The organism is Arthrobacter sp. 10N43 (assembly GCF_056394525.1).
In genome coordinates this window covers 397,090-453,265 of the sequence record NZ_JBFTIA010000003.1, presented here as the reverse complement: position 1 = coordinate 453,265, position 56,176 = coordinate 397,090, and the positions used below count along the sequence as shown (strand labels likewise).

The following is a 56,176-nucleotide window of genomic DNA, read 5'->3' as shown; positions in this document are numbered from 1 at the left end:
CCGGGCATCGTCAGCCTCTGGGAGCCGGTGGACGGCCCGGCCAAGGGCATTCCGTACATCGTCTTCGCCGGCAACGTGGGCGATGACCAGTCCCTCGCCGATGTCACGCGCAAGCTCAGCAACACTTTCTGATTCCACACCACATCATTCGATGGAGAACACCATGACCAGCACTTACACCATCACCGTCCTGGGCCTTGGCGCCATGGGCCTGCCCATGGCCACGCGCCTGGCCAGCCAGCTCAACGTCCACGGCTTCGACATCGCCGAGCCGCGCCTGAAGCTGGCTCAAGACGCCGGCATCCGCACGTTCGACTCCGCCCAGGAAGCCTCCAAAGGCGCCGACGCCCTGCTGCTGGCAGTGCGCAACGGCGAGCAGCTCAACGATGTCCTCTTCGGCGAGAACGGCGTGGCCTCCGTGCTCAAGCCGGGCTCCGTCGTGATCCTGGGCAGCACCGTGGGCACCGACGCCATCCCGGCCACGGTGGACCGCCTGGCCGAATACGGCGTCGAACTCGTTGATGCCCCGCTCTCCGGCGGACCCAAGCGTGCCGGCGAAGGCGACCTGCTGATCGTGGTGGGCGCATCGCCCGAGGCCCAGGAAAAGGCCCGCCCGGCCCTGGAGCTGCTGGCCTCCACCCTGACCGTGGTCGGCGACAAGCCCGGCGACGGACAGGCCCTGAAGACCGTCAACCAGCTGCTTTGCGGCATCCACATCGCCGCCGCCGCGGAGGCCATGGCCCTGGCCGACGCCCTCGGCCTGGACCAGGCCAAGACCCTCGCCGCCCTCGAGGCCGGCGCCGCGGGCTCCTTCATGCTCTCCAACCGCGGACCGCGCATCCTGGAGGCCTACACGGAAAACGGCGCGGAGGTCCTCAGCCGCCTGGACATCTTCGTCAAGGACATGGGCATCGTCGGCAAGGCCACCCGCGCCGCCGGCCTCGCCGCCCCCGTAGCCGCCGCCGCGGAGCAGCTCTACCTCCTGGGCCAGGCCCAGGGCCTCGCCGCCGCCGATGACTCCGCCGTCATCAAGGTCCTCGCGCCCACCAAGCGCACCGCCTAACCCGCCACCCCACCTCCGGCGACGGCGGTCCCCCCTCCGCCGTCGCCGGGCACCACCCCGCCACTCCACTTTTACCTCGCGATTGAATCGTCGGAGAATATTCCCCTGTCAAAGGAGACATCCCCTCATGACCCCCCTGCTTAATTCCCTGATGGTGCGCGCGGCCGACGCGCCCGTCATCAAGCCTGCCGTGGAGCTGGGAACTCCGCTGCTGCTGACAATCGCTGCTGCCGGCGTTGCCCTGCTGCTGGTGATGATCATCCGCTTCAAGATCCAGGCCTTCGTTTCCCTGCTGACCGTGAGCATCCTGGTGGCTGTGGCCGCGCAGATCCCGCTCAAGGACATCTTCACCGTGGTGGCCACCGGGGTGGGAGGCACCATGGGCAAGGTCGCGCTCCTGATCGCGCTCGGCGCCATCCTGGGCCGGATGATCGAGGTCTCCGGCGGCGTGCAGTCCCTCGCCGACCACTTCACCGCCAAGCTCGGCGCCCGGCGCGTGGCCGTGGCCCTCACCGCAGTCGGCTTCCTGGTCGCGATTCCGGTGTTCTTCGAAGTGGGCATCATCGTCCTGGTGCCGATCGTCTACGCCTTCTCCAAGATCGCCAACGTCCACCCGGTGAAGTTCGGCCTGCCCATGGCCGGCATCATGCTGGCCATCCACGTGGCCGTGCCGCCGCACCCCGGGATTGTGGCCGGTGCCGGCGTGCTCGGCGCCGACATCGGGCTGATCGCCCTGATCTCGCTGACGATCTGCGTGCCCTTGGGCTTCCTGTCCTACTGGGTCGCAGCCATCATGAACCGCAGGAACTACGAGCTGCTGCCCTCCGTCAAGGCCCAGGTGGACGAGTTCGGCTCCGCCACCATGGTCCGTGTTGGCCACGAGGGCCCGGGCAGCAAAGCCATTGCCCCGCCGCGTCCCGGCCTGATCATCTTCCTCATCGCCACCCCGATCGCGCTGATCCTCCTGGGCACCGTCGGCACCCTCGTGATCGACAAGAACGACTTCTGGTACGGCGTCGCCGCGTTCGTCGGCAACCCCGTCTTCGCCCTCCTCGTGGCCGTTGCCCTCTCCTTCTTCCTCCTCGCCGTCCGACGCCAGTGGTCGCTCGTGGAAACCGGCGAAATCTTCGAAGGAGCCCTGCCCCCGATCGCCTCCATCCTCATGGTCGTTGCGGCCGGCGGCGTCTTCGGCGGCGTCCTGCAGGTCAGCGGAATCGGCAAGGCGCTCTCCGAATCCCTGGACACCCTGGGCGTTCCGTTGCTGCTGCTTGGCTTCATCATCTCCCTCGCCCTCCGCGCCGCCCAGGGCTCGGCCACCGTCGCGATCGTCACCACGGCCGGCCTGCTCTCCTCCGCCGTGGCCGGCGGCGGCTACACCCCGGCGCAGATTGCCGTGATCGTGATCGCCATCGGCTTCGGTGCCCTGGGCCTTTCACACGTCACCGACGCCGGGTTCTGGGTGGTTGTGCGCTACTACGGCCTGACCGTCGCCGACGGCCTCAGGACCTGGACCGTGCTCACCACCGTGCTGGGACTGGCCGGTTTCGCGCTGACGTTCGTCGCCTGGATCCTGGTGGGAGGCCTGAGCGCCTGATGCGTACCCAACTCGACACCCTGGTCGCCGGGGCCCTGCAGCAAGGCTCCGCGGTCCCTGCGTTCACCTGCTACGACTTCACCACCGCGCTCGCCGTTGCGGGCGCGGCCGAGGAATCCGGCCGGGGCGCCATCCTGCTCGTTGCGCCGAAGACCGCGGCCACGCCCAACGGGCTGCGGCTGATCGCGGCCCTCCGCGGACTCGCCGACGCCGCCGGCGTTCCGATTGCCGTGCAGCTGGACCATGCCGCCGACCCGCAGGTGATCGCCGACGCCGTCAGCGCCGGAGCCGACTCCGTGCTGGTGGACGGGTCCTCGCTGCCGTACGAGGACAACATCGCCCTGGTCCAGGGCGTCCGGGCAGCCCTGGCAGCGCAGGGGAGGGCCGACGTCGTAATTGAAGCCGAACTCGGCGGACTCGCCGGCGACGAGGACCGGGCCTTCGGGACCGGCGTGGCGGACGAACCCGCCGGCCTCACCGACTCCGCCCAGGTGGAGGACTTTGTGGCCCGCACCGGGGCGCAGCTGCTCGCCGTGGCCGTGGGCAACGTCCACGGAAAGTACAAGGGGGAGCCCCGGCTGCGCTGGGACGTGCTGCAGGACATCGCCGTGCGGACCCGGATCCCGCTGGTCCTCCACGGTGCCTCGGGCATCCCGGCCGAGGAACTGGTCAAGGCCGCGGCCATGAACGTGGGCAAGGTCAACTTCAACACCGAGCTGCGCACCGGCGTCCTGGCGGTCCTTGAGGATCAGACCACCGCCCACCGGGCCGACGGCGAGAACCTCCAGGCGCTGCTGGGCCACTGGGATGCCTCGGCCCGGGCGTTCGCCGCGACCGCACTGGGCACGCTCTCCCGCTGACGGAACCGCCGGAACCGGCGGAACTCCGGCGCGGACCCGGGCCCAACTGCTCTGGCCGTCCGGCCGCCCCAAGGCCACAATGGACGCTTACACAGCAGGCCTTCCCAGGGGGCGTCATGGTTCCACAGCAGCGGTCAGCCGGCGGTCCGGCCCCGGCGCCGGACCGCGACCGCGACCGCGACCGCGACCGCGACCCGGTGATCGACCTCGCCCGGTTCTTCTGCCTGGTGCTGGTGGTGGTGGCACACACCATGATGGTGAGCCCCGTCCTGCACCCTGACGGCACCGTGACCACGGAAAACATCCTGGGCAATCAGCGCTGGTTTGAGCCTGTGGTGTGGGTCCTGCAGATCATGCCGCTGTTCTTCGTGGCTGGCGGGATCACGGGCCTGCAGTCCTGGCGGCGGCTCCGGGCCCGGGGCGGCACGGGCGTCGATTTCATGCAGGGCCGGCTCCTGCGCCTGATCCGTCCAGCTGCCGTCCTGCTGGCCGCCATGTTCCTCGGGCTCTCGGCGGCACGCCTCACAGGGGTTGCCCCGCAGGTCATCGAGCTGGTCGCCAGCGGGGCGGGAATGCCTCTGTGGTTCCTCGCCGCGTACCTCGCCGCGCAACTGAACCTGCCCTGGCTGGCCGCCCTCCACGACCGCGCGCCATGGCTGAGCTTCGCCGGACTCGCCGCCCTGGTGGTGACGGTCGATTGCCTGCGGGGGGTGCTGCCGCCGCTGGCCTACCTGAACATGGTGTTCCTGTGGTGCGCCGTGCAGCAGCTCGGATTCATCATCGCGGACGGCCGGCGCCTGCAGAGCGGCCGGCCGGCACGCTTCGGCATCATCGTTGCCAGCAACATGCTGCTGGGGCTGCTGGTCCTGCTGGGGCTGTACTCCGGGAACATGCTGGTGAACCTCAACCCGCCCAACGTGACGCTGCTGCTCCTGGGCATTTCACAGGCCGCCGCCCTGCAGCTCTTCCGTCCGGGGCTGTCCCGGATCGCGTCCCTGGCCTGGGTGCAACGGATGATGGGCGTGGCCGGCCGGCGGTCCATGACGATCTATTTGTGGCACCTGCCGCTGCTGGCGGCGATGTCCGGGCTCCTGCTGCTGACGGCTTTTCCCCAGCCGGCCGGCGGCAGCGCGGCCTGGTGGTGGGGGCGGCCCCTGGTGCTGCTGGGCGTCGTCGCGCTGCTGCTGCCGGTACTTGCGCTGTTTGGCAGGCTGGAGGAGCGGCCGACGGCGTCCGGCCAGTCGCGGAGCCGTCCGGCCGCCGCCGTGCTGCTGGCCGCCGTCGCCGTTTTTGTCCCGGCAGTCGACGCTGCCCTCAACGGGCTCACGCTCGGGCTGCTCGGCGGGGGCGCCGCATGCTTCGCGCTCGCCGTCGTGCTCCTGGGCCGGATTCCGGCCCGGCTGACAACGCCAGCTGAGCCGTCCGGGGGATCAGAACCGCCATTGCCACGCCCGCCATTAAGTGCCAATGTCGAACCATGACGGAGAACTCTGCAACCACGGAAGACACCTTCGCTCCGGACGTCTCCACCATCCGGAACGACGAACTTCACCGCTACGAACTCCGCGTCGGCGGCAAGCTCGCCGTCCAGGTGCGCTTCATCGACAGGCCCGGCCATATCGACTTCATCCACACGGACACCGCAGAGCAGTTCCAGGGCCAGGGGCTGGCCAAGGTGCTGGCGCACTTCGCCCTCGACGACGTGGTTGCATCCGGCAAACGGATCATCCCGAACTGCCCGTTCATGTACCGCTACCTGCGCAAGCACGAGTCCTACCACCAGTACGTGGACTGGCCGGAGCGGGTGCCCGAGGGAGCCTGACCGCCCTGCCCGGCGTCCCTGAGGGGCCGACCGGCGAGGCCTGTCTTGTGGGCAGGACAACAACCTCGTAAGGTTTGAGCAGAGTTATGCAGTTGGCTCTTGGACAGGTCCTTTTTTGGAGAACCCCATGAACCATAAACTGCGTGTGTTTGTCCGCGTGGATGTCGATCCCGTGCACGTCACCCTCGAAATCACCGGTTGCGTTACCCCGTCGGATTCGGCTGCCCTCATGCACATCGTGCGTCGCGCCTGCCGCCTCGGTGCAGGTGCCGAGGTGGTCATCGACCTCCACGGCACGTCCCACCTGGACCCGGAAGTGCTGCTGGACCTCCGCAGGCTCGCCGATGCCGGACCCTTGCCGTCCGCGTCTCCATCGCCGGACGCCGAAGCGGCCGTGCCGTTCCACCTCACCCTCGACGAGCCGGCCGAGTTGCCCATCTGCCTCCTGCACGTCGGCGCCGAGGCCGGTGTCCTCGCCGGGCTGGACACCGGACTGGCTTCCGGTTCCGGGCCGGGCGCGGCCAACAGCCCGCTGGCCGCCGAAGCCGGCGGCGCCAGCGGCGTTGGCACCATCGATGGCCTGGCGCTCTCGGAATACTTCGAGGACACCCTGGATCCGGCGGCGACCGTCCGCGCCCTGTCCGACACCGCCTTGTGCCGGCTCGCCGACGCCCTGTACCGCCACCTCGACACCAGCAGCCCTTTGTACGGGGCACACACCTGGTACGAGCTCGCGGCCGAAGAGATCCAGAACCGCCACTTGGCGGACGGCGACGGCCCGGCCGGGGACGAATTGGCCCCGGACAGTGCCTTGGCCTGAGCCGGTGCACCGTTAGGCTGTCGCTATGAACCCACAAACAGCGTCCACGCCGGGCACCACCGCCCTCATCACTGGCGCGACGGCAGGCCTCGGGGCCGAGTTCGCCCGCCAGCTGGCCGAACAGGGCCACCGCGTGATCCTCGTGGCCCGCGACGCCGGCCGCCTCGCGGCCACCGCGGCGGAGCTGGAGAACAGCTACGGGGCCACGGCGGAGACGATCTCCGCGGACCTGACCGACGACGCCGGGATCGCCGCCGTCGTCGCGCGCCTCAGCGATCCCGAACGCCCGGTGGAAATCCTGGTCAACAATGCGGGAATCGGCTTGTTGCGCTCTTTCGAGGACAACGGGATTGCCGAAGAGAAGAAGCACCTGAAACTTCATGTCGAAGCGGCCATGGAGCTCACCCATGCCGCCCTGCAAGGCATGCTCGCGCGCCATTCCGGCAGGATCATCAACGTCGCCAGCGTGGCGGCCTTCCTGCCCCGCGGGACGTACTCCGCAGCGAAGGCGTGGCTGCTGAGTTTCTCGCGGTCGGCCAACATGGCCTACGCACCGCGCGGGGTGAAGGTCACCGCCGTGTGCCCGGGCTTCACCCACACCGAGTTCCACGACAGGATGGGGATGGACAAGACGGCGACGCCGCGCTGGCTGTGGCTGGACGCCCGGCTGGTGGTCAGCGAGGGCCTGGCAGACAACGCCAAGGGCAAGGCCGTCTCGATCCCCAGCAAGCGCTACAAGGTCCTGACCACGGTTTCGCGGGTGTTGCCGTCCCGGCTGGTCGCCGGGCCGCCGCGGCGGGCCAAGTAGGCGCGCCAAGCAGCGCCGGACCGCTGTCGACGCGGAAAGCGCGGCGGACCGCGGGCCGGCGGTGATCAGGGCGCAGCGTCGGTGATGCGGACGGCCAGCATGCAGGTCGTGAGGCCCTCCAGGGTATCGAGGCGGACATTCAGGAGCCCTGACATCAGGGCCAGCCGCTTGCTTAAGGTGTTCCGGTGGATATACAGAGCCTGGCAGGCCTTGGATGGCTGGGCGTCGTGGTCGAGGTAGGCCCTAAGAGTGGGCAACAGCCGGCCATTGTTGGCACGGTCGTAGTTGAGCAGTGGCGCCAGCAGATTTTCGGCAGCGGCGTGGGCGCCACTGCCGGCGGTTGCGACTACGAGTGACTCGATGCTCATCGCGGCTGCGATAGTGGGGCCCGTGACTTCCCGCACCAGCCGTTGGGCATGGGCCAGGCCAAGCCTCAGCTCATCCACGCTGCGAAGCGGCCCTTTGATAACCAGGGGAAGGCCGGGAACTATCCGCCGGAGCGAGTCCAGCAGCCTGTCCGGGATCACTTCCCAGTCCGCGGCGGTGTCTGTCCGGGCCTGCGCGATTGCGTAGAACGAGCCGCGGTACGTGAAGACGTGGGCGTTGTTCAGGTGCTCCTGGACCGCCAGCCGAATCCGCCAGGCGTGCGGCAGTTGGGTCCTGTCCGGTGCGGCGACAACCAGGAAGGTGGGCGCGTGCGGGTCCAGGCCCGTCGCACGGAAGGTCCTGGTCAGCTCCTTGAGGGCCACTCCCTGCCAGTCCTCCAGTTGATTCATCAGCCGCTCGAGCTTGGCCTGGTGCGGGACGCTGGCTTTGAATGCGCTGTTGAGCTGCATGGCAAGAATGGACGACGCCGGCCCGATCAGTGTGGCGAGCGGCTCCCCGCTTGTCCCGCCCCGGACCACCAGCTGAAAATGGTCTGTTCCGCCGGTGGGGAGCGCGAAGCTGGACCCGGACGTACTCCGCTCATTGCGGGGGAGATCCTCGGCTGTCCAGCGTGAACCGGCCGGCCAGCAGCTGATCAAGGCTCCGGTGGTGTCGAAGATCGCACATTGGCCTCCCGCGGCGGAGGCCACCTCCGCCAGCACGGCAGTGAGGGACCCGCCGGAGCGGGCCGCCTTTGCGCACAAGTCGGCCAGCTCCCACGATTGCCGGGTCAAGGCAAACCGCTCGGCTTCGAGGACGCTCGTGACGAAGCGCTGCAGCTGCAGGGCCGGAACAACGCTGGGAACCTCCAGCAGGGGAATCCCGTGGGCCTTCGCCGCCTCCAGCAGTGGTGTGGGGATCAGCCGGTGTGCCACTCCCGTGACGAATGCGATGGCGCAGACGGGGACGCCCGCCAGCCGTTCGACATAGGCGTCCCACGTCCGTTGGTCGAAGAAGTTGAAACCAATACCGTGGGTGATGAGCAGGCAGTTGGCGCCCAGGAACGGCGTGGGGTCCAGGAACTCGGCCGGGGCGGCGTAACTGATGGACGTGGCCAGGCTCCTTGTCGTGGACGGTGTGTGCAGCCTGAGCTGGAGCGAGTCCTCCGCCAACAGATCCTTGACTCTCATCATGCACTCCCGGTGCGCTGTCACCCTGTGAAACCGGTGTGCAGGCTGCACACTTGCTAACAAAGTTAGTGGACATTTGCCCACTATGTAAGGCGTGGTGCAGTCCCTAATGTTGAAGGCATGAAGAATGTTAATGTGGCGAATGTCACAGCCGGAATTGAGATAAATTCGGACCTGGGCGAAGCGTTCGGGCTGCACAGCTTCGGTAACGACCTGGCGCTGATGGAGATCATCGATGTGGCCAATGTGGCCTGCGGTTTCCACGCCGGAGACCCGGACACCATGGAAGAAACCGTCGCGGCTGCCAAGGCCCACGGCGTGCGGATCGGCGCGCACCCAGGCCTTCCGGATCTGACCGGCTTCGGGCGCCGGGAAATGAAGCTGACTCCGTCAGAGGTCGAGTCCCTCATTCTGTATCAGACAGGTGCCCTGGTGGGCTTCCTGAAGAAGGCCGGGCTGGAACTCAACCACATCAAGCCCCACGGTTCCCTGTACGGGATGCTCTCGCGGGACCCCGAGCTCATGCGGTCCGCCGCGAAAGTCGCCGCACTCTACGGGGTTCCGATGTTTGGGCTTGCCGGAACAGCGCACGAAAGCGTCTGCGCCGAAATGGGGGTTCCGTTCGTCGCTGAACTCTATGTGGACCTGAACTACAACCCCGCCGGCCAGCTCATTATCCAGCGCCGGCCCGAGGCCACGGACCCCGCAAAGGCCGCCGAACGGGTGCGCCGGGTCCTCGACGACGGCCTGGTGGAAACCTCCGACGGCTCAACCGTGAGCATCGAGTTCACCAGCATCTGCGTCCACTCCGATGCCGCCAACTCGCCGTCGGTGGCGCAAGCCGTGCGCGGAGCCCTGGACGCCGTCCGCCAATGACCTGTCATGCACTGCCCATCCCACCGCAACCGAAAGGCACACCATGTCTCACCAAGTGACCTCGCCCCTTCCCGGAGTGTTCTACCGCAAGCCCGGCCCCGACAAGGATCCCTACGTGCAGGAAGGCGACCACGTCGAGGCGGGCCAGACAATCGGCGTCGTCGAAATCATGAAGCAATTCAGCGAAGTCAAGACCGAAGTGTCCGGGAACCTGGTCAAGTTCGAGGTGTCGGATTCAGGCACGGTCAACCCGGGTGACGTTATTGCAGTGATTGAGGAAAAACCATGAAGAAACTGCTCATAGCCAACAGGGGGGAGATCGCAGTTCGGATTATCCGCACAGCCCGGGAATTGGGGATCCACACAGTGGTGGTGGCCAGCGAACCCGACGTCGACGGGCTGGCGGCCCGCCTTGCGGATGAATACGCGGTCATCGGCCCAGCCCCGGCCAGCCAGAGCTATCTGGACCACGGCGCGGTCCTGAAAGCTGCGGCGGACTTCGGCTGCGACGCGGTGCACCCCGGTTACGGGTTCCTGTCCGAGAACGCCGCGTTTGCCCGGGCGGTCTTGGATGCCGGGCTCATCTGGGTGGGTCCGTCCCCGGAAGCCATCGAGCTGATGGGGGACAAGGCGCAGGCCCGGAAAGCGGCCGAGGCGGCGGGGGTACCCACCCTGCGCGGAACGCACGGAGAAGCCCCTACCGGTGACTCCTTGCTGGCGATCGCAGCGGAGATCGGCTACCCCTTGGTGGTCAAAGCAGCCGCCGGTGGCGGCGGGCGCGGAATCCGGCTCGTGACACGTGCGGAAGACCTGGCCTCCACCGTCGAAGTGGCGCAGGCCGAAGCGGCCGCCGCGTTTGGCAGCGCCGCCGTCTACCTGGAGAAATTTGTGGAGCGCGCCAGGCACGTCGAGGTTCAGGTCCTCGGCGACGGCACCAACGTTGTCCATCTCGGGGACAGGGACTGCTCCATGCAGCGCAGGCAGCAGAAAATCCTGGAGGAAGCGCCCGCCCCGGACCTGCCGGATGACGTCCGCCGGCACATGCTGGAGTCTTCGGTGGAGCTCGCCCGGCAGTGCCACTACAAGGGCCTGGGCACAGTCGAATTCCTCTACGACGCTCTCAACCATGAAGTTTCCTTCATCGAGATGAACACCCGTCTCCAGGTGGAGCACCCCGTCACTGAAATGGTCACGGGCCTTGACCTGGTCCGGGAACAGCTGCTGATTGCTGCCGGGGAGCCGCTCCGGATGCGCCAGGAAGACGTTGTTTTCCGCGGCCACGCCTTCGAGTTCCGGCTCAACGCCGAGGATCCGTCCAAGGGCTTCATGCCCAGCCCCGGAAAGCTGGAGCGCCTCGACTGGCCGGGCGGCCCCGGTGTCCGCATCGACTCCGGATTCGTCGCCGGTTCCACGGTGATGCCGTTCTACGACTCGCTCCTGGCGAAGATCATCGTCTGGGACGAAACCCGGGACGAGGCAATCGGCCGGTCCATCCGCGCCCTCGACGAGATCACGATCGAAGGCGTCTCCACAACGATTCCGCTGCTCAGCGCCGTGCTGCACCGGCCGGAACTGAAATCCGTGGAGCACCACACCAAGTTCATCGAAACCTGCCCGGAGATCCTGGGGGACCTGTCATGAGCGATACCCTGAGTACCGGCTCACTCAAAGGCGCGGCGCGCTACACGTGGGGTGGCGACGAGTTTCTCTTCGTGGAGATCTCCGAGGCGATGAGCCTGGCCGCGAACTTCAAATCCAACTCGATGGCCACCAGGCTCGGCGGCCGGGAGCTGGCCGGCGTGACCGAAATCTGCCCGGCCAACGCGTCGCTGCTGGTCCGCTTTGACCCCGATGTACTGGACGCCGCGGAGCTGGAAGCCACCATGCGGGAGATCGAAGTCGAGGTGGACAACGCCACCCACCCGGTGCTGAACACCCGGCTGATCGAAGTGCCGGTCTGGTACGACGACCCGTACACGCGGGAGACCGGTGCCCGCTTCCGCGCCGGCCACCAGCGGCCCGAGGGGACCGATTTGGACTTTGCGGCCGAGGTCAACAACCTCTCCGATGCCGCGGAATTCATCCGGCGCCACCACAGCAGTCCCTGGCTGGTTTCCATGGTCGGGTTTGTCGCCGGCCTGCCCTTCATGTTCCAGATGGTGCCCCGCGAGCAGCAGCTGGAGGTGCCGAAGTATCTCAGCCCGCGCACGGACACGCCTCCCCTGACGGTCGGTCACGGCGGGTGCTTCGCCTGCATTTATTCCGTCCGCGGCGCCGGCGGCTACCAGATGTTCGGCATCGCGGCGGCTCCGATTTTCGACCCCGCGCAGTCCCTGGCTGACTTCAAGGACTTCATGGTCTTCTTCAAACCCGGCGACATCGTCAAGTTCCGCCCCGTCACTGAGGACGAATACAAGGGCATCAAGGACCAGGTGGAAGCGGGCACTTACGTCTACAAGCAGGTGCCGGTCACCTTTGATCTGGCCGAGGCCCTCGGCGACCCCGAGAGCTACAACACCAAGCTATTGGAGAACCTCAATGACTCTTGAGATCTTGGAACCCGGCCTGTCGACGACGGTCCAGGACCGGGGCAGATTCGGCCACTACAACGTGGGAATCCCGCAAGGCGGCTCCATGGACCAGCTCTCCGCGGAGATCGTGAATGCCCTGGTGGGCAACAGCGCCGAGGAAGCAGTGCTGGAATGCACCTACCTGGGCCCGAAATTCCGGACTTCCGCCCCAGCGGTGATCGCCGTGGGCGGCGCCCCGGTGGAAGTGAAAGTGAACTGGGCAACCGCCCCTCAGTGGGAAGCCATTGAACTGGCCGCCGGGGACGAAGTCTCCTTCGGCTTCCTCCAGGGCGGCACCCGGTACTACGTCGCAATCCGCGGCGGCATCGACGTGCCTGTGGTGCTCGGCAGCCGTTCCACGTACGCGCTTGGTGCCTTGGGCGGCTATAAGGGGCGCAAACTCGCCGCCGGGGACGAGGTCCCGGTCGGCGACACGGCGTCCGGGGATGTCCTCGCTGGAATCGCACCGGAACTGCGGCCGGCGTTTCCGGCCGAAACGGACATCAGGGTCCTGCTGGGCCTCTACGACCACCGGCTGACCGGGTCAGGGCTCGCGACCCTGCTGGACTCGACCTGGGCCCTCACGCCGGTGGCCGACAGGACCGGCCTGCGTTACAGCGGGCCGGAGATCGAATGGGAGGCGCGGGAGCAGCCCTTCGGCGCCGGCTCTGATCCCTCCAACATCGTTGACGCCGGATACGCGGTGGGTTCCATCCAGATCCCCGGCGGCAAAGAACCGATCGTCCTGCACCGGGACGCCGTGTCCGGGGGAGGCTACGCAATGGTCGCAACCGTCATCAGCGCGGACATGGACCAGCTCGCCCGCAGCGCCCCCGGCACCAAGACGCGGTTCGTCGCGGTGACCATGGAGGAGGCCGTTGCGGCCCGGGCGGAAGGCAAAGCCCTCCGCCGCTCCATCTGGGGATAACCAACCCAAAGCCCCGTGGCTCCCGCCACGGCTCCATAAACGCATCACTACAACACCAGAGGTGTCGCTTTGTCGTACTCAAATTTAGTCATGCCCGCGGATCAGCGGGTCGGCAAATGGTCGCTGACCATGGCTTGGTGGGCCCTTTTCTCGGCCATGTTCTGGATCTACGTGGCCGTCGCCTCGGCTGGCGCCGTGGGGGTACCTAACACCATCATCGGCATGGTCCTCACCATCGCCACCTACGGGATCATCAACCTGGTGCTATCGCGCTACGCTGCCCGGACCGGACTGACCGTGAGTGTTTTCTCCCGGACCCTGTTCGGGCTCCTGGGCTCGGCGCTCGCGTCACTGATCTTCGCCGCCACGGCGATTTACTACGCCGTCTTTGAAGGCTCCATCATCGCCGTCGCGTTCCACGAGTATTTTGGCGGCGACATCCTGATCTGGTACGCCGCAGTGGTGATCTATGCCGTTCCCCTGGCTGTCGGCGGCGTCCAGCACTGGCTGGACCGGCTCAATGGGTTCCTGCTGCCGTTCTATTTCGCGGGGCTCATTGCCGTCGTCGTCGCGGCGACCGTCATCCGCGGCGTGCCCACCAACTGGATCGGTGAGGCTGCGGCCAGTTCGGCGCTGCCCGGCTGGCTGACGTCCTACCTGATCTACATGGGCGTGTACATCATGATGATGTACACCTTCGACTACGCCCGGATGGGCAAACGCCAGGACCGGAAATTCCTCGGCAATGTCACCTTCGGTTGGGTGTTCTACGCCTTCACGTTCGGGCTGAACGGCCTGGTCGGCATCTACATCATGAGCGCCTGGGGCCTGGAGGCCTCGGAGACGGGCGTGGTCACGGCGTTCATCTCCTCGCTGGGAATCTGGGGCCTGCTGGTCATCTTCATCTCGCAGACCCGCATCAACACGGCCAACTACTTCCTCGCGTCGACAAATCTCTCAGCCTTCGCCCACCGCGTGTTCGGCCTCAATTTGCCACGGTATGTCTGGGTGATCACCGCTGGCGTGCTCGCATACCTGCTGATGCTCACGGACGTGCTGAGCTACCTGCTCAAGGCGCTGGCCTGGCAGGGAGTCTTTGTCACCGCCTGGGTGGCGATCGCGCTGACGTATATTGCCATCAACTGGAACGAGGAACGGTATTTCCCGGAAGTCCGGCCGGGCCGGCTGAAGCCGGTCACTGCCGGAGCTATCGCGTGGCTGATCGCCTCCGCCACCGGCATCCTGCTGACCGAGCAGACGGTGGTGCCCGTGGTCTCGCAACTGACGCCGTTGATCACCATGGCACTGGCCTCCGGCTTGTACTACGCCGCGTACAAACTGTCCCCGCCCCCTGTCATGGACGGGCATAAGGACCTCACGGCTCAGGAGCACGCCGAGCTCCTCGCAGCGGAGCCGCAGTAGCCGGACTGTCCGTGCGGCCGCTCGCGTCATCCTCCGCGGAAGATGACGCGAGCGGCCGCATGTCCTCTCCGGCGACTGGACCGTTACCGCCGTCGGCGGACCAGGACTACCACGAGGATCCCGACGGCGGCGCCCACCGCCGTCTCGATGGCCCGTTCGGCGATGAGGACATGGGGATCGGCTGGCGCGGCCAGCTGTCCGATCAGCAGGATCACCGGGGTGAAGGAGACCATGGCGAGGCCGTAATGCCGGGTCATGAACAACTCGGTGCTGAACTGCAGGCCAATCACCAGGAAGGCCAGCACGGCGGCCTCCTGTCCGGGGAAGGCCAACAGGGGCGACCCGGGCCACGGGAACAGGACGGTGGCGACCACCACGAGCCCCAGGAGGGTGCCGACGATCCGGTGGACGCCGCGGTACACGCTGCTGGGCAGGTCCGCCCCTGCAAGCGGCACGGCGGCCGCGGCCATGGCCCAGTGCGGGTGGCCGCTGCCGCTGAGGACCCCGACGGTCCCGGCGGCGCCGACGGCGGCAACATAGCGGGCGGCGTGCAGCCGCGCTGCCCGGCGGCTTGCGCCGTGAAGCAAGGTGACGTCCCGACGCCACCCGCTCTTCAGCCGGCTCCGCCACGTGCGGCTCAGGAACCATCCGCCGAAGCCCACCAAAATCGCGAATGTGGCAGATGCGGCGGCGATCAGGACGGCACCATGCCACGGCACTGCGGCCGGAACGGACGCGCACGCGCCCAGGGCCAGGATCCCGAAGAAGGGGCCGGCGGGTTTCAGGGCTGTCCTGTCCGTGAAAAGCGACCCCACGCCGGCAAACGCGGCCTCCGTGATCACCAGGGCCCACGAATGGATGTGCTGGACGGAGAGGAAGACGCCGACTCCCACGCCGGCGAGCAAGAGGACGGCCGCCTGGCCTTGATGGATGAGCCGGAGCTGGTGGGGCTCGGTGCGGCCATACATGCCCGTCAGCGCGCCGAAAACGGCGTAGCCGATCAGCTCCGGACGGCCGGCGGCCAGGAGCGCCAGGGTCGGCACGGCTACGCTGATCGCCACCCGCCAAGCCGACACGTGGTCCTTGTTGGCCGGGGCCAGGCTGTGCAGCGAACGGAGGTGGTGCAGCAGGGACGTCACAACTGCCTCCGTCTTCCTGGGACTGATAAGTGTGCGGACACGCCTAAGGCCTGCCCCGTACGCTTCCCCCAACGGGTAAGCATACGGAACAGGCCTCAAAGGGCGGGGCTATGGGCTACTGAGCCTGGATTGGGACCGGGCGGCTCAGGCTGGGGTCGGAACCTTTTCGGCTTCCCCGCGCCCTGCGGTGGAAGTTGCGGCCGCTGCGACCATGGGCATGTCCATGTGATCGAGATCGATCAGCGGGTTCTCATCCTGGGTCGCGACCAGTTCGCGGGCCTCGGCCTGGGTGTCCACGCTCGGCATGGAGCCAGGCAGCGGCATCTGGGCGGATTCCTTGAGGAAGTAGATCGCCACAGCGCCGATCGCCGAGGTGGCCATCAGGTAGTAGGCCGGCATCATGTCGTTGCCGGTTGCGTTGATCAGGGCGGCAACGATGAACGGCGTGGTTCCGCCGAAGATGGCCACCGAGAAGTTGTACGCGATGCCCATGGCGCCGTAGCGGCTGGCCGTCGGGAACTGGGCCGGCAGGGCCGAGGCCAGGTTGGCCACGTAGAAGGTCACCGGGAAGGCAATCAGGGACAGGCCGGCCAACGTGGACCAGATTTCGCCGATGCCGATCAACAGGAACGCGGGGGTGGCCAGGACGACGGTGCTGATGGCGCCGATCCACAGCACGGGGCGGCGGCCGATCCGGTCAGAGAGCTTGCCGGTCAGCGGGATGCAAAGGCTCATGATGACCAGCACGGGGATGGTCAGCAGGGTGCCGTGCAGCTCGTCGTAGCCCTTGGACTCCGTGAGGTACGTCGGCATGTAGGAGGTCAGGGCGTAGCCGGCGGTATTTGCGGCCGCCACCAGGATCATCGCGACGATAATGGAGCGCCAGTAGGCCTTCACGATGCCAACCGGGCCCTTGGAAGCTGCGGCGTCCGAGGCGGATGCATCCTTGGTGAGGCTCTCCTGGGCATCCAGGGTGGCCTGGAACTGAGGGGATTCCTCGATCTTGCTCCGGAAGTACACGGCGATCAGGCCAAGCGGACCGGCCAGGAGGAACGGAATCCTCCAGCCCCACTGCTCCATGGTGTCCTGGCCGAGAGTCAGCTGCAGCACGGAAACAAGCGCGGCACCGGCTGCGAAGCCGAGGTAGCTGCCCATGTCCAGGAAGCTGGCGAAGAAGCCGCGGCGTTTGTCTGGGGCGTACTCGCTCACGAACGTCGTGGCGCCGGCGTACTCGCCGCCGGTGGAGAAGCCCTGGATGACCTTGAACAGGACGAGCAGGACTGCGGCCCAGATGCCGATCTGTGCATAGCCGGGCAGGAGCCCGACGGCGAAGGTGCTGGCGGCCATGATCATCAGGGTCGCGGCGAGGACCTTCTGGCGGCCGACCTTGTCGCCAAGCCAGCCGAAGATGACTCCGCCGAGGGGGCGGGCGATGAAGGTGGCGGCGAAAGTTCCCAGCAGGAACAAGGTCTGGACGGACTTGTCCGCCTCCGGCAGGAATACCGGTCCCATGGTGGTGATCAGGTAGCCGAACACGCCGACGTCGTACCACTCCATGGTGTTACCCACGATGGTGCCGCCGAGCGCCTTCTTAAGCATCGGCTGGTCGACAACGTTCACGTCGGACTCACGGAGTCGACGGCGACGCAGCTTCGGTTTCTTCGCACCCTTTGGTGCAGCTTGGTTGGTTCCGCTGGCGTTTATAGCGCCTGCTGAAGAGTCGGTCATGCTTCGGTCTGTGGGCATTTGGGAAGCTCCTAGGGAGATCATTTGCTTGCGACTTGTAGCTGCCCCGCTCTGGGCAGGCTTTCAATTTTACGGGATTTCTCTGGAGTTTCCGAGTTCGGTGCCGTATGATCCCTCATTTCGGGTGGCATATAGGGGCAATCCGCAGAATTCTTTTGCCCGATTTCGCCGCGTGGTTACTGGGAAACGGCGAGGTTCGCGGCGCCGCGGCTAAAAATTTCCGCACCGGCCCCCGCAGGCGCGGGCTTTCGGGCCGGATTCGCGCCGCAGGAGAGCCCGCCACAGCCACTACAGACAACTCATCCCGGCCGTCCTACGATTGATGGACACTTCATTTCAAAGCGGTAATTTACAGCGGAAAGGAAGATCAATGGCGGACCATCAATTCGGAGAAGATATCGAGCCCGAGGTCGCGAGCCATCTCGCGCAATCCATGGCTGAAGCCCCCGGACCGGAGACCCTGCACCATGCTCCCCCCGGGCCGGGCCAGGGACAGCAGTGGCCGGACGGCAGCGGCAAGCAGCGTCACCCCAAGGACCGCGATACCGCCCGCGGGCGGCAGAGCCAGCAGGTGGCCGCCGGGGCCATGCACCGGCAGAGCCGTCCGCAGTTGCCCCACCACGACTAGCCCCATCACAACCGGTCCCGTGGCTAGGTTACGCAGCTAGGGGCCGGGGGCCGGGTCGACCACGACGTCGGCTGGCGCCTTATCCAGGCGCCAGCCGCGCCACACCGGGTGCCTGAGCTTCCCGGTACCGGTCCATTCCCCGAAGGTGACCTCGCCGACCAGTTTTGCGCTCACCCAGTGGGCGTCAGCGGCGTCCGCGCGGGGCACGTCCCGGAACGGGGAGGTCTTCCGTGGCAGGGCATCCAGTTGCTGCCTGAGTTCCTTGAGCTCACGGTCGCTGAAACCGCTGCCCACCCGCCCCACATAACGGAGTTTCGAACCGTCCGGAATCCCCAGCAGCAGCGAGCCCACGGAATCCCCGCGTTCGCCCCTTCCGGGCCGCCAGCCGCCCACCACCACCTCCTGGGTCCGCTCAATCTTGAGCTTGAGCCAGGACCGGCTGCGCTGGCCGACATAGCGCCCGTCCCGGCGCTTGGCCATGACACCCTCCAGCCCCAGCTCAGCGACGCTTTCCAGGATGTGCGAGGCGTCGCCCTCGATCACGCCTGAGAGCTCCACCGGGCCGGCGGAGGGGTGGAAGAACAGCTCGAGCCGGCGCCGGCGCTCGCCGAGCGGCAGGCGCCGCAGGTCCTCGCCGGCCTCGGAGAGCAGATCGAACAGCATCAGCCGCACCGGCGTCGAGGCCTGCGCCTTGCGGACGTCGGCGGCTTTGCTGAGTTTCATCCGTCCTTGAAGAAGGCCGAAGTCGGGCCGGCCGGAGCGTCCGACGGCGATGATCTCGCCATCGGCGACGAAGTCCTGTTCCGGCCAGCGGGACCGGTCCGTCAGTTCGGGGTAGCTCACGGACATGTCGATGCCGTTGCGGCTGATGAGCCGGATGCCCGTGGCGTCGCCGATGACCAGGGCCCGCACGCCGTCCCATTTGAGCTCGAACTGCCAGTCCAGGTCCGGCAGATCCGCCAGGGTCCCGGCGCTGGCAAGCATCGGACTGAACGCGGTCGACGATACAGTCGCGGACGAACTTGTGCCGCCGGTTGTGCTGCCGCCGGCGGCCCTGCCGGTTCCCGGGCCGCCCTCGCCGCGGTCGTGGTCTACGTCGGCTGCGCCCGCCTCGGCTGCGCCCGCCTCGGCTGCGCCTGCCTCGTCGTCGTCGTCCTCCTCGTCGTCGTCGTCCTCCTCGTCGTCGTCCGGTGCGCCGGCTGGGCGCCGGGCTCCCGGATGGTCTTTCGTCGAACCCGGCGGGTCCATCAGGTGGATGAGCCATTGGTCGTTGGCCTGGCCCGTGTGGATCAGGGCGAATCGTTGGGCCCCGCCCAGGCCCCCGCCCTCCGCACCGGTCAGGGTCGCGATGACCTCCTTGCCGGCGACCCACTTTTCGCAGTCATAGGTTCCGTGGTCCCAGATGCTGACTGTCCCGGCACCGTACTGGCCCTTGGGAATGTCGCCCTCGAAGTCGGCATAGTCCATCGGGTGGTCTTCGGTCTGGACCGCGAGGTGGTTGGTGGCCTTGCTGGTCGGAACGCCCCTGGGCAGCGCCCAGGACACCAGCACGCCGTCGCGTTCCAGCCGGAAGTCGTAATGCATCCGCCTGGCGTGGTGCTCCTGGATGACGAACTTCTCCCGCCGCGTCCCGCCGCCGTTTTCGGCGAGGTGACGTTCTGCAGTGAAGGGTTCGGGCGTGCCTGCCTTGTCCCGCTTGGTGCGGTATTCCTCCAGCCGGGGGTCGGTGTCGCCGCCGTCGCCAGCCTGCTCGGGAGGCGTTTCAGCCCCTCCGGCGAGGCGGTCCGCCCGGTGCCCGGCCGCGTGGCCCGCCGCGGCGCCGGCGTCGTGCCGCCCGCCGGAAACCGGAGCAAACGGATCCTTGCCCGCCGCCACGCGCTTCATCACCTCGTGGAAGTCCAACTGGTGCAGGGACGGGGAGCTGAGTTCGCGCCACGTGCGCGGCGCGGCCACAGTGGGCCGGAGCCGGCCGCGCAGCGAGTACGGCACAATCGTGGTCTTGGCGGCGTTGTTCTGGCTCCAGTCGACCAGCACCTTGCCTGTACGGAGCGCCTTTTTCATGTCGCTGACGGCCAGGCCAGGGTGGTCTGCTTCGAGTGAGCGGGCCAGTTCGTGGGCGAATTCGGAAATCTGATCCGAACTCTGGGAGCCGTCCAGTGCCGCGTAGAGGTGGATGCCCTTGCTGCCGCTCGTCACGGGCACGGGGTCGAGGCCCACATCCTGCAGGATGCTGCGTGCCAATTTGGCCACCTCGACACACTCCGCCAGGCCCGCACCTTCGCCCGGGTCCAGGTCCAGCACCAGCCGGTCGGGCGGGAGCGCATTGCCGTGGGAGTCCACCCGCCACTGGGGCACGTGGATCTCCAGGGCCGCGCTCTGGGCCAGCCAGATGAGCGTGGCCGGATCATTGACCAGGGGATATTGGATGGTCCGGTCTTTGTGCGTGATGGCGGCCCGGGGCACCCAGCCGGGGGAATGGTCCAGGTTCTTCTGGAAGAACATCTCGCCGGGAGCGTCGGCTGTCCCGACGCCGTGGACCCAGCGCTTCCGGGTAGCTGGCCGGTTGAGGGATGCCGGGATCAGCACCGGCGCGACGGCGGCGTAGTAGGCAATGACGTCGGCCTTGGTGGTGCCCGTCTCCGGATACATGATTTTTTCCAGGTTGGTGAGCGCCAGTTCGCGTCCGGCCACGCGGACGCGCTCTTTACCGTTGGCCAAAACCCTTCACCTCCGCGCCGCCGTGATGTTCACTTGATCCATGAGAGCCATCTGGAAAGGCGCAATAGCGTTCGGGCTGGTCAACGTGCCGGTGAAGGTCTACAGCGCCACCGAGGACCACGACATCAGCCTCCACCAGGTCCACAACGCCGACGGCGGCCGGATCCGCTACCAGCGCCGGTGCGAGGTCTGCAGCAAGGTAATCGAGTACGAGGACATCGACAGGGCGTATGAGGACGATGGCCGCACGGTGGTCCTGACCCGCGAGGAGCTCAAGTCCATCCCGGCGGAAAACAGCCACGAAATCGAAGTGGTCCAGTTCGTTCCCGCCGACCAGCTCGATCCCATGATGTTTGAGAAAAGCTACTACCTTGAACCGGACTCCAAGTCGCCCAAGGCCTATGTGCTGCTGCGTCGCGCCCTGGAGGACACGGACCGGGTGGCGATTGTGCAGTTCGCGCTCCGGGACAAGACCCGGCTCGGCGCGCTGAGGATTCGCGACGACGTCCTGGTGCTGCAGTCGCTGTTGTGGTCCGACGAGGTCCGCGAGGCCAGCTTCCCCGCCCTCGAGACCTCCATCCGGATTTCGGCGCAGGAACGGGAGATGTCCGCCGCCCTTGTTGACTCGATGGCCTCCGACTTTGAGCCGGACCAGTTCACGGACGAATATCAGGAACAGTTGCGCCAGCTGATCGAGGCGAAGCTGGACAAGGGGGAGTCGCTGGATACGGAGGAGACCTTCGGCGCTCCGGTCGAGACTGGCGAGGGCGAAGTGATCGACCTGATGGAAGCCCTCAAGCGCAGCATCGAGAAAAAGCGCGGAGGGACCGCCGAGGCCCCGGCCAAAGCCTCCGGTCCTGCGGCCAAGGCCGCCCCGAAGGCCGCCCCCAAGACGGCGGCGGCTAAGTCCGCCGTCGCCGATTCGGCCGCCACCAAACGGGCGACTGCCAAGACCGCTACCACCAGGACGGCGTCCACCAAGACCGCAGCGGATTCCAAGGCGCCAGCCGCGAAGACAGCCCGAAAGGGTGCCTGAGGCCGGAATCGGGGAGGCCGCGGCCATCGCGGTCAGGAGTTCCGCAGGGCGGAGATAAGCTCGCTCTTCTTCTTGGCCGAGTAGCCGGTCAGGCCGATCTCCTTGGCTCGTGCCTTCAGTTGCGGCACGGTCCAGTCCTGATAGTCGCCGGCCTTGCCGCCCTTGCGGCCTACCTCGGAACGCCCGCGCTTGGCCGCGGCGTTGGAGACCCTTGCCGCCTTTTGCTTGGAGGCGCCGTCCTCGAGCAGCTTCTCGTAGAGCTCGGGATCCTTGATGCTGGGGCTCTCGGAACCACTCGGTTCACCCTTCTTCGCTGGCATGGCTACGCGTTCATCTCCTTCGGCACGAACACCTCCGAGGCGGCCCGCGGACAGTGCGGCCGCGGATTCCAAACTAGCGGCGCCGCCGGCCGGTGACAAGCACTTACTAAGGCCCCTTACAAAAGTTGCCCTGACGCTCCGCCGGCAGGCAACGCGAAGGCCCGGCCGGCCCCTCATCGGGGGCGGCCGGGCCTTCTACTGCTGCCGGTTTTCCGGCGGGCGCCGGAAGGTGAGGCTATTCGGCGTCGTGATCCGTCTCAAGGATCTGCACGAGGCGGTCCAGTGCCGCGTCGGCGCCTTCGCCCTCGGCACGCAACACCACAACCTCGCCGTGGGAGGCGCCCAGGCTCATCAGCGACAGGATGCTGGCGGCGTCCATGGCCTCGTCCTCCGGTTCGCCCAGGCGGGCGATCGTGATCTCGAGGTTGTCGAACTCGCCTGCAGCCTCGGCGAAGATGGCTGCCGGACGGGCATGCAGCCCAACGCGGCTGGCAATGGTGGCGTTACGTTCGGTCATTTCTGCTCCTTGAAGTCAGCTTGGGTGTATATCAGCTGTGGGTATCTGCTTGAAAAATCGTGCACCGGTTCAGACGGCTACGGGAACCGTTTCCACCGTATCAACCGGCTTCTTGACTGCCCAGCGCTTGAGCGCGATCACTGCGAAGGCACTCACGACGGTACCGGCCGCAATGGCGACGACGAACATCAGGAAGGGATCGATCGCGAAGAAGACGAAGATTCCACCGTGCGGGGCCTTGGACCCCACGCCCGCCGCCATCGAGATGGCGCCGGTCACGGCTCCGCCGAGCATGCTGGCGGGGATGACGCGCAGCGGGTCGGCGGCGGCGAACGGAATCGCGCCTTCGGAGATGAACGAGGCTCCCAGCAGCCAGGCGGCCTTGCCGTTTTCCTGTTCCGCGAGGCTGAAGAGCTTCTTGTTCAGCACGGTCGCAGCCAGTGCCATGGCCAGCGGCGGGACCATGCCGGAGGCCATGACGGCTGCCATGATCTGCCACGGTGCCTGGTTGGTGATCGAGGCGGCACCCAGGCCGGCCACGGCGAAGGAGTAGGCAACCTTGTTGACCGGACCGCCGAGGTCGAAGCACATCATCAGGCCGAGGACAATGCCCAGGGCGATGGCGCTGGCACCGGTCAGGCTGGACAGCCAGTTGTTGAGCCCGACGGTGACCGCGGCGACGTACCTGCCCAGGAAAATGAAGAGCAGGCCGGACGCCGCGATGGACGCCACGAGCGGGATGATAACCACCGGCATGAGGCCGCGCAGCCAGCGGGCCACGGTGAGCTTGCCGATCTCATGTGCCACGTAGCCGGCGATCAGGCCGCCCACGATGCCGCCAAGGAACCCTGCGCCCATGAAGACGGCTACGGCGCCGGACACGAAGCCCGGGGCGATGCCCGGCCGGTCAGCGATGGCGTAGGCGATGTAGCCGGCCAGTGCGGGAACGAGGAAGCCGAGGGACAGAGCGCCGATCTTGAAGAACACGGCACCCAGGAAGGCGCCCAGCGGGCCCCACGCCAGCGCCGGGTAAACGGTGGGCAGGTTGAAGAGGCTGTTTTCCGCCAGGATCTTGTCCGCGAAGGCCGTGATGTCGTAGCCGCCCAGCAGGAAGCCGAGGGCGATCAGCAGACCGCCGCCCGCCACGAACGGGATCATGTAGCTGACACCGGTGAGCAGCGCCTTCTTCAGTTTCGTGCCGATATGTTCGCCCTTTTCCTCGGCGTTGTGTTCGGCCTGGTCCTCCGCGAAGTGCGGGACGCGGCGGGCGTGCGGGTTGTCCGCGGCCGCCAGTGCTTCCGCAACCATCTTGTCCGGTTCGTCAATGCCGCGCTTGACCGGCGCGTTGATCACCGGCATGCCCGCGAAGCGCTCCTTGCCGCGCACATCCACGTCCACGGCGAAGATTACGGCGTCGGCGGCGGCGATCACGGCGGGGTCAAGGGCCTTGGCGCCTGAGGATCCCTGGGTTTCCACCTGCAGGTCCACGCCGACTTCTTTGGCCGCGGCGACGAGCGAGTCGGCGGCCATGTAGGTGTGGGCGATGCCGGTGGGGCAGGCCGTCACCGCGACGAGACGCTTGGGGCCCTTGGCCTTCCCTGCACCTTCCGCACCTGCGCCCGCGGCGGCTCCTGCTGCGGCACCCGCAGCACCCGCGGAAGCGGCCGCAGCGGCTTCGGCAGGGGCGTGGGCGGCCGGCTTGTCCGCCAGGGCGGCTTCGACGAGCTCGACGATCTCCGCCGGGGAGGTCGCGGCGCGCAAGCTGGCTGTGAAGTCCTTCTTGATCAGCGACCGCGCCAGCTTCGAGAGCAGCTTCAGGTGCTCCTGGTCCGCACCTTCAGGGGCGGCGATAAAGAAGATGATGTCCGCGGGGCCGTCCTTGGCGCCGAAGTCCACCGGCTGGGACAGCCGCGCCATCGCTAGCGTGGGTTCGGTGACCGCCGTCGAACGGCAGTGCGGGATAGCGATGCCGCCCGGCACACCCGTGGCGGTCTTCGATTCCCGGGCAAAGGCGTCGGCGAAGAGGCCCTGGGCCTCCGTGGCGCGTCCGGTGCCGGCAACTCTGCCTGCCAGATGCCGGATCACGTCCTCGGGCGAGCTGCCCAGATTCTGGTCGAGCTCGACCAGTTCGGTAGTAATGAGCTGTGTCACTGTCAATCCTTCCGGAGGGCCGTGATGGTTACGGCATCAGGGGTGGTTTGGTTGACTGCCGGGACAGTGGAGCCAGGCAGGGAAGCGGCGGCGGCACCATGGGCCACCGCCTGTCGGAGACAATCGACCGGGGCGGCGCCCTGGCTGGATGCGAGCAGGTATCCGGCCAGCGACGAATCGCCGGCGCCGACAGTGCTGACCGCGGTGACCGGCGGATGCGTGGCCAGCCACGCGCCGTCGGCCGTCACAAGAACGGCACCCTTTGAGCCGAGGGTGGCCAGTACAGCACCCACTCCGGAGCGCACGACGGCGGAGGCGGCCGCTGCTGCAGCCTCCGGGTCCGCTTCTAGCTCCTCGGCGGATTTGTTCGTGGCGAACCCGGCTGCTGCAGCCAGTTCCACCAGTTCCTCGGCGTTGGGCTTCAAGAGGTCCGGCTTGCCCGAGGTATCGCCGGAGACCGCTGCGGCGAGGGGTTCGCCGGATGAGTCGACGGCGACCCGTGGTGCGGCCTCGCCGTCGAACATGGAGCGCAGCCGCCGGGTGACGGTCGCGTAGAAGTCGGCGGGAACCCCGGGTGGGAGCGAGCCGGCAAGGACCACCCAGGCGGCGCCGCGGGCGTGGTCCAGCAGGAGGCTGATCAGGGCTTCCTGCTGGTCCCCGCTGAGGACCGGTCCGGGTTCGTTGATCTTGGTGGTGACGCCGCCGGGCTCGGTGAGGGCCACGTTGCTGCGCAGCGGCTCGCCGATCGGGAGGGCCGCGAACGGCACCTCGGTCTCCCGAAGGCCGTTCAGGACCGGGTCGGCCTCGGCGCCGGGGAGGACGGCGATTGTCTTCAGCCCCGAGGCGACCAGGGCGCGGGAGACGTTGACTCCCTTGCCTCCGGATTCCTGGCGGACGGAGATGGCCCGCTGGACTTCGCCGCGGAGGAGGGGGCCGGGCAGCGCTACGGTGCGGTCCAGGCTGGGGTTGGCGGTGAGGGTGACAATCACGCGACCACCACCTCCACTCCGGCTTCCGCAAGGGCGTCGGCGAGTTCCCGGCTGGGTTGCGTGTCTGTGATCACGGTGTCCAGATCTTTCAACGAGGCGAACTGGACAAGCGTCTCCGCGTCCAGCTTGGAGGAATCAACCAGCACCACAATGCGGCGGGCTGATTGGACGAAGGCAGCCTTGACCGCGGCTTCTTCAGGATCGGGTGTGCTCAGCCCGAAGGCTGCATGAATGCCGTTGGTGCCGATAAAGGCGATGTCCGGGCGGATCCGGCGGGCGGCCTCCACGGTGGACTGGCCGACGGCGGCCTGGGTCAGGCCGCGGACCTTGCCGCCGAGCAGGTGCAGTGCGATGCCGGGCTCGCCGGACAGGCGGGACGCGATGGGCAGGGAGTGGGTGATGACGACGAGTTCGGCGTCGGCCCCGGACGCCGGCAGGCTGCCCGACGCGGCGGCTCCGGCGGCCCGGGCGGACAGGAGTTCGGCGAGGGCCTCCGTGGTGGAACCGGCGTCGATCAGGATGCTGCCGGTGAGGCCCGGGGGCATGAGGGCCAGGGCGGCCTCGGCAATGCGGATCTTCTCGGGCTGCCGCTGCACGGTCCGCTCGAGGATGCTTTCTTCGGTGGTGCTGAAGCGGTCTGCCGAGACGGCGCCGCCGTGAACCCGGCGCACGCTGCCCGCGGCTTCCAGTGCGGCGAGGTCCCGGCGGACAGTTTCGGTGGTGATGCTGAAGCGCTCGGCCAGGTCGGTGACGCTGGCGCGGCCGCTGGCGGAGATGAGCCCCACGATCAGCTGCTGGCGTTCTTCGGCGAACACTTACCCTCCATTGCGTACTGCGTCTGTCCCGGTTATTGCCGTAGTGCCGGAGCGTTGGTTCTGCGGAACGTGCTGCCGCGGGATTCGCCCCTGCCGCTTCGGTGACTCCCGTCACATGAAGTGGAATTGTTTGACTTTATCTTCGTTCGTGTTGGTTTGTCAATGAAAAACCACACGAACGCAGAAATCTGTTTCCCGGGGCCGGGGGGCATGTCCAGTGGCGGGGCGGGGAGTGGCGGGCTGGGTGCTGGGTGACATGTCCAGTGGTGGGGCCGGGGAATGGGCAGGTTGGGGTTATGTCCATTGCTGGCCGCGGGGGCTGGGCATGTGCCGTGCCCAGGGCGTGGCTTAAATGGCGGAAGCCGGGACCGGGCAGGAGGCCCGGCCCGGCTTCCGGGTCGTCGAATTCCACGCTGCGACGGGAGCGCGGGTGGGGCTCAGATGCCCGCGTCGCGGCTCTCATTGCGAGTGATGGTCTCGCCGGTGTTGGGGTCCACAACCGTCCGGCTTTCGCTGACCCGGCGCGTGCGGCCGCGTCCGGGGGAGGCGAGGACAAGGGACGCGATCAGTCCAATCACGCCGACCGCCATGAGGATGTAGCCGATCATGGCCTGGTTAACGTTGGGAATCAGCCCGGGAGCGACGGCCCAGGCGAGGATCGCGCCGATGGCAATGAGGAAGATTGCGGAACCGATTCTCATAACGTGCTCCTTGGTGCCCCCGGGGGCCGATTTGGTGATGATAAGCATGCTGTCCAGCGTCACGCTACAACCCCGCCCCCGCCGATTCAATGAAACGGCCTCCGGCTGGCCGGGATTTCCGCACCGATTCCAGACATCCGCCCCGGTTTCGGACGGCCGCGCCGCGGATCCGGGGGCGGAAGTCCGTTTCCGCCGCGGAACCCGGGGGCCAGGGATCCCGCGCCGGACCTGCTGCGCGGAGGGCGCGGCCGCGCTGGATAGGCTGTGCCCATGGAGACGGTCGTCTGGTCAAAACCCGAACACGAACGCGCCGGCACGCCGCTGCTGGTGATGCTGCACGGATACGGCACTGACGAGTCCCGGATGTCCAAGCTGTTCAGCGCCCTGCCGCCGGAGTTCAGCTGCGCCGCCCTGCGCGGGCCCAAGGACATTGGGGACCACCACGGCTGGTTCCTGCTGGACTACTTCCTTACCCACGACTTCGCCGATGTCATCGCCTCCACGAACGCGGTTTTCGCGTGGATCGAGTCGGTCAAGGCCCGGCACAGCAGCGTCAGCCTGTTCGGATTTTCGCAGGGGATGGCCATGGCCAGCACGCTTCTGCGGCTCCGGCCGGAACAGTTCCGCGCGGTGGTCGGGCTCTCGGGCTTTGTCCTGGACAACGAACTGCTGGCCATGAGCGAATCCTTCACCTCCCGGCCACCGTTCTTCTGGGGCAGGGACAAGGGGGACGTCGTTATCAACGACGCCGCCACCGAACACACCGAGGAGTGGCTGGAGCGGAACACCCAGCTGACGGCCCGGACCTACCCCGGCATGGGGCATTCGATTTCGAAGGCCGAACTTATCGACGTCAGCGCCTTCCTGCGGCACTACATCCTGCACTGACCTGCAAGGACCTGCGTCCCCGCGCCGGCTCCCGCGCTGCTCAGGCGCCGGATCATCCACTTGCATGCCTAATTTGTAAGCGTTTACAATCGACCTCGGCCATGAACACCGGGCCCACTACTTCGGGGGGAGAAAGGGCTGAGCCCGTGCCGCAGGCCAAGACCCCGCGCGTCACCATCCAGGACGTCGCCGCACTCTCCGGGCTCTCCATTTGCACCGTATCCCGGGCGCTCCGCCAGCTTCCCAACGTCTCCGCGCAGGCCAAGGCGCGGGTCGGCGACGCGGCGGCCCAGCTGGGCTACAAAGCCTCGTCGGCAGCCTCCCGGTTGGCCGGCGGCAACACCGGCTCCGTGGCCATCATCGCGCCGTCCGCCACGGCATGGTTCTTCGCCCGGGCTGTGGAAGCTGCCGAGGAAGTCTTCGCAGACAGCGGCTATGACACCGTCCTGATCAGCCTCCGGAACCGGCCCAGCGTGCAGCAGAAGCTTTTCGGCGACCTCGCGGCCCTGGCGCAGCGCGTGGACGGCGTACTGCTGCTCAACATCGCCCTCGGTGAGGCCGACATGTCCGCGCTCGCCGCGTCGGGGCTCGCCGTGGCCAGCGTCGGGATGCACGGCGTGCCGTGGGACAACGTGGGCATCGACAACGCCGAAGCCGCCCGCACCGCCACCAACCACCTGTTGGATTTGGGCCACAGAGACCTTGCCATCCTCGCCGGCAGCGAGACCGGGGCGCCCTCCCTGGTGACCGCCGGCGAGCGGCGGCGCGGCTTCGAGCTGGCCCTGGCCGGCCGCGGCCTCGCGGTTGATCCGGACCTCGTGCTCGACGCCGGCTCCAGCATCGAAGGCGGCCGGCTGGCCATGGTGGAGCTCGTGGAAAACCGTGGAATGCCGTCCGCGATCTTCGCCGGGTGCGACGAAACAGCCTTCGGTGCCCTTATGGCCCTGAGGGAGCTCGGTTTGTCAGCGCCGGAAAACGTGTCCATCATAGGAATAGACGATCATCAGATGAGTTGGTTCCTGGGCTTGACCACAATTGCCCAGCCGGTGGCCGACCAGGGCGCTTTCGCGGCCAACCTGCTGATTGACAGACTTCATCGCTCGGGACTTCCCAATCCACCGCTTGCCAGCCCGCCGTCGAACCATGTGCTGGACACCAAACTGGTGGAGCGCTCGAGCACCGGCCGCCGTTGATTCTGGCGGCGCCCGCCGCGGAACGGCCCAAACAGGGCAGCGACCACCACGGCCGCCGTCGCGCCGGAAAATGATGCCTTGACCTACAGCCCCAAACCACAGCTTTGAACAAAACCCTCTTGCCTGCCCGTCGTCTGAAAGGACTTTGACTCATGACTGCAGCACCCGACACCTCCGGCCTCGCCGGTGCGCTCTCCGGCGCCTCCGCCATCCTTTTTGATCTCGACGGCGTACTGACGCCCACCGCGGTGGTGCACGAGCAAGCCTGGAAGCAGCTCTTCGACGGCTACCTGGCCTCGGTCCCCGGGGCGGCGCCGTACAGCGAGAGCGACTACTTCGACCACATCGACGGCAAGCCGCGGTTCGACGGAGTCCGGGACTTCCTGGCCTCCCGCGGAATCGTGCTGCCCGAGGGTCCGGCAGATGACGAGCCGGCGCATGAGACCGTCCATGGACTGGGCAACCGCAAGAACAAGGTCTTCAACGACATCGTGGAGGCCGGCGGAGTCCAGCCCTACGAGGGCTCCGTCCGGCTGGTCGACGCCGCGCTGGCCCGCGGACTCAAACTCGCCGTCGTCTCCTCCTCCCGCAATGCCCCGGCCGTGCTCAAGGCTGCCGGGCTGTCCGATTACTTCCCCGTCGTCGTTGACGGCGTTGTCGCGGTCGCCCAGGGGCTGCCCGGCAAGCCCAGCCCGGCCACCTACGAATATGCCGCCCGGCTCCTGGACCTTCCGAGCCAGGACTGCGTCGTGGTGGAGGACGCCGTCTCCGGCGTCCAGGCAGGCAGCGCGGGAGACTTCCGCTCGGTGATCGGCGTCGACCGTGGCGCCGGCCGCCAGACCCTGCTCGACGCCGGTGCCACGGTAGTGGTCAACGACCTCGCCGAACTGCTCTAGCCCGGCGCACCGCCGCCCACCAGCACTGCCCACACCCGCCGAAGGAACCCCCCCAAACCATGGCTCTCATCACCTCGGACCGCGCCCGGTTCCCCAACGATCCCTGGCAGCTGGTCGAAACCGTCCATCTGCCCGGCAACGCCGGCACCCTGGAGACCCTGTTCAGCCTCGGCAACGGGCACCTGGGCATCCGCGGCGCGCACTGGGGCGCCGCCGACGCCGAACTTCCCGGCAGCTTCATCAACGGCTTCCACGAAACCTGGGACATCAAGCACGCGGAAAACGCCTACGGCTTCGCCCGCACCGGGCAGCGGATCCTCTACGTCCCGGACGCCAACAACTTCACCGTCATCATCGACGGCGAGCCGCTGAGTCTGGAGGAGTCCACCGTGCTGGACTACCGCCGCAGCGTGGACTTCGCCACCGGAATCTACGAGTGCCGGATCACCTGGCAGTGCCGCTCCGGCGCCACCGTCACCACCACCGAACGCCGTGCGGTGGGCTACGAATCCCGCGGCGCGCTCGGCATTTCGCTCGAACTCGTCGCCGACAGGGATATCTCCGCGGATGTCACGTCCTCGGTCATCAACCGCCAGGACCAGCCGGTGGAGGACCACTCCGCCCACGATCCGCGCCGCGCCGGCCGGCACGCCGGGCGGGTGCTGCTGCCCTTACGGCTCGACGGCGGGGACGGCTCACTGCGACTGTCCTGGGAAGCCTCGGAATCCAAGCAGCGGCTCGGGATGGCCGTGGACCACTGGACCTCGGCCGATGTGCAGCCGTTCGACACCCAGGTGGACCAGGACGACAGCAGCGTCCGCTACGTCCTCGCCGTCAGCGCGGACGCACCGTTCGTGCTGGAGAAGAGCGTCAGCTACGCCGTGGGCCAGGCCGTCGAGGACCTCGCGGACAGCGCCGAAGCCGGCCTCAAACCGGTCAGCGAAATCTTCACCCAGAGCGAGGACCACTACCGCGCCTACTGGAGCACCAGCGACATCGTGGTGGCCGGCCAGCCCGAACTGCAGCAGGGCGTCCGCTGGAACCTCTTCCAGCTCGCCCAGGCCACGGCCTGCGCCGATGTGGCCGGCATCCCGGCCAAGGGCGTGTCCGGCTCCGGCTATGACGGACACTACTTCTGGGACCAGGAAGTGTACCTCCTGCCCTACCTGACCTACACGAACCCGGGCAACGCCCGCCAGGTCCTCGAATTCCGCCACAACCTCCTGCCCGAGGCGAAGATCCGCGCCAAGGAGCTCAGCGTGGACGGCGCCCTCTTCCCCTGGCGCACCATCAACGGGCTCGAGGCCAGCGCCTACTACGCGGCCGGCACCGCGCAGTTCCACATCGCCGCCGCGATCGCCTTCGCGACCAACCGGTACATCTGGGCCAGCGGGGACAGTGAATTCCACGAAACCCTGGGCTCCGAGCTGCTGATCGAAACCGCGCGCATGTGGGTGTCCCTGGGCTTCTTCGGCAAGGACGGGCTCTTCCACATCCACGGCGTCACGGGCCCGGACGAATACACCGCGGTGGTCAACGACAACCTCTATACTAACGTCATGGCCCGCTTCAACCTCCGGGCCGCCGCCGCGCTGGACCACCCCGAGATCGGCGACGCCGAGCGCGAGCTCTGGGAACAAGCCGCCACCCGCATGCACATGCCCTATGACGAGGACCTCCAGGTCCACTCCCAGGACAACGACTTCATGACCCTGGAGCCGTGGGACTGGGCCACGCCCCGGTCAGAGTACCCGCTCCTGCTGCACTTCCACCCGCTGGTGATCTACCGGCACCAGGTCCTGAAGCAGGCCGACACCGTGCTGGCCATGTTCCTGCAGTGGCAGGACTTCACGGCCGAGGAAAAGCGCCGCGCCTTTGATTTCTACGACCCCATCACCACCGGCGACTCCACCCTGTCCGCCTGCGTCCAGGGCATCATGGCCGCCGAGGTCGGCTACGGCAAGGCCGCGCTGGACCACTTCACCCACGCCCTGTTCATCGACCTCGACGACACCCACGGCAACACGATCGACGGCGTCCACATCGCCTCCACCGGCGGGGTGTGGAGCTCGCTGGTCAGCGGCTTTGCCGGGCTCCGGGACCAGGGCGCGGTACCGTACTTCGATCCGCGCCTGCCTGCCGAATGGGACGGACTCGAATTCCACCTGAAGATCCAGGGCCGACTCCTGCACATTGGGCTGGAGCAGGGATCGATCACCCTGACCGTCCGCGACGGCGCACCGCTGGAAGTCGACGTGCGCGGGGAACTGCTCACCGTCGACGCCGGCCCGGTCCGCGTCGCGCTGGCGCCCGTAACGGCACCCGAGCCCACCATCTTCCCCAGCGGCCTTCCGACGGCGTCGATCCCGGTGGTGCGCGCCGCAGTCTGAGGCGCCCCAACGGGCCGGAGGGAACCCGGCATGCCCGGGCCGTGCCCTAGTGTTAAGTGAACTTACTTTCCGGTTCCGACGAGAGGCGATCATGGCCAAGCGCAGCAACCCGGCAATCAAGGTTGCCCAGCAGACAGCCCACAGCGCGATGTTCGACGCCGCGGGCCGGCCCCGGCCCGGGCTCCACAAGGTGCTCCTGCGGGCCGTTGAAATCCAGCGGCCACTGGTGCTGGCCAACATCCGCAGGCTCCAGCGCAGGCACCCGCAGGCCACGGCGGCGCAGCTCGCAGCCATCCTGGAGCGCGACTACCTGCTGGCCGTCACCGGCGGCGGGGCCCTGGTAGGCGGAGCGGCCGTCATCCCGGGCGTCGGAACTGCCGCCGCCCTCGGCCTGTCGGCCGCCGCGGCCGTCGGGTTCCTCGAAGCCACCGCCCTGTTCTCCACGGCGCTTGCGGAACTGCATGGCGTGAGGATGGTTGATCCGGACCGGGCCAGCACGCTGGTCATGGCGATCATGCTGGGCGAGGAAGGAACCGAGCTTCTGAGCTCGTTGAGCGGGCAAGTAGCCGGCCGCGGCAGGGGGCCGTCCCAGGCCTGGACCGCGGCTTTCACCCGCAGTGTCCCCTTCGCCGGCTTCGGCGCGGTGCGCGCCAAGATCCAGACGATGTTCCTGCGCTCCCTGCTCAAGACCCAGGGCACAGCCTGGCTGGGCCGCGCGCTGCCCTTTGGCATCGGCGCCGTCGTCGGCGGCGTCGGCAACCGGGTCATGGGCCACGCCGTCGTCGCGAATGCCCGCGAAGCGTTCGGCCCCATGCCGGACACCATTCCCGGAGAGTTGCGTGCCCTCGCGAAGACCACCGGGCCGCTGGCGCTCTACGACACTGAACCGGACCCGGCCCCGGGCCCGCCGGTGGTGACGCCGCCAGACAGCGGCGCCCCGAAGGCTACAACGAAGGATGGCGGCACGTTTTGGATCTGAACGCAGACCTGGGGGAGTCCTTCGGGACCTGGACCAAGGGCGAGGATGCGGCGATGTTCCCACTCGTCACGAGCGCCAGCGTGGCCTGCGGGATGCACGCCGGCGACCCCGTGACCATGCTGGACACCTGCCGGGCCGCCTACGAGCTTGACGTCAAGGTCGGCGCCCACCTTGGTTACCCGGATCTGGCCGGCTTCGGCCTGCGCTCGCTGGAGATGACCTTTGATGATCTGTTCGGCGCGGTGCTGTACCAGCTCGGCGCGCTCGACGGCGTGGCCCATGCCGTTGGTGCCTCGGTGGACTACGTCAAGCTGCACGGGGCGCTCTATGACCGCACCGTGCGCGACCCCGAGCAGGCCTCCGCCGTGATCGCCGCCATCCAGGCCTACGATCCCGGGCTGCCCGTCCTGGGTTTCCCCGGCTCGGCGTTGCTGGACATCGCACGGGAGGCCGGGCACCCCGTCTTCGCCGAGGCCTTCGCCGACCGCGCCTATCTCCCGGACGGGACCCTGGTGCCGCGGGCTGAGGAGGGTGCCGTGCTGCTCGACGCCGGCGAGGTCACCGAGCGGGCGGTCCGGCTCGCGACCAAGGGTGAGGTCGTGGCGGTGGACAGCTCCGTGATCACGGTGCGGGCAGATTCGCTGTGCCTGCACGCGGACACCCCCGGCTCCGTCAGCGTGGCCGCCGCCGTGCGGGCCGGGCTGACGGCTGCCGGCGTGGAGCTCGAGAGCTTCGCCTGAGCACTGAACATGCAGCACTGAACATGCAGGACTGAAAATTGGACGCCCGAATACTGAATCCTACACACGGCGTCCGGGGACCATATCCGGCACCGGGCGGGGTCCACCCAGTGTCATAAGGCCCTATCTAGCCCGGAAAGTGCCTCATAGCTTGAAGGCATGACTGCCGGAGGCGCCGCGGGGTTGGACGGACCCGCCTCGGATGCAATGTTGAAGCTGGGCCGATTTTTCACGAAATGGGACCAGACCGGCGACGGCAGGGCGGTGTTCCGGGAAGGCGGCCGCAAGGGCGACATCTTCTACCGGGACCGCTGGAGCCACGACAAGGTGGTCCGGTCAACGCACGGGGTGAACTGCACCGGCTCCTGCTCCTGGAAGGTGTACGTCAAGGACGGCATCATCACCTGGGAATCCCAGCAGACCGACTACCCGTCGGTGGGTCCGGACAGCCCGGAGTACGAGCCGCGGGGCTGCCCGCGCGGGGCGGCCTTCTCCTGGTACACCTATTCGCCCACCCGGGTGCGCTTTCCCTATGCGCGCGGAGTCCTGATCGAGTTGTACCGAGAGGCAAAGGCCCGGCTGGGTGACCCGGTGCTGGCCTTTGCCGACGTCGTGGGGGACCCGGAACGGCGCCGCCGCTACCAACAGGCGCGGGGAAAGGGCGGCCTGGTGCGCGTCTCCTGGCAGGAGGCGATCGAAATCGCCGCCGCAGCGCACGTGCACACCATCAAGGCCTACGGTCCGGACCGCTGCGCCGGCTTCTCGCCCATCCCGGCCATGTCTATGGTCTCGCACGCCGTAGGGACCCGATTCATCCAGCTGATCGGCGGGGTGATGACGTCCTTCTACGACTGGTACGCGGACCTGCCCGTGGCCAGCCCACAGGTGTTCGGGGACCAGACCGACGTCCCGGAATCGGGTGACTGGTGGGACGCCGGGTATCTGATGATGTGGGGCTCCAACGTCCCGGTGACCCGCACCCCGGACGCGCACTGGATGGCCGAGGTGCGGTACCGCGGCACCAAGGTGGTCACGGTCAGCCCGGACTATGCGGACAACACGAAGTTCGCCGACGAATGGCTCCCCGCCCAGGCCGGAACGGACGCCGCACTGGCGATGGCCATGGGGCACGTGATGCTCAAGGAATTCTTCGTCGACCGCGAGGTGCCGTTCTTCGCCGACTACGTCCGCCAGTACACCGACCTGCCGTTCCTGGTCCGGCTCGAACGGCGCGACGACGGCTCCCTCACCCCGTCGAAGTTCCTCACCGCGAAGGACCTCCCGCTGGACTCCGGGGCCGAGGACGCGGCCTTCCGCACCGTCCTGTTCGACAAGAAGACCGGCCTGCCGGCCGTCCCCAACGGCTCCATGGGGTTCCGCTACTCCGGCAGCGGCGAGGGCAAATGGAATCTGGACCTTGAGGGAATCGAGCCCGCACTGTCCCTCCGCGAGGTCTCCGGGGACAGCGCGGAGATCCTGCTGCCGTGCTTCGAGGACGCCGACGGGGCCGGCAGCGTGCTGAAGCGCGGCGTGCCGGTCCTCGAGGTGGAGGGCCAGCTGGTCACCACCGTGTTCGACCTCATGCTGGCCCAGTACGGGGTCGGCCGCCACGGGCTGCCGGGGGAGTGGGCCGCCGGCTACGAGGACGCCTCGACGCCCTACACCCCGGCCTGGCAGGAGGAAATCACCTCCGTCCCGGCGCAGGCCTGCATCCGGGTGGCCCGGGAATTCGCCCGCAACGCCGAACAGTCCAAGGGCCGGTCCATGATCATCATGGGTGCCGGGATCTGCCAGTGGTTCCACGGCGACACCACCTACCGGGCCGTGCTTGCCCTCGTGATGCTGACCGGCTGCATGGGCCGCAACGGCGGCGGCTGGGCGCACTACGTCGGCCAGGAAAAGACGCGCCCGGCCACCGGCTGGGTCTCGCTGGCCAATGCGCTGGACTGGTCCCGGCCGCCGCGGACCATGATCGGCACCGGCTACTGGTACATGCACACGGACCAATGGCGGCAGGACGGCTACTCCGCCGACGCACTGAAGTCCCCGCTCTCCACCGGAAGCCTGGACGGCATGCACACCGCCGACGCGCTGGCCCAGTCCGCACGGCTGGGCTGGATGCCGTTCTACCCGCAGTTCGACCGGAACCCGCTGGACCTCGCGGACGAGGCGGAAGCCGCCGTCGCCGCCGGCACCGCGAAGGACACTCCCGGCTACATCGCGGACGCCCTGAAGAACCGCACCCTGAATCCGGCGATCGAGGACGTGGACGCCCCGGAAAACTGGCCGCGGACCCTCGTGCTGTGGCGCTCCAACCTGTTCGGCTCCTCGGCCAAGGGCAACGAGTACTTCCTGCGGAACCTGCTGGGCACCCACAACAACGTCCTGGGCCCGGACCATGCCGACGGGCTCAAACCCAAGGACGTGAAATGGCACGAGCAGGCGCCGGAAGGGAAACTGGACCTCCTGGTCTCCGCCGACTTCCGGATGACCTCCACCACGCTGCTGTCCGACGTCGTGTTCCCGGCCGCCACCTGGTACGAGAAGCACGATCTGTCCTCCACCGACATGCACCCGTTCGTGCACGCCTTCAGCCCCGCAATCGACCCGCCGTGGGAGACCAAAACGGACTTCGACGCCTTCCACCTTCTCGCCCAGGAGTTCTCCAGGCAGGCCAAAACGCACCTGGGCGTCCGCCGGGACCTGGTGAGCGTGCCGCTGCAGCATGACACCCCCGGCCAGCTCGCCCAGCCGGGCGGGATCGTCCGGGACTGGCGGGACATGTCCATTCCCGCGGTCCCGGGCCAGAACATGCCCATTTTTTCCGTGGTGGAACGGGACTACACCGCCATCGCGGACAAGCTGGCGGCCGTCGGGCCGCTGGCCGACAAACTGGGCTTCACGGTCAAGAACGTCACGTACAAACTTGCCGGACCGCTGGAGAGGCTCAGCCGCTCGAACGGGGTGATGCTCGGCGGCGCCGCGGACGGCCGCCCCGCGATCGACACCGACGCGAAGATGGCGGAGGCCATCCTGGCTTTCTCCGGCACGACGAATGGCGCGCTGTCCGTGCAGGGCTTCAAGGACCTGGAGATCCGCACCGGGAGGAAGCTCGCGGACCTGGCCGAGGGTTCCGAGGAAAAATTCATCACGTTCGCCCAGACCCAGGCCGCCCCGGTCCCGGTGATCACCTCGCCGGAATGGTCCGGCTCCGAGACCGGCGGCCGGCGCTACGCACCGTTCACCATCAACATCGAGCGGCTCAAGCCCTTCCACACGCTGACCGGGCGGATGCACTTCTTCCTCGACCACGACTGGATCCGGGACATCGGCGAGGCCCTGCCGCTCTACCGGCCGCCGCTGGACATGCACCGGCTCTTCGGCGAGCCCAGGCTCGGCCAGGGCGGGTCAATGGAGGTGGTGGTCCGCTACCTGACCCCGCACTCCAAGTGGTCCATCCATTCCGAATACCAGGACAACCTGCTCATGCTTTCGCTCTCCCGCGGCGGCCCGACCGTCTGGATGAGCCCGGCGGACGCGGCGGCCATCGAGGTCAAGGACAACGACTGGGTGGAGTGCCTGAACATCAACGGCGTCCTGGTGGCCCGGGCGATCGTCAGCCACCGGATGCCGGCGGGCGTGGTCTACGTCCACCACGCGCAGGAACGCACCATCGACGTGCCGAAGTCTGAGGCCACCGGCCGGCGCGGGGGCATCCACAACTCCGTGACCCGGCTGCTGGTCAAACCCTCGCACCTGATCGGCGGCTACGCCCAGCTGGCCTACGCGTTCAACTACCTCGGCCCCACCGGAAACCAGCGCGACATGGTGGCCACCGTCCGGCGTCGTTCCCAGGAGGTGCAGTACTGATGCGTGTCATGGCTCAAATGGGCATGGTCATGAACCTGGACAAATGCATTGGCTGCCACACCTGTTCGGTGACCTGCAAGCAGGCCTGGACCAACCGTGCGGGCACCGAATACGTCTGGTTCAACAACGTCGAAACCCGCCCCGGCCAGGGGTATCCGCGCCGCTACGAGGACCAGGACAAGTGGCGCGGGGGCTGGGTGCTGAACAAACACGGCAAGCTGGTCCTCAAGGCCGGCGGCCGGGTGAAGAAGCTGCTCGGAATCTTCGCCAGCCCGGTCCAGCCCGAGCTCAAGGACTACTACGAGCCGTGGACCTACGACTACAAGACCCTTGTGGACGCTCCGCTGGGCGATGATTTCCCGGTGGCCCGGCCGAAGTCCCTGATCACCGGGGAGGACACCAAGATCACCTGGTCCGCGAACTGGGATGATGACCTGGGCGGTTCCGCCGAGAACGGTCACCTGGACCCGATCGTGGAGAAAGTCCGGCGGGAGTCCGAGGACAAGATCAAGTTCGCCTACGAGCAGACCTTCATGTTCTACCTGCCGCGGATCTGCGAGCACTGCCTGAACCCGTCCTGCATGGCCTCTTGCCCATCGGGAGCGATCTACAAGCGGGTGGAGGACGGTATTGTCCTGGTGGACCAGGACAAATGCCGCGGCTGGCGCCAGTGCGTCACGGGCTGCCCGTACAAGAAGATCTACTTCAACCACAAGACCGGCAAGGCCGAAAAATGCACCTTCTGCTACCCGCGCGTGGAGGTGGGGCTGCCCACGGTCTGCTCGGAAACCTGCGTGGGCCGGCTGAGGTACCTGGGATTGTTCCTGTACGACGCCGACGCGGTCACCGGCGCTGCCGCCGTCACGGACCCCCGGGACCTCTACGACGCCCAGATGGACGTGCTCCTGGACCCGGACGACCCTTCCGTCCAGGCCGAGGCCCGCGCTCAGGGCATCCCGGAGGACTGGATCGACGCCGCCCGGCGCTCGCCGGTCTACGCCCTGGCCAAGGTCTACAAGGTGGCGCTGCCGCTGCACCCGGAATACCGGACCATGCCGATGGTCTGGTACGTGCCGCCGCTCTCGCCCGTGGTGGACCTGCTGCGCGACCAGGGACACGACGGCGAGGACGCCGGCAACCTGTTCGGCGCCATCGACGCGCTGCGCATCCCGGTGGAATACCTCGCCGAACTCTTCACCGCCGGCGACGCGGACCGGGTCACCGCGGTGCTGAAGAAGCTGGCGGCGATGCGCTCCTTCATGCGCGGCATCAGCCTCGGCAACGACCCCGACGACTCCATCCCCGAGGCCGTGGGCATGGACAGCCAGACCATGTACGAGATGTACCGGCTGATGGCCATCGCCAAGTATGACGAGCGCTACGTCATCCCCAAGGCCCATGTGGAGCAGGCCCACGACCTCGAGGAGATGGGCTGTTCCCTCGATTTCGAGGGCGGACCGGGCATGCAGGATTCCGCCCCGTTCGGCGAGGCCAGCGGCCGGCCCGTCCCGGTGGCTGTGGAGACCTTCAACGCCCTCCGCGACCGGCAGACCTCCGGCTCCGCGCCCGGCGAGTCCACCCTGCGCGGCAGGGTGAACCTGCTGAACTGGGACGGCACCGGTGCGCCCTCCGGGCTCTTCCCTCCTCCAACTAAGCCCGCTGGTTCCGCGGCGGTCCCTCCGGAGGGGGAGCAGCCATGACCCGCCGCCAGCAGATCCTCTACCTCGCCGCAGCGTGGTGCCTGTCCTACCCGGATGAGGAACTGATCGGCCGGGTCCCGGTGATGCGGGCCGCGCTGGCCGAGTTTCCGGGGGCCGCGGCGGACTTCGCGGAAGTCCTGGACCTGTTGGAGTCCACGCCGCCGATGCAGCTCCAGGCCCACTATGTGCGCGAGTTCGACCTCGGCAAGCGGCACGCCCTGCACCTGTCCTACTGGACGGACGGGGACACCCGGCGCCGCGGCGAGGTCCTGGGCAACTTCAAGAAGACCTACCGGCAAAGCGACATCCTGGTGGACACGCACGGCGAACTTCCGGACTACCTCCCGATGGTCCTCGAGTACGCGGCCCTGGTGGACCTCGCCGCCGGCCGCGAGCTGCTGACGCGCTTCCGGGCGAGCCTTGAGATGCTCCGCTTCGGGCTGCTGCGGGACGAGCTTCCGCACGCCCGGATCCTGCAGGCCATCTGTGCCACGCTGCCCGGGAAATCCCCGGCGGACGAGCAAGCCGTCATGCGGATGGCGGGCTACGGCCCGCCCACCGAGGCCGTGGGCCTGGACCCTTACGATCCGCGCCTGCTGCCCGTGAAAGGGGACTGACCATGCTGCCATCCGAAGCCGAGCCCGCATCCGCCGTCGAACTCTCCGCACTGGACATCCTGCTTTGGGGCGTGCTGCCGTACATCATGGTGGTGGTCCTTGTCGGCGGGCTGGTCTGGCGTTACAAATACGACCAGTTCGGCTGGACCACGAGATCCTCCCAGCTCTACGAGTCCAGGCTGCTGCGGATCGCATCCCCGCTGTTCCATTTCGGCCTGCTCGCCGTGATCGCCGGCCACTTCTTCGGTCTTGTCATTCCGATGGTGTGGACCCAGGCGGCAGGCATGAGCCAGGAGTTCTACCACTTCAACGCCCTGCTGGTGGGCGGTGTGGCCGGGGTGGGGACCCTGGGCGGGATTATCCTGCTGATCTACCGCCGCCGCACCACCGGGCCCGTCTTCATGGCCACCACCGGGAATGACAAGACCATGTACGTGGTGCTGACGGCGGCGATCGTCTTCGGCCTGTGGACCACGCTCGCCAGCGTCTTTGAGGGCGAACACGGGCACAATTACCGCGAGACCGTAGCCCCGTGGTTCCGCTCGCTGTTCATCTTCCAGCCCGACATCGCGGCCATGGCCGCGGCGCCGTTCTCCTTCCACCTGCACACCCTCGTAGGCATGGCGCTGTTCGTGATCTGGCCGTTCACCCGCCTGGTCCACGCCTTCACGGCACCGTTCCACTACCTCTTCCGTCCCTACATCGTCTACCGATCGCGGGACAGGGACACCGGCGGGGTCGGAGCCAAAGGGGCAGCCGGCTCCACAGGCGCCCGGAGCTCCACGGTCGCCACGCGGCGCGGCTGGTCCGCCGTCGGGACCCGGGACCGGGACACCAGGAACCGGTAGAACGGGCGCTATTTGGAGTGCGTTGGAAACCCGTATCGCTGAACTGAAAAGGAGACCATCGTGGCCGGAGCAGTGTCCCCGTCCGTCGCTGCCCCCGCCGGGCGGACGCTCAACCTGGTGCTCGCCACCTCGGCGTCGGTGGCGGGCTTCTGGGCCTGGAACTCCATCGCCACGCTGGGCTCGTACTACACCCTGAACCTGCACCTCAACCCGGCCACCACCGGGGTGCTCGTGGCCATGCCCGTGTTCGTGGGCTCGCTGGGGCGGATCGTCGTCGGCACCCTGACGGACAAGTACGGCGGACGCGTCATGTTCACGTTTGTCCTGCTGGCCTCCATCCTCCCGATCATGCTCGTGGCAGTGGGCGGCACCATCAACTCCTTCGCACTCGTGCTGGGCGCCGGGGTGCTGCTGGGGGTCGCCGGAACCGTCTTCGCCGTAGGGATCCCCTTCGTCAGTGCCTGGTACGAGCCCGCCCGGAGGGGCTTTGCCACCGGCGTCTTCGGCGCAGGCATGGGCGGAACGGCCCTGGCGGCCTTCCTGAACCCCCGGCTGGTCGCGAGCATCGGCTACTTTCCCACGCACGTGCTGATTGCCGCGATCCTGGCGGTCATGGCCGCCCTCGTCTGGTTCCGAATGAAGGAGGCACCGGGCTGGACCCGCAGCAACGCGCCCGTTATGCCCAAACTGGTCGACGCCGCGAAGACGCCGGTCACGTGGAAGTTGTGCTTCCTCTACGCCGTCCTCTTTGGCGGCTTCGTCTCTTTCGCCACGTATCTGCCCACCTACCTGCGGGATGTCTACAGCTTTGATCCCAGCGCGGCCGGCGCCCGCACCGCAGGATTTGCGCTTGCCGCCGTGCTGGCGCGGCCCCTGGGCGGGGTGCTGGCGGACAAGGTCGGGCCCAAACCCGTGGTGATCGTCGCGCTCGCCGGCGTCGCTGTGCTCGCCTGGGTGGTGAACCTGCAGCCCGACGGCGACGTCCCCGCCGGCCTGACGTTCGTCGCCATGGCTGCCGCGCTGGGTCTGGGCGCGGGTGGAGTGTTCGCCTGGGTGGGCGCGCTTGCGCCGCAGGGCAAAGTGGGCAGCATTAGCGGGGTGGTCAGCGCGGCCGGAGGCCTGGGCGGCTACTTCCCGCCGCTGATCATGGGTGCCACTTACGACGCCGCAGCGCACAGCTACGCGATCGGGCTGCTGCTGCTCGTGGTCACAGCGCTCGGGGCGCTGGCCTTCACGATCTTCGCCATGCAGGGCCGGACCAAGGCGAAGGTCGCGGCGGCCTGAACCGAGCCGCGAACCTGAAGGTAGCTAGCCGAACAGCAGGGTCGCCACCGTGAAGATGGCCAGCCCGGCCAGGGCGCCCACCACCGTGCCGTTGATCCGGATGAACTGCAGGTCCTTGCCGACCTGAAGTTCGATCTTCTGGGACGTTTCCTCGGCATCCCAGCGCGCCACGGTGTCCGTGATGACCCCGGCGATGTCCGAGCGGTAGGTCTTTACCAGGTAGCCCGCCGCGTCGCCGATCCAGGCGTTCACCTTGCCGGCGAGCTCGGGATCGACCACCAGCCGGGTGCCGAAGTCATGCACGGCGGCCTTGAATTTGACGGTCAGTTCGCTGTGCGGGTCATCGACGGCGCTGAGCAGGGCCGACTTGATGGTCTCCCAGGTGCGGGAGGCGAGTTCGCGGACCTCGGGATCACCGAGGACCTGCGCCTTGACGCCCTCGGCGCGGGCGATCATCACCGGGTCATGCTGCAGGTCCTGTGCGAGTTCCTTGAGGTACTTGTCGATCGACTGGCGGACCTGGTGGTTCGGATCTGACTGCACGGCGCGGGTGAACTTCAGGATCTCCACGTACACCTTGTCGCCCACCAGCCCGTCCACGAACGAGGGCACCCACGTCGGGGAACGGTCGGAGACCACCCTGTTGACCGTCTCCTGGTTGTCCCGGACCCAGTCCACGGTGCGGTCTACCAGCAAATCCACCAGCGCGTGGTGATGGCCGTCGGCGAAGATCCGCTCCGCGAGCCGGCCAACGGGCGGCCCCCACGGCGGAGTGAGCAGGTGCTTGCGGACCATGGACTCGATCACGGCCTGGACGTCGTCGTCGTTCAAGACCTTGAACGCGCCGCGGATGACGGCGGCACCCTCCTTGGCGACGCGCTCCGGCCCGCCGGGGCTGGACAGCCACGCCCCGGCCTTGCGCGCAATGTCCGCGGACGCCAGCTTCTCCTTGACCACCTGTTCGGAGAGGAAGTTGGTCTCCACGAATTCGCCCAGCGAGGCCCCGATCTGGTCCTTGCGGCGCGGGATGATCGCCGTGTGCGGAATCTTGATTCCCATGGGGTACTTGAACAGGGCCGTGACGGCGAACCAGTCGGCGAGGGCGCCCACCATGCCGCCCTCGGCGGCGGCGCGGACGTATTCGAACCCCGGATACTGCTTCTGCAGGGCGAACGCGATGACGAAGATGACAGCCATGACAACCAGGAGCGAGAGCGCCAGGAGCTTCATCCGGCGCAGCGCCGCCGCCTTGTCGGCGTCGCTGGACGTGGCGGGCCGCCGCCCGGCGGGGCCGTCCGGAGTGCCGCCTGGACGGTCCGAGGCGCGGGTCGGGGCAGTTGGCTCAGTGTTCACCTGCATGAGCCCAGCCTAGTCCCGCCGGGGGCCCGGCAGTCCGCTAACGTGGCTCCATGACCACTGAGCAGTCCGCCGCCGCCCGTCCACTGGTCTATGCCCACCGGGGCTCCAGCGGGGCCTTCGCCGAGCACACCCGGGCCGCGTACCTGCAGGCAATCGCCGACGGCGCCGACGGGGTGGAGTGCGACGTCCACCTGACCCGGGACCAGCACCTTGTGCTGCTGCACGACTCCACCCTGGACCGCACCTCGGACGGCACCGGGCAGGTCGCGGACCGGACCCTGGATGAGCTCCGGCTGCTGGACTTCTCTTCGTGGAAGGGCGCCCGGATCCCGGAAACACACGGCGCCAAATCCGAGCAGTTCCTGACGCTGCCGGAATTGCTCGACATCCTGCGCGCGGCCGGCCGCCGGATCGGCCTGGCGATCGAGCTCAAACACCCCAGCCCGTTCCACCTCGGACTTGAGGACCGCGTCCTCGAGGTCCTGAGGAACGAGGGCTGGGACCCGGCGACGTCCATGCTGGAGAACATCAACGTTTCCTTCATGAGCTTTAGCCCCGACGCCGTGCGGCATCTGCTCGAGTCCGTGCCGGCAGAGGCCGTCTGCCAGCTCGTCGACGACGTCAACGTGGCGGAACTCCGTGAGGAACTGGGCCTCGGCGCCCTGACCGGCGGGGCACTGGCAAACGTCATGCGGGCCGCCCAGACCGAAGGCGAACGGATCCTGGACGCGGCCGAGGCAGGCATTGCCGGCCCCGGCATCGGCTACGTCCGCGCGCACACCGGGACCGTTGAGCGCTGGCTCGGTTCCGGTCTCCGGTTCCGCGTTTGGACCGTCGACGCCGCGGACGACGTCGAAAAGTGCCGGGAGCTTGGGGTCCAGGAGATCACCACCAACTGGCCGGCCCAGGTCTTGTCCCAGCTCATGGCGGACAGCCAGCCCCTTCGGTAAGCGTCCGGTCCGTCCGGCCCGTCCGGCCCTTCCGCGGGACGCCGTGTGGACGCCCCGCGGATCCCTTGTGGATTACGGACGGCGGGACCGCTGTGGTTGAGTGGTTGCATGCCATTTCGCTGGTCCGGCCGGGACCTCCAGACGCTGTCCGCGGCAGCGATGAGTGCGCTGCTGCTCACAAGCGCCGCCAAGCACTTCCGCGAGCCCGAATTCTTCCACCCGGTGGTTCCCGGCTACCTGTGCCGTGACGACTCCGGCGCGCAGCCCAACGGCCCCCTAGCCGTCCTGTCCCGCGAGGAATGGGTGGCAGCGAGCGGCCTGCTGGAAGCGGCCGCCGCCGTCGGGCTCCTGGTCCCGGCCACACGGAGGGCCGCCGCTGGCTGCGTCACAGCAATGTTCGCCGCGTTCCTCTCCGGCCACGTCGATGCACTGCTCACTGCCTACGGGCCGGAAGGCACGCCGCGCCGGCGGCGCGTGCATACGCTGCGGCTCCCGCTCCAGGCACCCCTCATCGCGTGGGCCTGGACCCTGACGAGGCGGACCCGGCGGCCGTGAAAATCCTGCAGTCGCCGGCGGTGCGGATCGGGTTGTCGATCAGCATTGCCACCGGTCTCTACGGCGTCTCCTTCGGCGCGCTGTCCGTCACCTCGGGCCTCGATTTCTGGCAGACCATGGCCCTGAGCCTGCTGCTGTTCAGCGGCGGCTCGCAGTTCGCCTTCATCGGCGTGGTGGCCGGAGGCGGGTCAGGCGTCGCCGCGATGAGCGCCGCGACGCTGCTCGGGATGCGCAACGGAATCTACGGCATGCAGATCAACGCCCTGCTGCAGCCGCGCGGGTGGCGCAGGTTTGCCGCGGCCCAACTGACCATCGACGAGTCCACCGCCACCAGCACCGGGCAGACTGACCCGGACGAGCAAAGGCGCGGTTTCTGGACCGCCGGCATCGGCGTCTTTGTCCTGTGGAACCTGTTCACGGCGCTCGGGGCGCTGGCCGGCGGGGCACTCGGGGATCCCAAGCAGTGGGGACTCGACGGCGCCGCCGTGGCTGCCTTCCTGGGCCTGCTCTGGCCGCGACTGAAGGGCAGGGAACCCGTGGCCATCGCGGTTGTCTGTGCGCTGGCCACTGTGCTGGCCGTGCCGTTCGTACCCCCGGGAGTACCGATCCTGGTCGCCGCCGTGGTCGCCGCCGGAATTGGCTGGTTCAGCCACGGCCGCAGCGACGAGGGCCTGGAACCGGACGTCGATCCCTATGCGGAGGACCACTCACACCACCACGATGCGACCGGCGACCATCACGGACACCGCGGTGAACAGCCCGGACACCGCCCTGGAGGTGGCGCATGAACCTTTGGATGTGGCTGCTGCTCTCCTGCCTGCTCGCCTACGCCTGGAAGCTGCTCGGATACCTGGTACCGGCCAGCCTGCTCCAGAACCCGCGGATGTCCAGGATCGCCGGAACCATGACGATTGGGCTGCTGGCGTCCCTGACAGTGGTCAACGCCGTCGCCTCGGGCCAGTCGCTCGTCCTGGACGCGCGGCTGGGCGCATTGGCCGCTGCGGGCATCGCCTTGTGGTTCCGGGCACCGTTCCTGGTGGTGGTGATCGCCGGCGCGGCGGCAGCGGCCGGGCTCCGGCTGCTGGGCTGGAACTGACCGGTTTCCTCCGCCCCTGCCTGCGCGGCGGCACCCCCGGCAGGTGTAGCCGGCATGGTCTTTAGTCCCTACTTGCCACCGGGCACGCGTGGGAGCATTCGACCATGAGCGAACATGACGGCGGGCAGGACGCTGCGGCCAAAAACGCCGCCGACCCGGAGGCTGCCGGGGACGCTGCTGCCGACCAGGACGCTGCGGACCAGGACGCTGCCGACCAGGACGCTGCGGGGCCGCGTAAGGATCAGCGCGCCAAGCAGCACGAGCCGTTTGATTCCGGCGGGGCCGAGTCCACGAGGGAAATGCGCGAGGTGTCCCGCCGCCGTCGGGACGCCGAAGGGAAGCTGCAGCAGCACCTTCAAGAGGCCAAGGAAAAGCCGGCCGAAGACTAGCGACGGCCGAAAGCGGCTAGCCGAGAACGGCGTCGAACGCGGTGCCCGGCAGCGGTGCCTGCGGCGGCAACGCCCGGTCCGGCCGCTCCGTCCGGATGGCGTCCTCAACCAGCGCAACGGGCCGCCGCCACGCGTCAGAGCCGGGCTCCATCGTGTCCACGACGCCGATCAGCATGGCCAGCAGGCGGATCATGTCCGTCATGGAAATATCGCTGCGCAGGGTGCCCTGGCCCTGGCCGCGGCCCAGCAGCACGGCGATGGACTCAATCAGCCCGCCCGTGATGCCGGTCAGCAGCCCGCGCCGGCCGGCGACAGCCCCCAGGAGGTTGGCTTCCTCGCTGGCGACATGCATGGTGGCATCGATGACCCGGAAGAGTCCGGCAGCGGCGTCGGGATCGGCCAGGGCCTCATCGATGGCCGGATCCACCTGGAGCCGAAGCTGACGGTTCAGGGCCGCGAGCACCAGTTCTTCTTTGTCGGCGAAATTCCGGAAGAGCGTGGCCGGGCCCACGCCCGCGGTGACGGCAATGGTTTGCAGCGGCACGTCGGGGCCGTGTTCGCGGAAGCACTGCCGGGCTGCGGCGATGATTTTGTCCACGTTGCGCGCGGCGTCTGCGCGGAGCGGCCTGCCCTCTACTGCCCGGTTCATTTGCCTAGGTTAGCAACGCACGGCCTGCGCGAACCGGTTACCGGCGGGTAGTGATTAATGTGACGGATTCGGAGGCAAATCCGGGCGCCGCCGCCGGGGAATCCCGTGAAAGACTGATGCGGGACAGCCCGGAATTTCGGCCCCGCTGTCCGGACTGAGTGAAGGGAACCACTACATGCTGGTCGCATTCTCCGTAGCACCCTCCGGTGACCCCGCCAACGGGCTCGCGCCCGGCGACGCGTCGGTCCACGACGCCGTCGCAGCCGCTGTGCGGATTGTCCGGGAGTCCGGTCTGCCGAACCGGACGAGTTCGATGTTCACCGAGATCGAGGGGGAGTGGGACGAGGTCATGGACGTCGTCAAACGGGCCACGGATGCGGTGGGCGCCTACGGTTCCCGCGTCTCGCTGGTGCTCAAGGCGGACATCCGGCCCGGTTACAGCGGCGAGCTGACCGGCAAGGTGGAGCGGCTTGAAACCGCCATCGGCGGACAGGGCGGCGGATCCGTGCCGGACGTTTCAACCCAGCCCGGCACGTAAGGCCCGGTCCACGCCCAAAACCCGGACGGAAACCGCGCCCGGAGGCTACCGCCGGGCCCGGGCGGCTGGAACACTGGGGGACATGATCGAGCATCAGTCCACCCCCGGCTGGGTCGCCGTCGAGAACTTCCTCTCCGACGTCGTGGTCCGCCCGGACCCTGCGCTCAGGCGCGCCGTGACCACCGCCCTCGAAGCGGGCATGCCGCCTATCGAAGTGGCCCCCAACGCCGGCAAACTACTGAAGCTGCTGGTCCAGCTCTCCGGCGCCCGCCGCGTGCTGGAAATCGGCACATTGGCCGGCTTCAGCACCATCTGGATGGCCCAGGGACTGCCCGACGACGGCCGGCTGGTCACCTGCGAGTACCTCCCCGCGCACGCCCGCGTGGCACGCGCCAACGTCGACGCTGCCGGGCTGGGCCACAAGGTGGACATCCGGGTCGGCGCCGCGCTGGACACCCTGCACGAGCTTGAAAGCGAGGCCGGACCGCCCTTCGATTTCGTGTTCATCGACGCCGATAAGGAAAACAACCCCCACTACCTGGACTGGGCCATCCGGCTCGGCCGGCCCGGCACCACCATCGTGGTGGACAACGTCGTGTGGGAAGGTGCCGTGCTGGACGCGTCGATGGACCCGGTGAACGCTCCCGGGATCATCAGCGCACTCCAGATGATCGGCGACGACCCGCGGCTGGACGGCACCGTCATGCAGACCGTCGGCTCGAAAGGCTGGGACGGATTCGCCCTCGCCACGGTCCTCTAGCAGGCAAGAGACCCTCCGCTGGCGGGCACAGGATGGCCTGTTAGGGCCCTCCCTTCTGTCCGCCGGATCCTGCCGCCTGCCGCCGCCTGCCTGCCTGCCGCCTGAGGATTCATTGACGCTGGAACCTGGCCGCTCCACACTGAAGGAATGGATGCCGCGGAGAACGAGCCCAGCATTGATAAGGTTGTCGACCGCCTGGCTGCCCGGTTCCCGCACGTACCGCGGCCACACATTGCCGGAGTTGTCGGCGAGGAATTCGACGCCCTGAGCGCCGGCCGGATCAGGACATTCATACCCACGCTGGCCGAGCGCGGAGCCCGCGTGCGGCTCCAAAGCGAGTTCGGGATTAGGGCCGCCAGCGACTGACCAGCCGCGAATTCGCCGGATACCTGCCACATCGCCGGAACGTTCCGGCGAGCCCGCACCTCTCCGGCGATTTCGACGTCGGGGTCGTGGACGTCGGGGGCAGGTCGAGGGGCGCCGTGGGGCCTAGAGCGGGGTCGTCGAGGCAGACCGACGGCTACTCCGGATCCATGCGCAGCACGGCCGCACCCGTGATCCGGTCCTCCGCGAGGTCCAGCAGGGCCTGGTCCGCGGCCGAGAACGGGTACGCCACGGTGGTGGGGCGGAGCGGGATCTCGGCGGCGATCCGAAAGAACTCCTCGCCGTCTGCCCTGGTATTGGCCGTCACGCTGCGCAGCTGGCGCTCCTGGAAGAGCTCGTCGGAGTAGTGCAGCGGCGGGATGTCGCTCAGGTGGATGCCCGCGACGGCGAGCGTCCCGCCGCGGTCCAGGGCGCGGAGCGCAACCGGCACCAGCCCGCCTGCGGGGGCAAAGAGGATCGCGGCGTCCAGCGGATCCGGCGGCTCCTCCTCGGCCCCGCCGGCGAACGTCGCGCCCAAGATGAGTGCCAGCTTGCGCGCATCCTCGGACCGGGTCATGACGTACACCCGTGCACCGCGGTAAAGGGCGATCTGGGCGGCCAGATGCGCGGAACCACCGAAACCATAGATGCCCAGCCGGCCGCCGATCGGCAGCTCCGCCCGGCTCAGCGCACGGTAGCCGATGATGCCTGCGCACAGGAGCGGCGCGGCCTCCTCGTCGCTGAACGCGTCCGGAATCCGGTAGGCGAAGTTCTCGGCCACCGTAATGAGCTCGGCGTACCCGCCGTCGCGGTCCCAGCCGGTAAACGTGGGGGACAGGCAGAGGTTCTCCTGTCCGCGCAAACAAAACCGGCACGCGCCGCATGTACCGCCCAGCCAGGCCACCCCCACGCGTTCGCCGAGGCCGAACCTGGCCGCCCCCGGGCCGTTCCCGATCACCTCGCCCACAACCTCGTGGCCCGGGATGATCCCCGGATGCCGCGGCGCGAGGTCGCCTTCGGCCAGGTGCAAGTCCGTGCGGCACACACCGCAGACCCGCACTTTCAGCAGGACTTCGCCGTGGCCCGGCACGGGGTCCGGGCGCTCGACGGCCACGAGGGGGCCGCTGGACATCGGCCCCGGAAGTCCAACTTGCCAGGCTCGCACCGCGGCCTCCTTCTCTGCAACCCGTGCAGTTCGAATCCGTTCGTTCGCGGCGGCTAGCGGGTCACCAGCACGTTGAAGCCCGCTTTGTGCAGCACCCCGGACACGGTGTTGCCGGGCCCGGCAAGGGGGCTGTGGGTCCCGAGCACCAGGACATCGGAGTAGGCCCCGGCGGCGAGCAGCTCCCGGGCGGCGCTATGGCCCTCGCGCAGGACCCCCGAAACCTCGATCCCGGAGCCCAGTCCGCGGGCCTCGTCGACGGCGTGGTCCAGCAACTCCTGGCCGTGGAGCGTGCCGTGGCGGCCGTGTTCTTCCCGGGCCCCTCCCCGCTGCGTAGCGACGTGGACCAGCTGCAGCGGTGCACCGAGGACGTCAGCGAGCCGGACAGCCTCGGCCACGGTGGCCGGGCTGCGGGGCGACGCATCAACTCCCACCACGACGAGGTGCCCGGGGCTGCGCCGACGCCGGACCACCATCACGGGGCAGGGCGCAGAGCCTGCCAGATCAAGACAGACCGAGCCGGCCACCTGGTCCAGGACAATGCCAAGGCCCCGGCTGCCGACCACCAGCAGCGTTGCGCCGCGGGCTGCATCGCGCAGAACGGGCGCCGGGAGTCCGGCTTCCATGACGCCGTTGACGTCGGGTCCCCAGCGTTCCTGCTCATGAGCGGGAACGGCAGGTTCGACGACGGGCGGCGAGACGCCGGCGGCGTTAGGGGCCGAGTCAGGGGGCGCTGCGTCGCCGCGTGCTGCTTCAGGACCTGCGGACGGGAGCGCCTGCCCGGGAATTGCGCCGGTCTTTGTGTCGGGATCCGCGACGCCGGACGCTTGTCCGGGGCGCGTGGCGCCGCCTGCCTCGAGAACCGCGGCGCGGGCCAGTTCGATGCCCTCGGCCAGGATGGCCTCCGCGGAGTGCCGCAGCCCGCTGCCGGCCACGCCCTTGACGGGGCCCAGGTTCTTGGTGAAGACCGGCCACACCCATGCGTGGACCACCAACAGGTCAAGCCCGGCGGCGGCCGCGTAGCCGGCGGCCCACTCAAGGGCGAGCTGGGCGGCCTCGGACCCGCCGTAGCCGACGGCCACGAGGCCGCCCTGCTTCCCTGCGGGTGCCGACATTTTCCCTCCCGGCTCGGCGGACGCACCCGTTGGCCCAGCACCACGTGCAGGCCCAGTACAACCCTGCTCCCCGGGAATGGCTAGGGGCTTTGGTCCCGCGGATTCTCCTCGTCCGGCGGTCCCGAAAGGGGAGCGGGGCGTTCCGACCGGCGGCGGGGACCGGGAAGCGGGCGCGGGGGCCGGCCTGCCGGTGAACTAGGGTTGAATCATGCACAATGCGGGGGATATCTGATGGCCAAGCGGGGCAGGGGGCGGGGCGCCGGGACCGCCGAGCCTGGTGTGGTGGAAGTGCCCAAGGGTTCCCGCCCGGCCGGTCCCGTGGCCGGGGTGTATTACATCGACACCGGGGACTGCGAGCTGATCCCGGACCAGGACAATTCCACCGGCTGGCTCCTGCGCATCAACGGCGTCATGAGCTCCCACATTGACCTCGCGGACCCGTTGTTCCTGGACTTCGAGTACATGCGCTGGATGGCCGCGCTGGTGGAGTCGCGCTGGCCCCGCGATTCAAAGCCCAAGCTGCGCGCCCTGCACCTGGGCGGCGGAGCATGCTCACTGGCCCGCTATTTCCACGCCGCCTACCCGGACGCCCGCCAGGTCGTGGTGGAGCTGGACGGCAAGCTTGCCGACTACGTCCGGGGCTGGTTTGACCTGCCCAAGGCCCCGCTGCTGCGCCTGCGCGTGGGAGAGGCCCGGGAAGTCACCGAGAGCCTGACACCGCAGACCCGGGACCTGATCATCCGCGACGTCTTCGCCGGCTCGCTAACCCCGCGGCCGCTCACCACCCGGGAATTCGCCGAACACGCCAAGCGCGTCCTGGCGCCGGGCGGAATCTATGTGGTGAACTCCGGCGACGCTCCGGACCTCAAGAATGCCCGCGAAGACGCCGCCACGATCGCGGACGCCTTTGCCCACACCGTGATCATCGCTGATCCGGCCATGCTCAAGGGCCGGCGCTACGGCAACATGGTCATGGCCGGCAGCGACCACCCGTTCGACGACGATCCCGCCCTCGCGCGCCGCCTGCTCGGCGGTGCGGTTCCCGCCCACATCTGGAACGACGGGAAGGTTCGGGCCTTCGCGGCCGGCGCCACCGTCCGCCGCGACCCGAAGCGCTTGATCCTGGAAGAGCCGGCGGCTGACACCACGGCTGACTCATCCACTGCCCCGTAACGGCCCTTTTGCGGGCTCATAAGGGCGCCTACGGAGCAATCGATGCATCAATCGATGCGCCAGCCGACGGCGGCACTCCCCGTCCCAGCAGCGCGTCGCGGTGCGCCGCCGTCTGCTCCCGCAGCGCCTGCACGAGGGCCGCCACTGCCGGCCGGCGCATCGAATCGGGCCGCAACACCATCCAATAGGGGAGCAGCTCCGCGAATTCCTCCGGCAGGAGCCGGACGAGGTCCGGATGCAGGTCGGCGGCGAAGCAGGGCAGGAACCCGATCCCGGCCCCGGCGCGGGTGGCCTCCACATGGACAAAGACGTTGGTGGAGCTCAGCCCGTCCCGCATGGCCGGCACCAGCCGCCGCGGGGCGTCCAGATCGTCCACCTGCAGCATCGAGTCGACAAAATACACAAGGGAATGCTCCGTCAGTTCCTTCACCGTGGCAGGCGTGCCGTACTCGGCCAGGTAGCCGCGGGAGGCGTACATCCCCAGCATGTACTCGCCCAGCTGGGCGGCTTCCGCACGGTGCACCTGCGGCTCCCCGACCACCACTTCGATGTCCAGGCCGGAACGCTGCTGCAGTGCCCGGCGCGTCACGGTGATGATCTCGACGCTGAGGCCCGGATGGTCGCGGCGGAGCCGGGCCACAGCCGGTGCGGCAATATAGGCGCTGAAGCCATCCGTTGCAGTCATGCGGACGACGCCGGTGATCGGATCCGGGGTGTGCCCGGGCTGCTCCAGGGTGCGCACGGCACTCTCCACCTGCTCGGCCACCCGTACGGCCTCGGCACCGAGCTCGGTGAGCTCCCACCCGCCGGACGCGCGGGAGAGGACCCGGCCGCCGAGGGCCTTCTCCAGCGCCGCAATCCGCCGCGAGACGGTGGTGTGGTTAAGCCCGAGAGTCTGGGCCGCCGTCGTAAATTTCGCCGAACGGGACACGGCGAGCAGGACCAGCAGGTCATCAGGATTGGCGTTCATATCTGCAATTCTGCACATACTTGGTGCCGGTTTGGCCATTGAATCGCCGCGAATGTGCAGCAATACTCAATGGAGCCATTTCAGTGCTGTGCGTCACAGCGCGTGTCACCGTGGACACTAAGGAGAATCAGATGAGCGTAAACGAACGCTCTGCAACATCGCCCGCCGCACCCGCATCCAAGGGTTCCGGGCTCAAGAAAATCGTCGCAGCATCGATGGTGGGAACCGTCGTCGAGTGGTACGAATTCTTCCTCTATGCCACCGCCGCCACCCTGGTGTTCGGCAAGTACTTCTTTCCCCCCACCGGCAACGAACTGGACGGCATCATCCAGGCATTCCTGACCTACGCCGTCGGTTTCGTGGCCCGCCCGCTGGGCGGCGTGGTCTTCGGCCAGATCGGCGACAAGCTCGGCCGCAAGCCCACCCTGCAGCTCACCATCATCATCATCGGTGTCTCCACCTTCCTGATGGGCTGCCTCCCGGGCTTCGCCACCCTCGGCTACCTGGCGCCGGCACTGCTGGTCTTCCTGCGCTTCATCCAGGGCTTCGCCCTCGGCGGCGAATGGGGCGGCGCTGTCCTGCTGGTCGCCGAGCACAGCCCCAACAAGTCCCGCGGCTTCTGGTCCAGCTGGCCCCAGGCAGCCGTACCCGTCGGCAACCTGCTGGCCACGCTGGTCCTGTTCATCATGTCCAACGTGCTTAGCTCCGCCGACTTCCTTAGCTGGGGCTGGCGCGTGGCGTTCTGGCTCTCCGCCGTGATCGTGTTCGTCGGCTACTACATCCGCACCCACGTCTCGGAGTCGCCCATCTTCCTCGAGGCCAAAGCCCAGATGGAAGAAGAGCAGTCCGTCAGCTACGGCGTCCGCGAAGTCATCCGCAAATACCCCAAGGGCATCCTGCAGGCCATGGGCCTCCGGTTCGCGGAAAACATCATGTACTACCTCGTGGTCAGCTTCGCGATCGTCTACCTGAAGAGCGTGCACAAGTACGACACCTCCTCGCTCCTGCTCGCCCTGCTGATCGCCCACGTCATCCACTTCCTGGTCATCCCGCAGGTGGGACGGCTCGTGGACAGCTGGGGCCGGAAGCCGGTCTACCTCGTCGGTGCCATCGCCGGTGCCACGTGGCCGTTCTTCGCCTTCCCGATGTTCGATACCCGCAACCCGGTGATCATCGTCCTGGCCGTCACCATCGGCCTCTGCCTGCACGCCTTCATGTATGCCGGCCAGCCGGCCCTCATGTCGGAGCTCTTCCCAACCCGGATGCGCTACGCCGGAGTCTCCCTTGGCTCGCAGGTCACCTCGATCTTCGCCGGTTCGCTGGCGCCGCTCCTGGCCACCCAGTGGCTCAAGGACACCGGCTCCTGGCTGCCGACCGCGATCTACCTGGTGGTCGCCTGCGCCATCACCACCGTGGCAGTGCTGAGCCTGAAGGAAACCAAGGGCATCGCACTGGAGGACGTGGACCGGGCCGACGCCGAACGCGAAGGCCTCCCCGTAGCGGCCATGCGCTGAGCTGCTTGAGTTGCTGAGCGGCCTGAGCCACTGGGCTGCTTGAGTTTTAGGCCGGCTCCAGCCACGCTGGAGCCGGCCGCCTCATCGAATTTTTGATATGGAAGGCAGAGTTATGGAACAGACGCTGAACGGACGCAAGGCCCTGGTCACCGGCGGAGCCGGCGGGATCGGCGCAGCCAGCGTCCGCGCCCTGGCAGCGCGCGGGGCCAAGGTGGTGATCGCGGATATGGACGAGTCCGCCGCCGCCGCGCTCGCCGACGATGTCGGCGGCACGTCCTGGGCGGTCAACCTGCTGGACGTGGAGTCCCTCGAATCGCTCAGCCTGGACTGCGACATCCTGGTCAACAACGCCGGAATCCAGCGCATCAGCCCCATCGAGGAGTTCGATCCTGCCGACTTCCGCCGCATCATCACCCTCATGCTCGAGGCGCCGTTCCTGCTGATCCGGGCTGCGCTGCCCCACATGTACGCCAACAACTTCGGCCGCGTCATCAACCTGTCCTCTGTGCACGGGCTCCGGGCCTCACCGTTCAAGAGCGCCTACGTCTCCGCCAAGCACGGACTCGAGGGCCTGAGCAAGGTAACGGCCCTCGAAGGCGGGGCGCACGGCGTCACATCCAACTGCATCAACCCCGGCTACGTCCGGACCCCGCTGGTGGAGGCGCAGATCGCCGACCAGGCCAAGGTGCACGGCATCCCGGAGTCCGAGGTGCTGGCAAAGATCATGCTGACCGAATCAGCGGTCAAGCGGCTCGTGGAACCCGAGGAAGTCGCCTCCCTGGTGACGTGGCTGGCCTCGGACGACGCCGGCATGGTCACCGGCGCCAGCTACACGATGGACGGCGGCTGGTCCGCGCGGTAGGCCCCGCCACTCAACACCAGCACGGGGTCACTTAGTGCCCATTCGGTGGGCATTGATGGGTGCTAAGACCCCGCGTTGTGCTGCTCCTGGATCAGGGTGCTAGTCCTTGTTGCCCACCAGGGCCAGAGTGCTGCCCAGCCCGATCATCATCACGCCGCCGGTGGTGCTGAGTGCGGCGATCCGGCGCGGGGAGCGGGCGAACCAGTGCCGGGCCGTTCCCGCTGCGAGGGACCAGGT

At 67.9% G+C, this 56,176-nt stretch carries 54 protein-coding genes (2 of these 54 running past the window's edge); 38 read left to right on the top strand and 16 right to left on the bottom strand.

What is annotated here, in order from left to right; all coding sequences use genetic code 11:
- The 8 genes from AC1DDO_RS06950 to AC1DDO_RS06915 all read left to right on the top strand — a co-directional run.
- Positions 1–132 carry the 3' portion of a four-carbon acid sugar kinase family protein gene (locus AC1DDO_RS06950; protein WP_476866917.1) on the top strand. The gene continues 1,368 nt to the left of window position 1, outside the view, so 132 of the gene's 1,500 nt are visible here — the last part of the coding sequence; its start codon lies off the left edge, out of view; its stop codon occupies positions 130–132.
- Positions 133–163: 31 nt separating this feature from the next.
- Positions 164–1,063 (top strand): NAD(P)-dependent oxidoreductase, encoded by a 900-nt coding sequence (locus tag AC1DDO_RS06945; protein WP_476866918.1) that lies wholly within the window; start codon positions 164–166, stop codon positions 1,061–1,063.
- A 127-nt stretch (positions 1,064–1,190) separates the two neighbouring features.
- Positions 1,191–2,657: a GntP family transporter gene (locus AC1DDO_RS06940; protein ID WP_476866919.1), complete on the top strand. Its 1,467-nt coding sequence runs from the start codon at positions 1,191–1,193 to the stop codon at positions 2,655–2,657.
- Entirely contained in the window at positions 2,657–3,517 is an 861-nt protein-coding gene (locus AC1DDO_RS06935) for a class II fructose-bisphosphate aldolase (protein ID WP_476866920.1), read from the top strand. The genes AC1DDO_RS06940 and AC1DDO_RS06935 overlap by 1 nt, the downstream gene beginning before the upstream one ends.
- Positions 3,518–3,633: 116 nt before the next feature.
- Positions 3,634–4,998, top strand: a complete 1,365-nt coding sequence (locus tag AC1DDO_RS06930; protein ID WP_476866921.1) for an acyltransferase family protein — start codon at positions 3,634–3,636, stop codon at positions 4,996–4,998.
- Positions 4,995–5,339 (top strand): GNAT family N-acetyltransferase, encoded by a 345-nt coding sequence (locus tag AC1DDO_RS06925; RefSeq protein ID WP_229995895.1) that lies wholly within the window; start codon positions 4,995–4,997, stop codon positions 5,337–5,339. Before AC1DDO_RS06930 ends, AC1DDO_RS06925 begins: the two co-directional genes overlap by 4 nt.
- Positions 5,340–5,466: 127 nt before the next feature.
- Positions 5,467–6,159 (top strand): hypothetical protein, encoded by a 693-nt coding sequence (locus AC1DDO_RS06920; RefSeq protein ID WP_476866922.1) that lies wholly within the window; start codon positions 5,467–5,469, stop codon positions 6,157–6,159.
- A 25-nt stretch (positions 6,160–6,184) separates the two neighbouring features.
- Positions 6,185–6,967 (top strand): SDR family NAD(P)-dependent oxidoreductase, encoded by a 783-nt coding sequence (locus AC1DDO_RS06915; RefSeq protein ID WP_476866923.1) that lies wholly within the window; start codon positions 6,185–6,187, stop codon positions 6,965–6,967.
- Positions 6,968–7,032: 65 nt separating this feature from the next.
- On the opposite strand, the gene AC1DDO_RS06910 is transcribed toward AC1DDO_RS06915, so the two are convergent.
- Entirely contained in the window at positions 7,033–8,526 is a 1,494-nt protein-coding gene (locus AC1DDO_RS06910; RefSeq protein ID WP_476971632.1) for a helix-turn-helix domain-containing protein, read from the bottom strand.
- A 117-nt stretch (positions 8,527–8,643) separates the two neighbouring features.
- On the opposite strand from AC1DDO_RS06910, the gene pxpA reads away from it, so the two are divergent.
- The 6 genes from pxpA to AC1DDO_RS06880 all read left to right on the top strand — a co-directional run bounded on the left by pxpA (position 8,644) and on the right by AC1DDO_RS06880 (position 14,319).
- Positions 8,644–9,399, top strand: a complete 756-nt coding sequence (gene pxpA, locus AC1DDO_RS06905; RefSeq protein ID WP_476866925.1) for a 5-oxoprolinase subunit PxpA — start codon at positions 8,644–8,646, stop codon at positions 9,397–9,399.
- A gap of 43 nt (positions 9,400–9,442) precedes the next feature.
- Positions 9,443–9,688 (top strand): acetyl-CoA carboxylase, encoded by a 246-nt coding sequence (locus AC1DDO_RS06900; protein ID WP_144672119.1) that lies wholly within the window; start codon positions 9,443–9,445, stop codon positions 9,686–9,688.
- Positions 9,685–11,040 carry an acetyl-CoA carboxylase biotin carboxylase subunit gene (locus AC1DDO_RS06895; protein WP_476866926.1) on the top strand — a complete coding sequence of 452 codons (1,356 nt, stop codon included), beginning with the start codon at positions 9,685–9,687 and terminating at the stop codon, positions 11,038–11,040. The genes AC1DDO_RS06900 and AC1DDO_RS06895 overlap by 4 nt, the downstream gene beginning before the upstream one ends.
- Complete coding sequence (locus AC1DDO_RS06890; RefSeq protein WP_476866927.1) at positions 11,037–11,948, top strand: 5-oxoprolinase subunit B family protein; 912 nt, start codon at positions 11,037–11,039, stop codon at positions 11,946–11,948. Before AC1DDO_RS06895 ends, AC1DDO_RS06890 begins: the two co-directional genes overlap by 4 nt.
- Positions 11,938–12,897, top strand: coding sequence for a 5-oxoprolinase subunit C family protein (locus AC1DDO_RS06885; protein WP_476866928.1), 960 nt, complete (start codon positions 11,938–11,940; stop codon positions 12,895–12,897). Before AC1DDO_RS06890 ends, AC1DDO_RS06885 begins: the two co-directional genes overlap by 11 nt.
- 90 nt (positions 12,898–12,987) lie before the next feature.
- Positions 12,988–14,319, top strand: coding sequence for a purine-cytosine permease family protein (locus AC1DDO_RS06880; RefSeq protein ID WP_476866929.1), 1,332 nt, complete (start codon positions 12,988–12,990; stop codon positions 14,317–14,319).
- 83 nt (positions 14,320–14,402) lie between these two features.
- On the opposite strand, the gene AC1DDO_RS06875 is transcribed toward AC1DDO_RS06880, so the two are convergent.
- On the bottom strand, positions 14,403–15,458 hold the full coding sequence (locus AC1DDO_RS06875) for an FUSC family protein (RefSeq protein WP_476866930.1): 1,056 nt from the start codon (positions 15,456–15,458) through the stop codon (positions 14,403–14,405).
- Between the two features lie 144 nt (positions 15,459–15,602).
- A complete protein-coding gene (locus tag AC1DDO_RS06870) occupies positions 15,603–17,204 on the bottom strand; it encodes an MFS transporter (RefSeq protein ID WP_476971631.1) in 1,602 nt (533 codons plus the stop codon).
- A 370-nt stretch (positions 17,205–17,574) separates the two neighbouring features.
- Between AC1DDO_RS06870 and AC1DDO_RS06865 the strand changes: the two genes are divergently transcribed.
- The gene (locus AC1DDO_RS06865) at positions 17,575–17,832 is read left to right on the top strand and encodes a hypothetical protein (RefSeq protein WP_441408191.1); all 258 of its coding nucleotides are present in this window, start codon (positions 17,575–17,577) and stop codon (positions 17,830–17,832) included.
- Between the two features lie 36 nt (positions 17,833–17,868).
- On the opposite strand, the gene AC1DDO_RS06860 is transcribed toward AC1DDO_RS06865, so the two are convergent.
- The gene (locus AC1DDO_RS06860) at positions 17,869–20,550 is read right to left on the bottom strand and encodes an ATP-dependent DNA ligase (RefSeq protein WP_476866932.1); all 2,682 of its coding nucleotides are present in this window, start codon (positions 20,548–20,550) and stop codon (positions 17,869–17,871) included.
- A gap of 40 nt (positions 20,551–20,590) precedes the next feature.
- On the opposite strand from AC1DDO_RS06860, the gene ku reads away from it, so the two are divergent.
- Positions 20,591–21,586: a non-homologous end joining protein Ku gene (gene ku / locus AC1DDO_RS06855; RefSeq protein WP_476866933.1), complete on the top strand. Its 996-nt coding sequence runs from the start codon at positions 20,591–20,593 to the stop codon at positions 21,584–21,586.
- 32 nt (positions 21,587–21,618) lie between these two features.
- On the opposite strand, the gene AC1DDO_RS06850 is transcribed toward ku, so the two are convergent.
- From AC1DDO_RS06850 to AC1DDO_RS06825, 6 genes are all read right to left on the bottom strand, one after another.
- Entirely contained in the window at positions 21,619–21,906 is a 288-nt protein-coding gene (locus AC1DDO_RS06850; protein WP_476866934.1) for a DUF7218 family protein, read from the bottom strand.
- Positions 21,907–22,141: 235 nt separating this feature from the next.
- A complete protein-coding gene (locus tag AC1DDO_RS06845) occupies positions 22,142–22,423 on the bottom strand; it encodes an HPr family phosphocarrier protein (protein ID WP_018774864.1) in 282 nt (93 codons plus the stop codon).
- Positions 22,424–22,492: 69 nt separating this feature from the next.
- Positions 22,493–24,574, bottom strand: coding sequence for a PTS fructose transporter subunit IIABC (locus AC1DDO_RS06840; protein WP_476866935.1), 2,082 nt, complete (start codon positions 24,572–24,574; stop codon positions 22,493–22,495).
- Between the two features lie 2 nt (positions 24,575–24,576).
- Positions 24,577–25,563, bottom strand: coding sequence for a 1-phosphofructokinase family hexose kinase (locus tag AC1DDO_RS06835; RefSeq protein ID WP_476866936.1), 987 nt, complete (start codon positions 25,561–25,563; stop codon positions 24,577–24,579).
- Complete coding sequence (locus AC1DDO_RS06830; protein WP_441408185.1) at positions 25,560–26,378, bottom strand: DeoR/GlpR family DNA-binding transcription regulator; 819 nt, start codon at positions 26,376–26,378, stop codon at positions 25,560–25,562. The genes AC1DDO_RS06835 and AC1DDO_RS06830 overlap by 4 nt, the downstream gene beginning before the upstream one ends.
- 437 nt (positions 26,379–26,815) lie before the next feature.
- Positions 26,816–27,079: a DUF6458 family protein gene (locus tag AC1DDO_RS06825; RefSeq protein ID WP_390201757.1), complete on the bottom strand. Its 264-nt coding sequence runs from the start codon at positions 27,077–27,079 to the stop codon at positions 26,816–26,818.
- A gap of 270 nt (positions 27,080–27,349) precedes the next feature.
- Between AC1DDO_RS06825 and AC1DDO_RS06820 the strand changes: the two genes are divergently transcribed.
- The 11 genes from AC1DDO_RS06820 to AC1DDO_RS06770 all read left to right on the top strand — a co-directional run bounded on the left by AC1DDO_RS06820 (position 27,350) and on the right by AC1DDO_RS06770 (position 42,484).
- On the top strand, positions 27,350–27,967 hold the full coding sequence (locus AC1DDO_RS06820; RefSeq protein WP_476866937.1) for an alpha/beta hydrolase: 618 nt from the start codon (positions 27,350–27,352) through the stop codon (positions 27,965–27,967).
- 146 nt (positions 27,968–28,113) lie between these two features.
- Positions 28,114–29,160 carry a LacI family DNA-binding transcriptional regulator gene (locus AC1DDO_RS06815; protein WP_476866938.1) on the top strand — a complete coding sequence of 349 codons (1,047 nt, stop codon included), beginning with the start codon at positions 28,114–28,116 and terminating at the stop codon, positions 29,158–29,160.
- A 152-nt stretch (positions 29,161–29,312) separates the two neighbouring features.
- A complete protein-coding gene (locus AC1DDO_RS06810) occupies positions 29,313–30,056 on the top strand; it encodes an HAD family hydrolase (RefSeq protein ID WP_441408182.1) in 744 nt (247 codons plus the stop codon).
- Between the two features lie 59 nt (positions 30,057–30,115).
- Entirely contained in the window at positions 30,116–32,446 is a 2,331-nt protein-coding gene (locus AC1DDO_RS06805; RefSeq protein ID WP_476971630.1) for a glycoside hydrolase family 65 protein, read from the top strand.
- A gap of 91 nt (positions 32,447–32,537) precedes the next feature.
- Entirely contained in the window at positions 32,538–33,425 is an 888-nt protein-coding gene (locus tag AC1DDO_RS06800) for a hypothetical protein (RefSeq protein ID WP_476866940.1), read from the top strand.
- Positions 33,416–34,165, top strand: coding sequence for a LamB/YcsF family protein (locus AC1DDO_RS06795; RefSeq protein WP_476866941.1), 750 nt, complete (start codon positions 33,416–33,418; stop codon positions 34,163–34,165). Before AC1DDO_RS06800 ends, AC1DDO_RS06795 begins: the two co-directional genes overlap by 10 nt.
- Positions 34,166–34,324: 159 nt before the next feature.
- Positions 34,325–38,035 (top strand): nitrate reductase subunit alpha, encoded by a 3,711-nt coding sequence (locus tag AC1DDO_RS06790; protein WP_476866942.1) that lies wholly within the window; start codon positions 34,325–34,327, stop codon positions 38,033–38,035.
- Positions 38,035–39,735 (top strand): nitrate reductase subunit beta, encoded by a 1,701-nt coding sequence (gene narH, locus AC1DDO_RS06785; protein ID WP_476866943.1) that lies wholly within the window; start codon positions 38,035–38,037, stop codon positions 39,733–39,735. Before AC1DDO_RS06790 ends, narH begins: the two co-directional genes overlap by 1 nt.
- A complete protein-coding gene (narJ, locus tag AC1DDO_RS06780; protein WP_476866944.1) occupies positions 39,732–40,352 on the top strand; it encodes a nitrate reductase molybdenum cofactor assembly chaperone in 621 nt (206 codons plus the stop codon). The genes narH and narJ overlap by 4 nt, the downstream gene beginning before the upstream one ends.
- Before the next feature lie 2 nt (positions 40,353–40,354).
- Complete coding sequence (narI, locus tag AC1DDO_RS06775; RefSeq protein ID WP_476866945.1) at positions 40,355–41,200, top strand: respiratory nitrate reductase subunit gamma; 846 nt, start codon at positions 40,355–40,357, stop codon at positions 41,198–41,200.
- 60 nt (positions 41,201–41,260) lie between these two features.
- A complete protein-coding gene (locus AC1DDO_RS06770) occupies positions 41,261–42,484 on the top strand; it encodes an MFS transporter (RefSeq protein ID WP_476866946.1) in 1,224 nt (407 codons plus the stop codon).
- A 24-nt stretch (positions 42,485–42,508) separates the two neighbouring features.
- Here the strand turns inward: AC1DDO_RS06770 and AC1DDO_RS06765 are convergent, their stop codons facing one another.
- Positions 42,509–43,843 (bottom strand): DUF445 domain-containing protein, encoded by a 1,335-nt coding sequence (locus AC1DDO_RS06765; RefSeq protein WP_476866947.1) that lies wholly within the window; start codon positions 43,841–43,843, stop codon positions 42,509–42,511.
- A gap of 50 nt (positions 43,844–43,893) precedes the next feature.
- Between AC1DDO_RS06765 and AC1DDO_RS06760 the strand changes: the two genes are divergently transcribed.
- The 5 genes from AC1DDO_RS06760 (at position 43,894) to AC1DDO_RS06740 (ending at position 46,833) form a co-directional block, all read left to right on the top strand.
- Complete coding sequence (locus AC1DDO_RS06760) at positions 43,894–44,793, top strand: glycerophosphodiester phosphodiesterase (protein WP_476866948.1); 900 nt, start codon at positions 43,894–43,896, stop codon at positions 44,791–44,793.
- A gap of 108 nt (positions 44,794–44,901) precedes the next feature.
- A complete protein-coding gene (locus AC1DDO_RS06755; RefSeq protein WP_476866949.1) occupies positions 44,902–45,348 on the top strand; it encodes a DoxX family protein in 447 nt (148 codons plus the stop codon).
- The gene (locus AC1DDO_RS06750) at positions 45,309–46,136 is read left to right on the top strand and encodes an AzlC family ABC transporter permease (RefSeq protein WP_476866950.1); all 828 of its coding nucleotides are present in this window, start codon (positions 45,309–45,311) and stop codon (positions 46,134–46,136) included. The genes AC1DDO_RS06755 and AC1DDO_RS06750 overlap by 40 nt, the downstream gene beginning before the upstream one ends.
- Positions 46,133–46,444, top strand: a complete 312-nt coding sequence (locus tag AC1DDO_RS06745) for an AzlD domain-containing protein (protein WP_441408169.1) — start codon at positions 46,133–46,135, stop codon at positions 46,442–46,444. The genes AC1DDO_RS06750 and AC1DDO_RS06745 overlap by 4 nt, the downstream gene beginning before the upstream one ends.
- Before the next feature lie 104 nt (positions 46,445–46,548).
- Positions 46,549–46,833, top strand: a complete 285-nt coding sequence (locus tag AC1DDO_RS06740) for a hypothetical protein (RefSeq protein ID WP_476866951.1) — start codon at positions 46,549–46,551, stop codon at positions 46,831–46,833.
- Positions 46,834–46,849: 16 nt separating this feature from the next.
- Here the strand turns inward: AC1DDO_RS06740 and AC1DDO_RS06735 are convergent, their stop codons facing one another.
- Positions 46,850–47,482, bottom strand: a complete 633-nt coding sequence (locus AC1DDO_RS06735; protein WP_441408167.1) for a TetR/AcrR family transcriptional regulator — start codon at positions 47,480–47,482, stop codon at positions 46,850–46,852.
- Positions 47,483–47,657: 175 nt separating this feature from the next.
- Between AC1DDO_RS06735 and AC1DDO_RS06730 the strand changes: the two genes are divergently transcribed.
- The 3 genes from AC1DDO_RS06730 (at position 47,658) to AC1DDO_RS06720 (ending at position 49,146) form a co-directional block, all read left to right on the top strand.
- Positions 47,658–48,020 carry a thiamine-binding protein gene (locus AC1DDO_RS06730; RefSeq protein WP_476866952.1) on the top strand — a complete coding sequence of 121 codons (363 nt, stop codon included), beginning with the start codon at positions 47,658–47,660 and terminating at the stop codon, positions 48,018–48,020.
- 82 nt (positions 48,021–48,102) lie between these two features.
- Positions 48,103–48,780 carry an O-methyltransferase gene (locus tag AC1DDO_RS06725; protein WP_476866953.1) on the top strand — a complete coding sequence of 226 codons (678 nt, stop codon included), beginning with the start codon at positions 48,103–48,105 and terminating at the stop codon, positions 48,778–48,780.
- Between the two features lie 147 nt (positions 48,781–48,927).
- Positions 48,928–49,146: a three-helix bundle dimerization domain-containing protein gene (locus AC1DDO_RS06720; RefSeq protein ID WP_476866954.1), complete on the top strand. Its 219-nt coding sequence runs from the start codon at positions 48,928–48,930 to the stop codon at positions 49,144–49,146.
- Positions 49,147–49,300: 154 nt separating this feature from the next.
- Here AC1DDO_RS06720 and AC1DDO_RS06715 read toward each other — a convergent pair whose 3' ends face one another.
- Together AC1DDO_RS06715 and AC1DDO_RS06710 are read right to left on the bottom strand one after the other, a co-directional pair.
- A complete protein-coding gene (locus tag AC1DDO_RS06715) occupies positions 49,301–50,308 on the bottom strand; it encodes a zinc-dependent alcohol dehydrogenase family protein (RefSeq protein ID WP_476866955.1) in 1,008 nt (335 codons plus the stop codon).
- Positions 50,309–50,361: 53 nt separating this feature from the next.
- The gene (locus AC1DDO_RS06710; RefSeq protein WP_476866956.1) at positions 50,362–51,420 is read right to left on the bottom strand and encodes a universal stress protein; all 1,059 of its coding nucleotides are present in this window, start codon (positions 51,418–51,420) and stop codon (positions 50,362–50,364) included.
- A 231-nt stretch (positions 51,421–51,651) separates the two neighbouring features.
- Between AC1DDO_RS06710 and AC1DDO_RS06705 the strand changes: the two genes are divergently transcribed.
- On the top strand, positions 51,652–52,593 hold the full coding sequence (locus AC1DDO_RS06705; RefSeq protein ID WP_476866957.1) for a spermidine synthase: 942 nt from the start codon (positions 51,652–51,654) through the stop codon (positions 52,591–52,593).
- A gap of 28 nt (positions 52,594–52,621) precedes the next feature.
- Here the strand turns inward: AC1DDO_RS06705 and AC1DDO_RS06700 are convergent, their stop codons facing one another.
- Positions 52,622–53,563 (bottom strand): LysR family transcriptional regulator, encoded by a 942-nt coding sequence (locus AC1DDO_RS06700; protein WP_476866958.1) that lies wholly within the window; start codon positions 53,561–53,563, stop codon positions 52,622–52,624.
- A 131-nt stretch (positions 53,564–53,694) separates the two neighbouring features.
- On the opposite strand from AC1DDO_RS06700, the gene AC1DDO_RS06695 reads away from it, so the two are divergent.
- The gene (locus AC1DDO_RS06695; protein ID WP_476866959.1) at positions 53,695–55,077 is read left to right on the top strand and encodes an MFS transporter; all 1,383 of its coding nucleotides are present in this window, start codon (positions 53,695–53,697) and stop codon (positions 55,075–55,077) included.
- A 112-nt stretch (positions 55,078–55,189) separates the two neighbouring features.
- Positions 55,190–55,939: a 3-hydroxybutyrate dehydrogenase gene (locus AC1DDO_RS06690; RefSeq protein WP_476866960.1), complete on the top strand. Its 750-nt coding sequence runs from the start codon at positions 55,190–55,192 to the stop codon at positions 55,937–55,939.
- A gap of 99 nt (positions 55,940–56,038) precedes the next feature.
- On the opposite strand, the gene AC1DDO_RS06685 is transcribed toward AC1DDO_RS06690, so the two are convergent.
- On the bottom strand, positions 56,039–56,176 hold the 3' end of the coding sequence (locus AC1DDO_RS06685) for a LysE family translocator (protein WP_476866961.1). The gene runs 498 nt beyond the window's last position; only the last 138 of its 636 coding nucleotides appear in the window; its start codon lies beyond the right edge, outside the window; it ends in the stop codon at positions 56,039–56,041.

Coding starts and splice junctions, on each gene's coding strand:
- AC1DDO_RS06915 (WP_476866923.1), top strand. CDS start 6,185: ATGAACCCACAAACAGCGTCCACGCCGGGCACCACCGCCCTCATCACT.
- AC1DDO_RS06735 (WP_441408167.1), bottom strand. CDS start 47,482: ATGAACCGGGCAGTAGAGGGCAGGCCGCTCCGCGCAGACGCCGCGCGC.
- AC1DDO_RS06900 (WP_144672119.1), top strand. CDS start 9,443: ATGTCTCACCAAGTGACCTCGCCCCTTCCCGGAGTGTTCTACCGCAAG.
- AC1DDO_RS06745 (WP_441408169.1), top strand. CDS start 46,133: ATGAACCTTTGGATGTGGCTGCTGCTCTCCTGCCTGCTCGCCTACGCC.
- AC1DDO_RS06810 (WP_441408182.1), top strand. CDS start 29,313: ATGACTGCAGCACCCGACACCTCCGGCCTCGCCGGTGCGCTCTCCGGC.
- AC1DDO_RS06765 (WP_476866947.1), bottom strand. CDS start 43,843: ATGCAGGTGAACACTGAGCCAACTGCCCCGACCCGCGCCTCGGACCGT.
- AC1DDO_RS06890 (WP_476866927.1), top strand. CDS start 11,037: ATGAGCGATACCCTGAGTACCGGCTCACTCAAAGGCGCGGCGCGCTAC.
- AC1DDO_RS06710 (WP_476866956.1), bottom strand. CDS start 51,420: ATGTCGGCACCCGCAGGGAAGCAGGGCGGCCTCGTGGCCGTCGGCTAC.
- AC1DDO_RS06940 (WP_476866919.1), top strand. CDS start 1,191: ATGACCCCCCTGCTTAATTCCCTGATGGTGCGCGCGGCCGACGCGCCC.
- AC1DDO_RS06690 (WP_476866960.1), top strand. CDS start 55,190: ATGGAACAGACGCTGAACGGACGCAAGGCCCTGGTCACCGGCGGAGCC.
- AC1DDO_RS06930 (WP_476866921.1), top strand. CDS start 3,634: ATGGTTCCACAGCAGCGGTCAGCCGGCGGTCCGGCCCCGGCGCCGGAC.
- AC1DDO_RS06895 (WP_476866926.1), top strand. CDS start 9,685: ATGAAGAAACTGCTCATAGCCAACAGGGGGGAGATCGCAGTTCGGATT.
- narJ (WP_476866944.1), top strand. CDS start 39,732: ATGACCCGCCGCCAGCAGATCCTCTACCTCGCCGCAGCGTGGTGCCTG.
- AC1DDO_RS06850 (WP_476866934.1), bottom strand. CDS start 21,906: ATGCCAGCGAAGAAGGGTGAACCGAGTGGTTCCGAGAGCCCCAGCATC.
- AC1DDO_RS06945 (WP_476866918.1), top strand. CDS start 164: ATGACCAGCACTTACACCATCACCGTCCTGGGCCTTGGCGCCATGGGC.
- narI (WP_476866945.1), top strand. CDS start 40,355: ATGCTGCCATCCGAAGCCGAGCCCGCATCCGCCGTCGAACTCTCCGCA.
- AC1DDO_RS06700 (WP_476866958.1), bottom strand. CDS start 53,563: ATGAACGCCAATCCTGATGACCTGCTGGTCCTGCTCGCCGTGTCCCGT.
- AC1DDO_RS06825 (WP_390201757.1), bottom strand. CDS start 27,079: ATGAGAATCGGTTCCGCAATCTTCCTCATTGCCATCGGCGCGATCCTC.
- AC1DDO_RS06880 (WP_476866929.1), top strand. CDS start 12,988: ATGCCCGCGGATCAGCGGGTCGGCAAATGGTCGCTGACCATGGCTTGG.
- AC1DDO_RS06725 (WP_476866953.1), top strand. CDS start 48,103: ATGATCGAGCATCAGTCCACCCCCGGCTGGGTCGCCGTCGAGAACTTC.
- AC1DDO_RS06805 (WP_476971630.1), top strand. CDS start 30,116: ATGGCTCTCATCACCTCGGACCGCGCCCGGTTCCCCAACGATCCCTGG.
- AC1DDO_RS06760 (WP_476866948.1), top strand. CDS start 43,894: ATGACCACTGAGCAGTCCGCCGCCGCCCGTCCACTGGTCTATGCCCAC.
- AC1DDO_RS06790 (WP_476866942.1), top strand. CDS start 34,325: ATGACTGCCGGAGGCGCCGCGGGGTTGGACGGACCCGCCTCGGATGCA.
- AC1DDO_RS06845 (WP_018774864.1), bottom strand. CDS start 22,423: ATGACCGAACGTAACGCCACCATTGCCAGCCGCGTTGGGCTGCATGCC.
- AC1DDO_RS06740 (WP_476866951.1), top strand. CDS start 46,549: ATGAGCGAACATGACGGCGGGCAGGACGCTGCGGCCAAAAACGCCGCC.
- AC1DDO_RS06865 (WP_441408191.1), top strand. CDS start 17,575: ATGGCGGACCATCAATTCGGAGAAGATATCGAGCCCGAGGTCGCGAGC.
- AC1DDO_RS06870 (WP_476971631.1), bottom strand. CDS start 17,204: ATGCCCACAGACCGAAGCATGACCGACTCTTCAGCAGGCGCTATAAAC.
- AC1DDO_RS06910 (WP_476971632.1), bottom strand. CDS start 8,526: ATGATGAGAGTCAAGGATCTGTTGGCGGAGGACTCGCTCCAGCTCAGG.
- AC1DDO_RS06730 (WP_476866952.1), top strand. CDS start 47,658: ATGCTGGTCGCATTCTCCGTAGCACCCTCCGGTGACCCCGCCAACGGG.
- AC1DDO_RS06935 (WP_476866920.1), top strand. CDS start 2,657: ATGCGTACCCAACTCGACACCCTGGTCGCCGGGGCCCTGCAGCAAGGC.
- AC1DDO_RS06920 (WP_476866922.1), top strand. CDS start 5,467: ATGAACCATAAACTGCGTGTGTTTGTCCGCGTGGATGTCGATCCCGTG.
- AC1DDO_RS06800 (WP_476866940.1), top strand. CDS start 32,538: ATGGCCAAGCGCAGCAACCCGGCAATCAAGGTTGCCCAGCAGACAGCC.
- AC1DDO_RS06925 (WP_229995895.1), top strand. CDS start 4,995: ATGACGGAGAACTCTGCAACCACGGAAGACACCTTCGCTCCGGACGTC.
- AC1DDO_RS06720 (WP_476866954.1), top strand. CDS start 48,928: ATGGATGCCGCGGAGAACGAGCCCAGCATTGATAAGGTTGTCGACCGC.
- narH (WP_476866943.1), top strand. CDS start 38,035: ATGCGTGTCATGGCTCAAATGGGCATGGTCATGAACCTGGACAAATGC.
- ku (WP_476866933.1), top strand. CDS start 20,591: ATGAGAGCCATCTGGAAAGGCGCAATAGCGTTCGGGCTGGTCAACGTG.
- pxpA (WP_476866925.1), top strand. CDS start 8,644: ATGAAGAATGTTAATGTGGCGAATGTCACAGCCGGAATTGAGATAAAT.
- AC1DDO_RS06695 (WP_476866959.1), top strand. CDS start 53,695: ATGAGCGTAAACGAACGCTCTGCAACATCGCCCGCCGCACCCGCATCC.
- AC1DDO_RS06705 (WP_476866957.1), top strand. CDS start 51,652: ATGGCCAAGCGGGGCAGGGGGCGGGGCGCCGGGACCGCCGAGCCTGGT.
- AC1DDO_RS06820 (WP_476866937.1), top strand. CDS start 27,350: ATGGAGACGGTCGTCTGGTCAAAACCCGAACACGAACGCGCCGGCACG.
- AC1DDO_RS06885 (WP_476866928.1), top strand. CDS start 11,938: ATGACTCTTGAGATCTTGGAACCCGGCCTGTCGACGACGGTCCAGGAC.
- AC1DDO_RS06755 (WP_476866949.1), top strand. CDS start 44,902: ATGCCATTTCGCTGGTCCGGCCGGGACCTCCAGACGCTGTCCGCGGCA.